This window comes from Streptomyces sp. NPDC088254 (assembly GCF_044740925.1).
In the GTDB taxonomy this organism is placed as follows: Bacteria; Actinomycetota; Actinomycetes; order Streptomycetales; family Streptomycetaceae; genus Streptomyces.
In genome coordinates this window covers 388,464-445,698 of record NZ_JBIURQ010000007.1, presented here as the reverse complement: position 1 = coordinate 445,698, position 57,235 = coordinate 388,464, and the positions used below count along the sequence as shown (strand labels likewise).

Here is a 57,235-nt window from a genome sequence, read left to right as displayed (position 1 = left end):
CCTGGTGCAGGCCGGCGTGGCCGCGCTGGCGGCGGGCACGGCAGAACTGGGCGACGTCCCGGAGGACCTGGTGGTGGCCTGCGCCCGCCACCGCCTGCCGCTGTTCGCGGTGCACGAGTCGGTGGCGTTCGCGACGATCACCGAGCATGTGGTGCGGCAGGTGTCCGGGGAGCGGGCCGGGGACCTCGCGGCCGTCGTCGACCGGCACCGCCGGATGATGACCTCCGGTCCGGCGGGCGGCGGACCGGACGTGGTCCTGGACCTGCTCGGCACCGACCTGGACCTGCGCGCCTGGGTGCTCTCACCGACGGGACGGCTGATCGCGGGGGCGAAGGGCGGCGGTGCGACGGTTCGGAGCGGCGGCCCGGCGGGCGAGGCCGGCGGTGGTTCGGGGGCCGGGTCGGGCAGGGGGGCCGTGAGCGGGTCCGGGGTCGTGGCCGGTTCCGGGGCCGTGAGCGGGGGTTCCGCTGTCGTGGCCGGCTCCGGGGCATCGCCCGCCTCGGCGGCCGCGTCCGCCTCTGCGGCCGTGAGTGGTTCCGCGGCGGGTGACCGGGGGGCGTCGTCGGGGTCCGGGACGGGGGCCGTGCCGTCGGCCGAGGTGTGCGCGCGGCTCGCCGGCGAGCATCTGGCGGCCGTCCGCACGGGCCGTCGCGGCCCGCACCGGGTCATCGTCGGCCAGACGACGTACTCGCTCTTCCCGATCCGCAGCGCCGGCCGCCCGCCGCAGTCCGGGCACAGCGCGCAGGCGCAGGGCGACGTGCGCGAGACCGTGCTGTCGGACTGGCTGCTGGCCGTCGAGGCGGACGCCGGGGACTGGGCGGAGGAGCGCCTCGACCTGCTCCAGGGCGTGACCCAGCTGATCGCGGTCGAGCGCGACCGCCGGGACGCGGCGCGCACGGTGCGCCGCCGGCTGGCGCAGGAGGTGCTGGAGCTGGTGCAGACGGGCGCCGCGCCCGCCGAGATCGCGGCCCGGCTGCGGGTGGCGGCCCCGGTGCTGCTCCCGGGGCTGGGCGCGGCCCCGCACTGGCAGGTGGTGGTGGCCCAGGTCGAGTGGAGCGGCGCGGGTGCTCCTGCCGGCGGCGCCGGCGGGACGTACTCGGGCGGTGTGGCGGCGGCCGGCGCGGGTGGGTCTGGCCGGGGCGCGGCTTCGGCGGCCGCTCCCGCCGGCGGCCGTCGCCCGGGCGGCACGAGCGCCTCGCAGACGTCGGGCGCAACCGTCGCCGGGGGCTCCGCCCCGGGTGGGGACGTCGCGGGCGGTCCGGTGGCGCAGGCGCTGCTGGAGGAGATCCTCGTCGACCCGCACGCCACCGGCCCCGAGCCGTCGGACCGCATCGCCGTCGCGCACACCGGCGGCGAGGCCGTCGCCCTCGTCCCGCTCCCGGCGGTCGCCGCGGAGCACGACGGCACGGAGACCGGCGTCATCGCCGAGGCGCTCCTCGCCGCCGTGCGGGAGCCGCTGTCGGCGGGGCTGGGCGACGACGGCCGGATCACGCTGGGCGTCAGCGCGGCGGTGCACTCGGCGGAGGGGCTGCGGGGCGCGCTGGAGGAGGCGCGGCACGCACGCCGGGTGGCGGCGGCCCGCCCCGGCCGGGTGTGCGCGGCGGGACACCAGGAACTGGCCTCGCACGTGCTGCTGCTGCCGTTCGTCCCGGACGACGTACGCCGCGCGTTCACCGCCCGCCTGCTGGACCCCTTGCGCGACTACGACCGCCGGCACCGCGCCGAGCTGATCCCGACGCTGGAGGCGTTCCTGGACTGCGACGGCTCGTGGACCCGGTGCGCGTCCCGACTGCACCTGCACGTCAACACGCTGCGCTACCGCGTCGGCCGGATCGAGCAGTTGACGGGTCGTGACCTGTCGCGCCTGGAGGACAAGCTGGACTTCTTCCTGGCGCTGCGGATGAGCTGACGAATCGGCGTGCGCCGGCCGAAACCCCGACGGCCCGGGGATCCCACGACTTTGTGAAATCCTTCACCCGCCCCCTTGGCCCGGCCCCGCGATCCGTGCTGAGATGCCGCCACCACTCATAGCTCGATGGCGTGCTCGGGGAGGGCAACGTGGCGCACTCCGCCATGTCTGGCAACGGAACGACCGCCGGCGACGATCCGCTCCAGACCGCGGTATGGCGGCTGCGCTCACGCGCCTGCTGGGCCGACGCCGCGGCCCTCCTCCCGGCCGGGACCGCGGCGGGGTCGCTGCAGCGGGCCGCGCTGCTGGTCGAACGGTGTCTCTACACCGAGCAGGGCTGGCAGGAGGCGGAGGACGCGCTGCGTACGGCGGAGGCGCTCGCCCACAGCGACGAGGAGCGGGGGGCGGCGGCTTGTGAACGGGGGCACTTGGCGTACGCGGCGACGGTGCACCGGGTGCGCGACCGGGTCGACGAGGCGCGCGCCGCGCTCGGCCGGGCCGCCGCGCTGATCCCGCCGGGGGCGCCGGGCCGGGCACTGCTGGACTTCCGGCGGGGGCTGCTCGCGGAGAACCTGACCCGTGCACCGCAGGCCGCGCGGGCCGCGTACCGGCGGGCCCACACGGCCGCGGCGGAGCACTCGGACACGCTGCTGCTGTCGTTCACCTGGCGGCACCTCGCGGGTCTGGCCCTGCGGGACGGGGAACTGGCGGAGGCGCGGCGGGGGTTCGCCGAATCGCTGCGGATCAGGGAGGAGCTGGGCTACCTCGTGGGCACGGCGCCGGCACTGGCGTCCCTGGCGGACGCGGAGACGGAACCCGAGGCGTCCCGCCTCCGAGAGGAGGCCCGCCGCCTGCACCGCCTCCTCGGAGGAGTCCCCACCTGGCTGACCCGCCACCTGACCCCACCGGCGGCAACGGCGTGACCGTCCCGCACTCCAAGAGGGCTCACGGCTGAGTTCTCAGCCCGTCCGGCGCTTGAGGACGAGGCCGTTCAGGCCGATCGGGGGTCGGGGGCAGAGCCCCCGAGGCCGGACACCGACGGCCCCGCACCCGGGTGAACGACTCAGGCCGCCCCCGGCACCCCCAGCCCGTCCGGCGCTTGAGGACGAGGCCGTTCAGGCCGAAAGGGGGCTCGGGGGCAGAGCCCCCGAGGTTGTACCCGGCGCCACCCCCGGAGGGACCCTCAGGCCGCGCCACCGAAGTGCTCGCGCACCAGCACCTGCACCACGTCCAACTTCCCCGCCCCCAACGCCTCCAGCAGAGCCACGTGCTCCGCCGCGTCCGCGACGAGGTCCGCCCGTCCCCGCGCCGCGGGCCCGCCGCCGCCCACCAGCGGCCACTGCGACCGCCGATGCAGTTCCTCCGCGACGCCGACCAACTGCTCGTTGCCGCACAGTCCCAGCACCGCCCGGTGGAACGCGCGGTCGGACTCCGCGTACGTCGCACGGCAGCCGGAACCGGCCGCGCGGACGGTCGCCTCGGCGAGAGGGCGCAGTTGGGCCCAGCGTTCGGCGGGGACCGTACGGGCGAGCCGCAGCATGACCGGGATCTCGATCAACGCGCGCACCTCGGCCAGCTCGGCCAGCTCCCGCGCGCCCCGGACGACGACCCGGAACCCCCGGTTCGGCACGACCTCCACCGCGCCTTCCAGCGCGAGCTGCTGCATGGCCTCGCGGACCGGGGTCGCGGAGACCCCGAAGCGCTCGCCGAGGACGGGCGCCGAGTACACCTCGCCCGGCGTGAGCTCCCCGCCGACGAGCGCGGCACGCAGGGCGTCGAGGATCTGCCCGCGCACGGAGGCCCGCTGCACGGCCGGCCTGGGCCGGGGCGGCGCCGCCTCACCATGGGTGTGCTCGCCGCGCACGACGCCGGCACCGGCGTCCCCGCCGTTCCCGGGCCCGAGGCCCGCCGCACCCCTGACCGGCCCGCCGGAGGTCCGCCCCCCGCCACCGCCGACGCTCCCGCCGGGCACCCGCTCGGCCCGCGCCTGCGCCGGCACCCGCGCACCGCCGTCGAGCCCCCGGGGAACCCCCGACCCGGCAAAGCCCTGGGTGCTCCGCTCCACGGGGTCCTCCTGACGGACGTGTCGGTACTTGGGGTCATTACGGCGGCTTGTTACTCGTCCGTCAAGAACCATAGGCGTACCGACCGCCAGTTCAAATCTCCACCCGATTGGGTAAGGTAAGGCTTACCTCTTGACCCCTCGCGATTCGGTGGTTCCGGAATGCCCGTGCCCCCGTCGGCCATGTCCGCCGTGACGGCCGCGTACGCCCGCCTCACCGAAGTCTTCCCCGGCCTCACCGTCACCGAGGTCCCGCAGGGCGATCCGGCCCCGAGCGGCGGCGGCTGGGTCGCCGCGGCCGAGCTCGCGCAGGGCGGGACGGCCCTGGACGCGTTCCTGGCCTGGGACGACGAGCAGGTCACGCGTGACTACGGCCACAGCGCCCGCCCGGACGTCGTCGCGAGCTTCGGACTGCACCGCTACTCCTGGCCCGTCTGCCTGCTGATCACCGTCCCGTGGTTCCTGCACCGCCGCGTGCCCCGCTTCCCCGTGACGCACGTCTCCTACGACCGCACCGGCGCCGGCATGCGGATGGCGGTCCGCGCCCCCGCCTCGTTCGCCTGTCTGCCCGGCGATCCGGCGGCCGCGCTGCCCGGCGCCCGGGTGGTCGCGGACGAGGAGGCGCTGCGCGCGGAGGTCCGGGCGGCGGTGGCCGAGCACCACGAACCGGTCCTCGCCGCGTTCGGACCGCGGGCGCGCCGCCGCGGGCGGGCCCTGTGGGGGATGGTGACGGACGAGATCGTCGAGGGTTTGTGGTGGGTCGCCGAACTGCTCGGCGAGGGCGAGAAGGAGCGGGCGCGGCACGAGCTGGGACTGCTGCTGCCGGGCACGACCCGGCCGTACGTCGGATCGGCGGCGTTCCGTGAACTGGCCGGCCCCGACGGGCGGTCGCTGCCCACCCGGGACCGGGCGAGCTGCTGCATGTTCTACACGGTGCGCCCCGAGGACACCTGCGCGACCTGCCCGCGCACCTGCGACGCGGACCGGATCACCAAACTCACGGCGGCGGGCGTGAGTTGACGCCCGCTCCGCGGCATGATGCCCGACTTCCCCACCCGGCTCGGGAACTATCCGTGGAACCACGCGTACGGGTAGTCTTATTCGAACTCAACTCCTGTCCGCCACGCGGCAGTTCGAGCGGATCGTCGCCCTGGGCATCCCCTTGCACCTCCTTGGCGGCCTCTTGCCCCGAAATCCCCTGAGCGCGGACGGGAGTGGGCCACTATGGCGGGCGTCACGCCCTATCCCAATGCAAGGGACCCCAGATGAGACTGACCGACATATCGCTGAACTGGCTGCTTCCGGGCGCCGTACTGCTCCTGGGCATGCTGGCGGCGGTGGCGGTGCTCGCGCGCGGAAAGCGCTCCTCGGGGGAGAACGCGAGCGCGGACGATTCGTGGGAACGCAGTGAGGAGCGCCGCAGGCGCAAGGAGGCCCTGTACGGGACCGCTTCCTATGTACTGCTGTTCTGCTGCGCGGCGGTGGCCGCCGCGCTCTCCTTCCACGGACTGGTCGGCTTCGGCCGGCAGAATCTCAACCTGTCCGGCGGCTGGGAGTACCTGGTGCCCTTCGGCCTGGACGGGGCGGCGATGTTCTGCTCCGTGCTCGCCGTGCGCGAGGCCAGCCACGGCGACGCGGCCCTCGGCTCCCGGATACTCGTGTGGACGTTCGCCGGCGCCGCCGCCTGGTTCAACTGGGTGCACGCGCCGAGGGGTCTGGGACACGACGGCGCACCGCACTTCTTCGCGGGCATGTCGCTGTCGGCGGCGGTCCTCTTCGACCGGGCGCTGAAGCAGACCCGCCGGGCCGCGCTGCGCGAGCAGGGTCTGGTGCCGCGCCCGCTGCCGCAGATCCGCGTCGTGCGCTGGATGCGGGCCCCGCGCGAGACCTACAGGGCCTGGTCGCTGATGCTGCTGGAGGGCGTGCGCACTCTGGACGAGGCGGTCGACGAGGTGCGTGAGGACAAGCGCCAGAAGGACCAGACCCGCCTGCGCCGCCGCGAGCAACAGCGCGTGGAGCGAGCACAGTTGAAGGCGATCAGCCGGGGGCACCGAGGCTTCCCGGGCCGTGGCGGACGTCAGGGGGAGACACAGGCGACCCTGGAGCGGGCCACCGCCGAGCGCGTCTCCGCGGAGCCTGCCATAGCGAACGCGCCGGAGCAGCTGCCCGTGCGTACGCGGCCCTCCCTGCAGCCCGTCCGCCAGAGTTCTGATCCGATCACCGTCGACCTCACCGCCGAGGACGACACCATGGCGCTGCCGCGTCTGGACTCCCTGGAGCGCAAGCTCAAGGACCTGGAGCAGCAGTTCGGCTGACGCCACGCGGTACCGGGAAGGGGGCGCGACCACAGCGGTCGCGCCCCCTTCCGGTCGTCCGCCGGTCGCCTTCTCACGGCCGTGACGTCGCCGGTCGCGGTCAGGCCGCTCCCGCCGCCAGTTCGAACCAGACCGCCTTGCCGACGCCGTGCGCGCGCACTCCCCACGCGTCCGCGAGGGACTGTACGAGGAGCAGGCCACGCCCGTGCGTGCCGTCGCCGGACGCGGCCGACGGCGGGCGCGGTTGCGGGCGGCGGGCCACGAAGTCCCGTACCTCGACCCGCAGTCCGTCGGGTCCGACGGTGGCCGTCAGGACCGCGTCGTGATCGGTGTGGACGAGCGCGTTGGTCACGAGCTCGCTGGTGAGCAGTTCCGCTATGTCGGAGCGTCCGGGCTTGCCCCAGTGCCGCAGCAGCTCGCGCAGCGCCCGGCGGGTCTCGGGCACGGCCCGTAAGTCGGCCCGCCGGAGTCTGCGCCGCAACTGGGGCGCCCGCGTTCCCCCGTCGCCGCCGTCCGCCTCGTCCTCCCCCGTCCGTGTCGCCGTCGAGGATCCCGCGATCGTCGAACCGCTGCCTCGTGCCTGCCTCTTCATGACCCCCGCCCGCGTGCCGATGTCGGTTTCCCTCCTGCTCGAACACGTTCACGGGGATGCTTGCCCCGCCGACACGGCGGCAGTCATGTCCACGCGTCAACGACCATGTGTTCGGCCAGAGTTGAGCGGGCAACCGGATCAGTTGCCGCCGGGAGCGCCGGGACGTGCCGGCGGACGCCCGACGTCGCGGCGTCACCGTCAGGCCCCCGGAGGGACATCCGGCGAACCGCCGGGCGCTCCGAGGGGGCCGAGACGGCGGCGCGAACACGGCGCGGGGCGGGACGGGCCGTGCGCCCGGCGCGTCACAGGGCGCGGGCGCATCCGGTCCCGCCCGGGGAAAGCGCTGTAGTGCGCGCGGTGAAGTTGGCCTGAATCAGGCGGTCGTCCGGGGGCGCGCCCAGGACCGGGGTCCTGAGCGCGGCCCGTCACGGCCGGGGCACGTTGCGCAGGTTGGACCGTGCCATCTGGAGCATGCGGCCGACGCCGCCGTCCAGGACCATCTTCGACGCGGACAGCGCGAAGCCGGTCACCATCTCGGCGCTGATCTTCGGCGGGATGGACAGCGCGTTGGGGTCGGTGACGATGTCGACGAGGGCCGGCCCCTTGTGCTTGAAGGCCGACTTCAGGGCCCCGGCGAGATCCTTGGGCTTCTCCACGCGCACCCCGTAGGCGCCGCAGGCGCGGGCGACGGCGGCGAAGTCGGGGTTGCGGTTGGCGGTGCCGTACGAGGGCAGACCGGCGACCAGCATCTCCAACTCCACCATGCTCAGCGAGGAGTTGTTGAAGAGGACGACCTTCACGGGCAGGTCGTGCTGGACGAGGGTGAGGAAGTCGCCCATCAGCATGGAGAACCCGCCGTCGCCGGACATCGACACCACCTGCCGCGACCGGTCGGTGAGTTGGGCGCCGATCGCCATGGGCAGCGCGTTCGCCATGGAGCCGTGGGAGAAGGAACCGATGATCCGGCGGCGGCCGTTGGGCGAGATGTAGCGGGCGGCCCAGACGTTGCACATCCCGGTGTCGACGGTGAAGACGGCGTCGTCGTCGGCCATGTCGTCGAGCACGGAGGCCACGTACTCCGGGTGGATCGGGACGTGCTTGTCCACTTTCCTGGTGTACGCCTTGACGACTCCTTCGAGGGCGTCGGCGTGCTTCTTCAGCATCTTGTCGAGGAAGCGCCGGTTGGTCTTCTCCCGCACCCTCGGGATGAGACAGCGCAGCGTCTCCCGTACGTCGCCCCACACGGCGAGATCCAGCTTCGAGCGCCGGCCCAGGTGCTCGGGGCGCACGTCGACCTGCGCGATCTGCACGTCGTCGGGGAGGAAGGCGTTGTACGGGAAGTCCGTGCCGAGGAGGATCAGCAGGTCGCACTCGTGGGTGGCCTCGTAGGCGGCGCCGTAACCGAGGAGCCCGCTCATCCCGACGTCGTAGGGGTTGTCGTACTGGATCCACTCCTTGCCGCGCAGGGCGTGTCCCACCGGGGACTTGACCTTCTCGGCGAACTCCATGACCTCGGCGTGCGCGCCGGCGGTGCCGCTGCCGCAGAACAGGGTGACCTTGTCGGCCGCGTCGATCATGCGGACCAGCCGGTCGATCTCGTCGTCGCCGGGACGGACGGTGGGCCGGCTGGTGACGAGGGCGGTCTCGGCGGCCTTCTCCGGGGCGGGCTCGGAGGCGATGTCGCCGGGCAGCGAGACGACGCTGACGCCGCTGCGCCCGACGGCGTTCTGGATGGCCGTCTGCAGCAGTCTGGGCATCTGCTTCGGGCTGGAGATCAGCTCGCTGTAGTGGCTGCACTCCTGGAAGAGACGGTCGGGGTGGGTCTCCTGGAAGAAGCTCAGGCCGATCTCGCTGGAGGGGATGTGGGAGGCAAGGGCGAGCACGGGCGCCATGGAACGGTGGGCGTCGTAGAGGCCGTTGATGAGATGCAGGTTTCCGGGACCGCAGGAGCCGGCGCACGCCGCGAGCTTCCCGGTGATCTGGGCTTCGGCGCCGGCGGCGAAGGCGGCGGTCTCCTCGTGCCGGACGTGCACCCAGTCGATGGCGGCGTTGCGGCGGACCGCGTCCACCACCGGGTTCAGGCTGTCGCCGACGACGCCGTACAGGCGTTTGACTCCGGCGCGAACGAGGATGTCGACGAACTGCTCGGCAACGTTCTGTTTGGCCATGACGCTCTCATGCCCCTTCGGTCCCCGTACATCGGTTTCGGACCCCCGCGGCTTCCATCAATTCACAGCGGACGACGTCATGCCTCCCAAACGGCGGCGGCCGTACGGTCGTCCGCATAACCCTTGACCCGGATTTGGGTGTCGGCGAGGAACGCGGCGAGGCCGGGCGGGGCGGGCTCGGACCAGCGTTCGACCAGGTGTGCGGGGAGAGCGGGCTCGTCGCGGAGCGGTTCCGCCAGGCCGGCGGTGCACATGAGCAGCGTGTCACCCGGGCGGGCTACGGAGGCCCGGAAGCGGAAGGGCTCGTACGGGGGCGGCGGGCTCTCGGCGGTCTCGGGGGCTGTCGGGACTCCGGGTACGCCGGTAGCTCCGGGGGTTCCTGGGGCCGGCGGCGTCGCGGCCGGCGGGGAGCCGAAGCCGGCCACCGCTTCGCCGGCGACCTCGCCGACCGCCGGTTCGATGTCCTGCCACCGGCCGTCCCGCAGCCGGAACAGCCCGCCGGGCCCGACACCGAAGAAGATGCGGGTACGGCACTCCGGGTCGGCCGGCAGCAGGAGGCAGCGCAGCCCGGCCGCGTACTCCTCCGCGCGCAGCCCCCGTTCGGCGGCGGCGGCGCGGAGCCGGCCGAGGCTGCGGTCGGTGAGGCGGTGCAGTCCCGACTTCAGGTCGCCGCGGCGGGCCGCCCTGATGTCCTGCGCGAGCCGGACGTGACTGCGGCCGACCGCCTGCCCTATCCACCGGCACGCCTCGGCGGCCGCCCGGTGCGCCCCCGGCGTGGTCCGCGCCCCGGTCGCCATGGCGACCAGGACCAGGGCCTGGTCGCCGGCGCCGAAGCGGGCGGTGAGCATCGCGTCGCGGCGCGGCTCGCCCCGGTACCGCGCGGAGTCCCCCCGCACGGACGCCGCCCGCAGCGTGCACGTCCCGTACCGGGCCCCGTCCAGAACGGTGTCCGCGACCAGGTCGTCCAGCCCGTCGGGATCGGCGGCGGGCAGCGCGGTGGGCTCTGCGTCGTAGGTGGGCGGCCCGGAGCCGACGCGGGGCGGGGGCGCGGGCCGGGGCACCACCGCCGGTTCCGCCGCGGGCGGTGGATCCGCGGACGGCGGGGGCTCCTGCGGCCCCGTCGCCCACCACTCCTGCGGCCGCGGGCCCGGCGACGGAAGTTCGCCCTCCCCCGGGCCCGCGGAGTTCACCGTCTCCGCCGCCGAGACGAAGCGGTCCTCCAGCGAGTCGGCGGTGGGCGCGGGGCCGGCGTCGCCGGTGGAGTCGTCGTACAACTGCCCCCACCAGTCGTCGTCGTGACCGGTGGGCCTTCCCCCCTGCTGGCTCATGCCTCTGATTGTCACCGCAGGGGCCGCACGGAAACGGAGTATCGGGAAAACGCGCCCCGGACGGGACTCGCCCCGTCCGTGCCGGCCTGCGTGTCCGGTGGGCGTCCGGCACTCTGGCCAGATGGAGGCGTGGGAACTCCTGCTGGTCGGGCTGGTCATCCTGTTCGGGCTGTGCGGGGTGCTGCTGCCGGGCGTGCCGGGCTCGTGGCTGGTGTGGGCCGGGGTCCTGTGGTGGGCGCTGAAGGACCCCGAGCCGGTCGCCTGGGCGGTGCTGGTGGGTTCGACCGCCGTGCTCTTCCTGTCGCAGGTGGTGCGGTGGGCGCTGCCGCCCCGCCGGCTGCGGGTCAGCGACGCCACCCGTCACATGGCGCTGTACGCGGGCACGGGCGCTTTCCTCGGCTTCTTCCTCGTCCCCGTGGTCGGTGCGATCGGGGGCTTCGTCGGCGGCGTCTACCTCGCCGAACGCCTGCGCCTCGGCAGCCCCGACGCGGCCCGGGCGTCGCTGCGGACGGTGATGCGCGCGGGCGGCACCAGCGTCCTCACCGAGCTGTTCACCTGCCTGCTGATCATGGGTGCGTGGATGGGCGCGGTGGTGTGGGGATGACGCCGGGCGCGGGAAGCGACCGCTCGGGGGCGGGAAGCGACCGCTCGGGCGCGGGAAGCGACCGCCCGGGGGCCACCGACGCCCCCTGCACCATTGGCAGCGCCCCCTCCAGCGTCAGCAACCGCACCTTGCGGTCCAGGCCGCCCGCGTAGCCGGTCAGCGCGCCGTTCGCGCCGATGACACGGTGGCAGGGGCGGACGATGAGCAGGGGGTTGGCCCCGATGGCCCCGCCGACGGCGCGGACGGCGGCCCGGGGCGCTCCGACGCGGGCCGCGATCTCGCCGTACGTCGTCGTGGAGCCGTAGGGCACGGAGTCGAGCGCGGCCCACACCCGCGTCCGGAACGCGGTGCCCTCGGCCCGGACCGTCAGCCGGAACTCCTTCAGGTCGGCGGCGAAGTAGGCGTCCAGCTGCTCCACGGCCGCACGGAACGGTCCCCGATCGCGCCGCCACCCCTCCTGGACGCTCCGCCCGCCCTTCTGGCCGGGCACGGACACCGAGGTCAGCACGCCGTCGGGGTCGGCGGTGAGCAGCAGCGGCCCGAGCGGGCTGTCGACGTCAGTCCAGAACACGGTGTTCCTCCGTTTTTCCCGCGATGCGCAGGTGGTGCAGGGCGTACGTCCGCCAGGGGCGCCAGCTGTCGGGGACGCCGGCACCGGGCGGCGCGACGTCGGGGTCGCCGAGGGCGCGGGCCCGGATCCACGCCACGACAGCGGCGTCCAGGCCGGGCAGGGCGAGCAGCGCCGCCTGCGCGTCGTCGCGGTCGGCGCCCGCATCCAGGCGCACGGCGCCGTCGGCGAGCGCGGTGGCGAGGGTTCCGAGCGGGCCGGGGTGCTCCGCCAGTGCCGCCGGTTCGGGGAAGAGGTGGGTGAGCGCGCCACTGGGCGCGTCCAGGGCCTTGCCGTGCGCGCGGACCAGGCGTTCCGTCTCCGCGCGGCCCGTCAGCGCCCGCAGCGCGTACTCCTCCGGGTCGGCCGCGCCCGGCGCGCGCAGCCCGGGGCGGGCGGCGACGAGCGGGGCGAGCCGGTGGTCCGCGCCGAGCCGCTCGTCGACGGCGTACGGGTCGGCGTCGAGGTCGAACAGCCGGCGCAGCCGCTGCACGGCGGTGGTCAGGTCGCGCGGGTCGGTCAGCCGCAGCCGCGCGTCGAGCCAGCCGCCGGGGCGGACGGCCCCGCCGGGCGCGGAGCCGGTGCGCTCCTCGACGGCTGCGATCCCGGTGCCGTACGGCAGGCGCAGCGTCCGGCGGTACGTGCGACCGCCCGCCGGGCCGCTCACCTCCTCGACACCGGCGACGGCCTCCCGGGCCAGCAGGTCGAAAACGGCACGCGCGTGATAGGGGCCCCGGTGGGCGAGCCGCAGCTCGATCCCGGCACCCGGTGCGGCCGTACGGCCCGTGCGGGGCGCGGCGGCCCGCAGCTCGGTGGGGTTCGCCGCGTACACGGCGCGGACGGTGTCGTTGAACTGGCGCACGCTCGCGAAGCCGGACGCGAAGGCGATCTCGGTGATCGGCATCGCGGTCGTCTGGAGCAGCACGCGCGCGGTGTGCGCGCGCTGCGCCCGGGCGAGCGCGACGGGGCCGACCCCGAGTTCGGCGGTGAGCTGCCGCTGCACCTGCCGGGCGCTGTAGCCGAGGCGGGCGGCGAGCCCGGCGACGCCCTCGCGGTCGACGACCCCGTCGCCGATCAGCCGCATGGCGCGGCCCACGACGTCGGCGCGCACGTTCCAGTCGGGCGAGCCGGGGCCGGCGTCGGGCCGGCACCGCCGGCAGGCCCGGAAGCCCGAGCCCTGCGCGGCGGCGGCCGTCGCGAAGAAGCGCACGTTGCGCCGCTTCGGCGTCACGGCGGGACAGCTGGGCCGGCAGTAGACCCCGGTCGTCGCGACGGCGAAGAAGAAGGCGCCGTCGAAACGGGCGTCCCGGCTGCGGACGGCCTCGTACCGGGTGTCCTGGTCGGGGGTGTCCTCATGCGTCACGGGTCCCAGTCTTGGCCCGTGACGCACGTTCCCGCCAGCGGGAATCGGACATGGCGTTCAGTGAGCTGCCCGCTCACCACTCCCCGCGCTTGGCACGCGCCGCCGCGCGCCCCGTCGCCTGCCTGCGCTTCCACTCCTTGCGCCGGCCGGCCCGGGAGCGGGCGTCGGACTTGGCGACGATCCACTGGTTCTCCCGGACCAGCTTGCGGTAGCTGTCCAGCCGTCGGACGGACAGTTCGCCGCTGTCGACGGCGGCGAGCACCGCGCACCCGGGCTCGGCCTGGTGGGCGCAGTCCTGGAACCGGCAGCGCGGGGCGAGCTCCTCGATCTCGGAGAAGACCTGCCCGACCCCGTGCCCGGCGTCCCACAGCCCGACGCCGCGCAGCCCCGGCGTGTCGATCAGCACCCCGCCGCCGGGCAGGGGCAGCAGGTTGCGGGTCGTGGTGGTGTGCCGGCCCTTGCCGTCCATGTCGCGTGTGGCCTGCACGTCCATGACGTCCTCGCCGGTGAGCGCGTTGGCGAGCGTCGACTTGCCCGCGCCGGAGGCGCCGAGCAGCACGGAGGTGCCCCGGCCGAGGAGCGCGGCGAGCGCGTCGACGCCCTCCCCCTCGTGCGCGCTGACGGTGAGCACGGGCACCCCGGGGGCGCTGTGGACGACGTCCTCGACGAGGTGCGTGAGGACGTCGGCGTCCGGCACGAGGTCGGCCTTGGTGAGCACGACGACGGGCTGTGCGCCGGACTCCCAGGCCAGCGCCAGGAACCGTTCGACCCGGCCGAGGTCCAGTTCGACCGCCAGCGACAGGGCGACGACGGCGTGGTCGACGTTGGCGGCGAGGATCTGCCCCTCGGACCGCTTGGAGGAGGTGGACCGCACGAAGGCGGTGCGGCGCGGCAGGTACACGCGCGCGTAGCGGGGGTTGCCGCCGGGGTCGACGGCGACCCAGTCGCCGGTGCAGACGACCCGCAGGGGGTCGTGCGGGGTGACGAACGCGGTGTCCGCGCGGACGACGCCGTCGCCGGTGACGACGTCGCACTGCCCGCGGTCGACCCGTACGACCCGGCCGGGCACGAGGCCCTGCTCGGCGTACGGGACGAACTGCGACTGCCAGTCCTCGTCCCAGCCGTACGGCAGGAGAGGGTGCGACGAAGCGGAAGAAGCCGAAGAAGAAGAAGAGGAACTCAAGGGGAACCCTTCACAGGGCGGCCCCGGCACCGCGCACGTGCGCCGTGAGAAAGGTCAGCCGGAGGCCACGGAGGTGGAGTGAACGGACTTCTGATCGCGGGCAACGCCCGTCGTGAAGACAGTCATCGGTCAACACCTCCCGTTTCTCACCTGTCGAACGACGGCGGCAGACGGCCACCGCCTGAAGCGGAACTGACGTTAGAGGCAACGGCATTCGGACGCCACCGGTTTTCTGGCGGTGCCACAGACCGCGCCATCAGCCCCTGACCGCCGAACGCAGCAGGACGCGTCAGGCGCCGAGCGCGTCGTCAGCGGCGCTGGAGGCCCGCCGCACCGAGTCGTACAACGGGTACCGGGCCATGGTCCGCCTCGTCGGAACAGGCCCGGGATCCGCCTGACCGCGGCTCGTCGGTCACCGGTCCAGCAGGTGGAGAATCGGCGTCCCGGCTGAACCGCTCCACCAGCTCGGCGGTCGACTCAGGGGCGAGGAGAGCGAGCTTGTGCGTACGGGGGTCGGGGTCGTCCGCGTGGCGCAGGGCTCCCTGCCGGGGGAAGTCGGGGTGCTCGATCATCCGTGCGGCCGAGAAGCCGTTCCGGCTCCGCACGTCTCCAGCAGTAGGTCCGGGCGGACGGAGACCGAACAGCGGACGTAGGGCTCCGGGTCGCGGCCCTGGTCGGTGACGCTGATCAGGAACTCCCCGTCCGGGTTGATCACGTCGTGCTCGACGGCGAGTCGGTGCCATTGCCGGTTCACCTCGGCGACCGGATCGGCACGGTCGGCCGGCACCGCGAGCGTGGGGTCGGTGTACCCCGCGATCACGGGGCGCCAGGCGGCCGCTGCGGGCCGCGCCCTTGAAGCCCTGCCCTCGCCGACCACCTCGAGGCCGGCGCGTCGGAGCAGTTCACGGAGTTCACCCGCTTCACACATCCCGCCCTCACGACGGCCACCTTCCTCCGCCTCCTCCACGGCGGACGAGGTGGATACGGAGATCATGAGTCGTCGGCTGTGACGACGGCAGGGCCCCTCGCGGGCGGACGGTTTGATCGTCCGGGGTGGCGAGGGGCCCTGCTGTCGTGCGTGTGCGTCGGCCGCGACGGGTCAGAAGGTGTCGGCCGTCTTCGGGTCGGGGCCGTACTCGTTGGGGCCGCGCTTGCCCTCGCTGGCGAGGAACACGATCAGGACGATCGCGCCGATCAGCGGGACGAGGGCGATGAGCAGCCACCAGCCGGACCTGCCGGTGTCGTGCAGCCGGCGGACCGCGACGCCCAGCGAGGGCAGCAGGACGGCGAGGGAGTAGATGATGCCGAGGATGCTCGACCCGATCGCCGCGTCGATGATCGCCAGCACGATGCTGACGATCACGCTGAACAGGGTGAACATCCAGTATTCCTGCCGACGGGCGCGTCCGCCGAACACCGCGTACTTCTTCAGTACGTCCACGTACCAATGCATTGCTCGTCCCCCCAGGAGATGTCTGTGTGATCTCCAGCAGATCAGGCCAGTTGGCCGGAATCCAGAGTTTTTGGCGTGTGCTGGTCAACCTGTTATACGGCCGCAGCGCTACGGTTACCAGGCGTGAGGACGTGATCGACTGCTCGACGACCCCCACGGCGCCGTTCCCGCCGTAAGATCTCTCGGCAGCACACCCGTGGGCCGTGGGCGGCCCGATCGAGAGGCCTTGGGGGTACGCGTGGCAGACACCCATGGAGCGGACGTTCCGCAGAGGCTGTCCGTGTCCCGCAGCACCGTGGACGGCGTCGACGTCGTCAGCCCGCGTGGCGAGATCGACCATGACACCGGCGGGCCTTTCCGCGCGGCCCTGGAGGCCACCGATTGCCGGGGCGGCGGCCGGACGGTCATCGATCTGAGCGAGGTGACCTTCATGGACTCCACCGGGGTGAACGTCCTGGTCACCGCCCATCACGCGGCCCTGGCGGGCGGCGGCCGGCTGCGGCTCGCCGCGCCCCGGGGGCCGGTGCTGCGGGTGCTGGAGCTCGTCGGCCTGGACGGCGTCATCGCCATCTTCCCGACGGTGGAACAGGCGCTGGCCGACTGAGCCGGAGCGGACGGCGGGCGGGCGCGGGCCAGGGGCGGGCCCCGGGCGGGGAAGCTCCCGAACGGGCGACCGGGCGCGGTAGGCTGCCTGGCCGGAAAGGCCATCACTCGTCCGAGCCGCCTTCGACCGGGCCGGGCGGTCGCGGCGTGAAGCCGAGGGAGCCTGAGGGGAACGAGTGTGGATGCGGCACACGAGATGGGGGAACCCGCACTGGTGCAAGGCGGGACCGTGCTGGAGGTGAGTCCGTTGTCCGGTCGTCCCGGGATATGTGTCAGTGGCGAGATCAGTGTCGCGACCCGTCCCTCCTGGGAAGGCGCCCTGGCCGAGCTGGCCCGGCGCCACACGGACGTGTCCTACGTGGAGCTGTCGGGTGTGGGTTTCGTCGACGTCGCCGGGGTCTCCGCGCTCGCCCGAACGGCCATGAACCTGCCGGCCGGCCGGGTCGTGGTCGAGAGCCCGCCGCCGCAGGTGCCGCGGGTGCTGAACCTGTTCTGGCCGAGTCTGTGCGGGATCGAGGTGACGCCGCGATGAGCTCTGTGGCCGTGGAGGAGGTGTTCGCGCACCCCGCGCTGTTCTACAACAGCGAGCACGAGTACGTGCGGGAGACGGTGTCCTTCGTGCGGGAGGGCCTGACCGCCGGCGAGCCCGTCGCCGTGGCGGTGCCCGGACCCAACCTGGAGCTGATCCGGGCCGGACTGGGCACGGACGCCGGGGACGTGCGGTTCATGGACATGACGGAGGCCGGCCGCAATCCCGGACGGATCATCCCGCGCGTCCTCAGGGGCTTCACCGACGCCCACCCCGAGCGGCGGGTACGCATCATCGGGGAGCCCATCTGGGCCGGGCGCAGCGCGGTGGAGTACCCGGCGTGCGCGCAGCACGAGGCGTTGATCAACGCGGCCTTCACCGGGCGCGCGGTGACGATCCTCTGCCCGTACGACGAAGCCGGGCTGGACGCGGACGTGCTGGCCGACGCTCGTGTCACCCACCCCACGGTCATAGCCGGGGGCCGCGAGGGTGTCAGCGAGTCCTATGACTGGCGGTCCGTCGTGGAACGCTACAACGAGGCGCTGGTCCCGGCGCCGCACGCCGCGACCTTCGCCTACGGCGCTCAGGAGCTGCCGGACGTGCGCCACTTCGCCGCCGGTGAGGCGGCGCGGCTGGGTCTCGCCGGGCAACGGCTGCAGGACGCGGAGCTGGCGGTCGCGGAGCTGACCACCAACAGCGTCGTCCACGGCGGCGGGGCGGGGACGCTGCGGATCTGGGCCGAGGCGGGGCAGGTGGTGTGCGAGGTCCGCGACGGGGGCCGGCTGATCGACCCGCTGGCGGGCCGCAGGCCCCCGGAGCGCGGGCAGATCGGCGGCCGTGGCCTGATGCTGGTGCACTACGTCGCGGATCTGGTCCGCGTCCACACCTCCGACGAGGGCATGACGATCCGCTTCTACCTCGCCATGTGAGACGACGAGCCGCGCGTCCCGGCGGTGGGTCCGGACGCCGGCCCCGGCAGCGAGGACGCGGCCGCGAGGGGAGCGGCGCGTCCCCGGCCCCGAGACCGGGGCGCCGCATCCCCGACTGCGCGACGGTCGCGCCGGGTCCGCGGCCGGGCATCCGCCGCGCCACGCCCCGGCCGCTGCCGACCTCAGGTGCGCGAATCCGCGGTGAGCACACCCCAAGCAGCGCGCCCCCGGCGGCGGCCGCAACCCACGCAGCCAGCCTCCGGCGGCGACCGCAGCCTCACGTCCCCGGGCGGCAAGGACGTCACTGCGACCAGGGCGGCGCGTCCCCGGCCCCGAGACCGGGGCGGCGCATCCCCGACTGCGCGACGGTCGCACCGGACCCGCGGCCGGGCGCCCGCAGCGGCACGCCCGGCCGCGAGGCCCCCGCGGCTGCCGGCCTCAGGCGCGCGAACCCGCAGTAAGGACACCCGAAGCAGCCAGCCTCCGGCGGCGGCCGCAGCCTCACGTCCCCGGGCGGCAAGGACGCGGCTGCGCGTCGAGCCGGTGGCACGCCCGCGCCGGGGCGCCCCCCGCGGCATGCCGCCGCCCTCAACCTCCCAACCGGCGCGTCCCCGCCAGTGCGCCCTCTCGTGCGCCGTGCGCGGCGTGTGGTGTAAGCGGACTGCTGTGGCGCGCAACTGACGGCCAGTCACGCCTGCCCGGTATACGCGCTTCGTGCGCTTAGCATCGTCACGCCTGCCGTCCCGCAGGCTCCGGCCCGCGGTGGCCGCAGACGTCCCTGAACACACCGGGAGCCGAGCCCCCATGCGTCCGACAGGCCGTCACCGACCCCTGCCCGAGCGCCGCTTCCCCGACCACGACCCGGAACTCCGCGCGGCCGCACGGCACTTCGCCGGACGTCGTCGCTTCCTCACCCTCGGCGCGGCCGCTGCGGCGCTGGCGTTCGCCGTCCCCGCGCCGGCCGCGGGCGCGGCCACGGCACGGGCGCTCGACGCGGCGCGGATCGCCGAGAACCCCTTCACCCTCGGCGTCGCCTCAGGGGACCCGCTCCCCGACTCCGTCGTCCTGTGGACGCGCCTGGCCCCCGACCCGTACGAGCCCGGCGGAGGGCTGGCCGGGCAGTCGGTGACCGTCGACTGGGAGGTGGCCCAGGACGAGCGGTTCGCCGCAGTGGTGCGCGGCGGTACCGCGACGGCGGCGCCCGAGTACAACCACACCCTGCATCTCGACGTCGACGGCCTCCAGCCGGGCCGGGTGTACTACTACCGGTTCAAGGCGGGCCCCTGGATCAGCGAGACGGGCCGCACCAGGACCGCGCCCGCCCCCGGCGCCGCCGTCAACGGGCTGTCCCTGGCCGCGGTGTCCTGCCAGGCGTACCACGACGGGTACTACACGGCGTACCGCCATCTCGCCGGGGAGGACGTCGACGTCGTCTTCCACCTCGGCGACTACCTGTACGAGTACGCCGTGGACGCGGCCGGCGGGGCCCGCAAGTACACCGACCGGGTGCTGCCCGAGGCGTTCAACCGGGAGACCGTGACCCTGGAGGAGTACCGGCTGCGGTACGCCCTCTACAAGAGCGACCCCGACCTCAGGGCCGCCCACGCCGCACACCCCTTCGTCGTCGCGTGGGACGACCACGAGACCGAGAACGACTACGCCGGCGGGATCGACGAGAACGGCGACCCGCCGGAGGAGTTCCTGCTGCGCCGCGCCGCCGCCTACCGCGCGTACTGGGAGCACCAGCCGCTGCGCGCAGCCCAGTTGCCCGCCGGGCCGGACATGCGGATGTACCGGCGGCTGCACTGGGGCGACCTCGCGCAGTTCGACGTGCTCGACACCCGGCAGTACCGCTCGGACCAGGTCCACGGCGACGGCAGGCAGGTGCCGGGACCCGAGTCGGACGATCCGGCGCGCACCCTGACCGGCGCGGCCCAGGAGCGGTGGCTGCTGGACGGCTGGCAGGCCTCGCGGGCGCTGTGGAACGTGATGCCGCAGCAGGTGTGCTTCTCCCAGCGCAAGCTGGACCTGAACGAGCAGGCGCTGATGTCGATGGACGCCTGGGACGGCTACCGCGCCTCCCGGCGGCGCGTCCTGGACGGTGCGAAGGCCGCCGGTGTGGACAACCTCGTCGTCCTCACGGGTGACGTCCATGTCGGCCACGCCTTCGACATCAAGGACGACTTCGACGATCCGGGGTCGCGGAACCTGGGCGCCGAGTTCGTCGCCACGTCGATCGCGAGCGGCCGGGACGGCGCCGAGCGCCCTTCGACCTGGCAGATGTACGTCACGGCCAACCCGCACATGAGGCTGTACGACGGTCGGCGCGGTTATGTGCGGGTGGGGCTGGACCGGGAGGCGGCGCGCGCCGACTTCAGGACCGTCTCGGCGGTCACCACGCCCGGCGCGCCGCTCTCCACGGCGGCGTCGTTCGTGACCGAGGCGGGCAATCCGGGGCTCGTGCCCGTGTGACGGGCAGGAGCCCCGCGAGAGCGTGCTGCGCCGAGCGCCGGCGTCACGCGCCGGTGCAGGGCGCGCCGTTGAGGGTGAAGTCGTACGGGGCCGAGTTCCCGCCCTGCCAGGAGGCGAGGAAGCCGAAGGAGAGGCTGCCGCCGGCCGGGACCTTCTTGTTGTAGTCGGCGGACGTGGCGATGACGCGCGAGCCGTCCTGGGAGAAGCCCGCGTCCCACATCTGGTCGACCCGCTGCCCGTTGCGGAAGGCCCAGGCGACGCTCCAGGAGTCGACGGGGGCGGTGCTGGTGATGGTGACGGTGGCCTGGAAGCCGGCGGGCCACTGGTTGACGAGTTCGTAGCGGACCTCGCACGCCGACGTGTCAGGGCTCTCGTCGGCGCCGGGGCCCGTGGTGGCGGAGGAGGTGCCCTGGGGTTCGGGGTCGGGCTTCTCCTTCGCCGTGGGCGTCGCGCTGCCGGAGGGCTTCGCCGAGCCGGAGCCGGACGCGGAGGCGGGGGCGGGGCCCCGGGAGGTGGCCGAGGTGGTGGGCAGGGTGGAGGGGAGGGCGGGGACGCCGGGGCCGGCCACCGGGGTGCTGTCGGCCGGCGAGCCGCTGAGCGCGCTGTCGTCGGCCTTGCCGCCGAACGGCGTCAGCGATGCCGCGAGGGCCAGCCCGGAGACGAGGACGGCGGCCACGAGGAGGCTGCCCCGCACCGCGCGTGCCCTGCGCGCCGCGGCGTCGACGGGCGCGCCGTCGGCATCGGGCGCGATGGGGCGGCCGGCGCCCATCCGCACCTCGGCGGCGCGCCGGCGGCGCTCCAGGTAGGCGAGGCCGCCCCAGCCGATGACCCCGCCGGCGAGGGCGGCGGGCAGTCCGCCGCCGTGCAGGCGCAGACAGGCCGCGGCCTCCGCGCACTCCACGCAGGTCGCGAGGTGGCGGGAGAGGTCGTCGGGCGTGTCGGCGACGGGTGAGCGGGTGACGGCGTCCAGGAGGCGGACGTAGCCGCGGCACTCCGAGTTGATCGGCGTGTCGAGGTGGTTGCGGTGGCAGCGGTCCCGGAACAGGCCGCGGACCTGGTTGAGTTCCTCCATCGCGGCCATCGGGTCAAGGCCCTGACGGCGGGCCACCGCGTGCAGCGGCAGCGCCTCGACCTCCGCCAGCCACAGCAGGGCCGCGTCCGCCTCCTGCATGTCGCGCAGCCCGCGCAGAGCGAGGGGACGCTGCAGGGGCGGCCCGGTGTAGCGTGCGGCCCTCTCCGAGTTCAGCCACAGCCGCAGGTCAGGGTCGAGCTTGTGGCCCTGTCCCTCGGCCTCCCAGGCGGCCGCCGTGGTGCGTACGGCGGTCAGCAGCAGCGGGATCCGGGGCAGGCGGGACGAGCGCCGGCCGGCGGAGTGCCGGGGGTCGTCGTCGGCGGCGCGTGCCTCGCGGATGCCGAGCGCGAACGCCTCGCGGGCCAGTTGGTTGGCCGCGGCCGATCCTGACGTGCACAGGTCGGCGTAGGACAGGACGGCGTCCCAGCACTCCGAGAAGAGCGCGGCCTCGGCGGCGTCCTTCGGGGTCGGCAGGTCGGGCATGAGTCTCCTGCATTGAAAAGCGAGGTCAACTCAGCATGACGGCAATGGAGTTGGGGGGAACCTCGCGGCAGGGGCGAAGTTTTTCACGCCGCCTGCACAAATGACAAGCGCCCTGTTCAGATGTCAGCACAGGGCGGCCTCGCCGCGGTTCCGGTTTCCCGTGCCCCTTCTTACGGACGGAGGCCGCCCTGTGCTCAACGTCGCGGCGACTTCATCCGCCGACGTGTCCGGGCTCCTCGGCGACCGGGGCGCCCTGCTCCGGCAGGCTGTCCATGAAGGAGCTGACGGAGAATACCGCGCGTCCGGGGCCGGGCGGGCCGTAACCGGGGGGCGAGGAGAGCCCGAACTCGTCCATGGTGGCCCGGTAGGCCTCCAGCAGCCGGATGTGGTACTCCAGCGGCGCACCCTGCGGGTTGGCCTTGCCGAGCGGGGTCGTCGGCTCCGGGCACCAGGTGGTGAACCGGGGCGTGATCCCGTTCGACATGAAGAAGCGCAGGCCCTCGGTGGTCGAGGCGATCGCCTCGTCGACGGTGGTGAAGCCGAACGGCTCGGCCATCTCCACGCCCGCCACGAAGTTGGGGATGACGTTGCGCGCGCCGAAGACCTCGGCCGAGTCGAGGATCCGCTTGTGCCACTCGTCGCGGCCGACGTACCGCTCCTTGCCGGGGCAGTACATCTTGAACAGGTACTCGTCCCACACCTCGTAGTTGGGGTGGTAGATCTGCACGCCGTAGTCCTTGAAGCGCTGCACGTCGTCGCGGGGCAGCGCCTGGGCGACGACCTTGCCGATCCAACGGCCGGGGAAGCGCTCCTCGATGGCCTTGGCGTAGTGGCCGTAGAAGTCGGCCTCGTCGCGGCCGGAGACCGTCTTGGTGATGGCGCCGCCGGTGAGGGTGTAGGCGGTGGAGGCCTTGGCGGTGTCGTAGCGGTCGATGATCTCCAGCGCTTCCAGGACCTCCTCCACGTCCTTGACGCCGGTGTACGGCCGGCCGGCCGCCTTGTGCTGGCGCCAGTTGTGGTTGATGTCGCAGTACTGGCACTCCTCCTTGGCGCCGAAGTACTGGCAGACCCGGAAGACGGTCAGGTAGATCAGATAGCCCCACTGGATGGTGGGGGCGACCTCCATGACGGACTTCCCGTTGGAGAGGGTGTGCCGGTAGTACTCCGGCATGGGCGGCACTCCGACGTCGGCGATGCGCCGGCCGTCGAGGTAGAGCCCGAGCAGCCCCTGGTCGTCCGCCGCCACCCGGTACGGCGAGGAGGGGTTCACGCGCACGGACACCACAGTGCGGCGCAGGTCGTAGGGGCCGCCGGTGAGGATGATCTCCTCCGGCGGGCGCCTGAGCGCCGCCTCGCCCAGCTCGGGCAGGGTGCCGTGGTCGAAGGAGAAGATGAAGTACGACTTCGGCTTCACCTCGCCCGACTCGTTGTCGCTGAGGGCGGAGGGGTCGAAGGCCACTCCCCCGCGCAGCAGGTCCTCCTTGAAGACGGCCTCCCGCGGAACATGCGGAAACCGCTCCATCAGATCCTCGACCAGCGCGGTACGGCTGCCCATCCGTCTCTCCTCCCGGCTCAGGCGTACGACTCCTCACGGTATGCCCCGGCGCGGACGAGGGTGGGGGCGGGGGGCCCGGTGTCGCCGGCGAGGTAGGTTTCGCCTGGGAACTCGGGGTTCTCACCGGCTCGGGAGGGGCGACCGCATGACGGAGAGCGTGAGGAACTGGGCGGGCAACATCACCTTCGCGGCGAGCGGCACGCACCGTCCGCGCACCCTCGACGCGCTGCGCTCGCTCGTCGCCTCCGCCGCCCGGGTGCGGGTGCTGGGCAGCGGGCACTCCTTCAACCGGATCGCCGACCCGGGTGCGGACGGGGTGCTGCTGTCGCTGGACGCACTGCCCGCCGAGACCGACGTGGACACGGCCGCCCGCACGGTGCGGGTGGGCGGCGGCGTGCGGTACGCGGAGCTGGCGCGCCGGGTGCACGCGCGGGGGCTCGCGCTGCCCAACATGGCCTCGCTGCCGCACATCTCCGTGGCCGGTTCGGTGGCGACCGGGACGCACGGCTCGGGCGTGCGCAACGGCCCGCTCGCCGCCGCCGTGCGGGAGGTGGAGATCGTCACCGCGGACGGCTCGTTCCTCACCGTCGGGCGCGGCGACGAGCGGTTCGGCGGGGCCGTCACCTCGCTGGGCGCGCTCGGGGCCGTCACCGCGCTCACCCTCGACCTGGAGCCGGCCTTCGAGGTCGAGCAGCACGTGTACACCGAACTTCCCCTGGAGGGGCTGGACTTCGAGGCGGTGGCGGGGGCCGCCTACAGCGTGAGCCTGTTCACCGACTGGCGGGCGCCGGGCTTCGGGCAGGTGTGGCTGAAGCGGCGCACGGACCAGCAGGCGGCGGTGTTCCCGTGGGCCGCGCCGGCGACGCGGGCGCTGCACCCGGTGCCGGGAATGCCGGCGGTCAACTGCACCGAGCAGTTCGGGGTGGCCGGGCCCTGGCACGAGCGACTGCCGCACTTCCGGGCGGAGTTCACCCCGAGCAGCGGCGACGAACTGCAGAGCGAGTACCTGCTGCCGCGTGCGGACGCGCTGCGCGCGCTGCGCGCGATCGACGGCGTCCGGGAGCAGGTCGCTCCCGTGCTCCAGGTCTGCGAGGTGCGCACCGTCGCCGCCGACGAGCAGTGGCTGAGCCCCGCGTACGGCCGTGACTGCGTCGCCGTCCACTTCACCTGGGTCGCCGACGCCGAGGCGGTGCTGCCCGCGGTCCGCGCGGTGGAGACGGCGCTGACGCCGTTCTCACCGCGGCCGCACTGGGGGAAGGTCTTCGCGATGCCGGCCGCCGAGGTGCGCGGCCGCTTCCCGCGGCTGGGCGACTTCGCGAAGCTGGTGCGGGAGACGGACCCGGCCGGGAAGTTCACCAACGCGTTCGTCCGGGACGTCCTTTCCGGCTGACGCCGCCACGCCCGCCCGCGACTTTGTACACCCCCTTTCCTAACCCCTTGTAGAACATCGTGCCGCGTCATAGCCTGGCGCGGCGCCGGTGCCGTCGCGACGCCGGTCCGGCAACGGAAGGGATGGAGGGCCCAAGCCGGTGAAGCGCACGTCACGTGACATCCGGACCGCGAACCGCTACGAGGTGCTGCGCCAGATCATCGCCAGTTCGCCCACCTCCCGGCAGGAGCTGGCCGCCGCCACCGGTCTGAGCCTCGCCACCGTCGCCACCCTCGTCGGCGAACTGCTCGACCTCCGCATGATCACCGAGGTCGGGTTCGAGGACTCCGCGGGCGGCCGCCCCCGGGGCCTCGTCGCCGTCAACGCGTCGGGGGGCGCGTTGGTCGGTGTGGACATCGCCGAGACGTACGTCCACGTCGAGCTGTTCGACCTGGCGCTGAACGTGCTGGCCCGGGCCGAGGAGGACATGCGTCCCGGCGAGAGCAGGCCCGAGCAGGTGGTCGGCCACGTCGCCGCCGCGGCCGGTTCCGTCGTCGCCCAGGCCGGGGTGGAGGCGGCGCGCGTCCTCGGTGTCGGGGTGAGCGTGCCGGGACAGGTCGACCGGGACACCGGCATCTGCGAGTACGCCCCCAACTGGGACTGGCACGACGTGCCCTTGCTCGACCTGCTCTCCGAGCACATCGCCTACCCGCTCCACCTGGACAATCCGCTGCGCGCCTGCGCGGTGGCGGAGCTGTGGTTCGGGGCGGCCCGCGGACACGGGGACGCCGTCGTCGTCAACCTCGGCACGGGGGTGGGCGCCGGGCTCGTCCTCGGCGGAGGGCTGCACCGCGGGGTCAGCAACAGCGCCGGGGAGTGGGGGCACACCACGCTCGTGCTCGACGGCCGGCTGTGCCACTGCGGCGACCACGGCTGCGTGGAGACCTACGTCGGCGCACCCGGCATCATGCAGAACCTTCGGGAACTCAGTCCCGACAGCGCCCTGCTGCACCCCGAGGACCAGACGGCGACCATCGACGCCCTGGCCCGCGGGGTCGCCGCCCACGACCCGGTGGCCGTCAAGGTGGTGCGCGACACCGCCCGCTACCTGGCGGCGGGCATCGCCGACCTGGTCAACCTGCTCAACCCCGAGGTCGTCGTCCTGAGCAGCTGGGTCGCCGTACGGCTCGGGGAGCCGCTGCTGCGCGAGGTCCGCGAGGCCGTGTCCCGGCACGCGCTGCGCCGGCCGCTGGACTCGACCGAGATCGTCCTGTCCCCGATCCCCACCGACCCCGTCTGCCTGGGCGCGGCAACCTTCGCGCTCGAGGGGGCGCTGCAGGCCGTCGGGCAGCGCAGACGGCACCCCTCCAGATCCGACCCCGCCGTCGGTTAGCACCCTCTCGTCCGGTATCCCGAACCCCGCACAACGCTTCGCACAGACTTCGTCCAACCCCTTGCCGAAGCCTTAGCCGAAGGTTAACGTCCCGCACCGCAACGCCATTCAAGCCATCTGGCGCTGAAGCCGTGTGAGCCGCAGCCGTACTCGAGACAAGGACGTCAGCATGTCGGCAATGAGCAACAGCAACTTCTCCCGCCGTTCACTCTTCAGGGCCGCCGCGGGCATGGCCGCCGCCGGCTCCCTGGCCGCCTGCGGCGGGAACAACGGGCGGGGCGGCGGGGCAGGTTCGGGCGTCAACCTGACGCAGTTCTTCCACGCCTACGGCGAGGCGGGCACCGAGCAGGCCATCAGGAAGTACGCGAAGGCCTACGACAAGGCCCGTGTGACCACGCAGTGGATCACCAGCGCCGACTTCGAAAGCAAGCTGTTCGCGACGCTGCTCACCAAGAACGCGCCCGACATGTTCGAGTTCCACCCGCAGATCCAGATGGTCAAGAGCGGCCAGGTGGCGGACCTGACCGACATCATCGCCCCGGTCAAGGACGACTTCAACCCGGCCGACATCAAGTCGCACACGGTCGACGGCAAGATATACGGCGTCCGGATGATCGACGACCCGCAGTTCTTCTTCTACCGCAAGTCGATGCTGGAGAAGGCGAAGGTCGGCGTCCCGACCACGTTCGACGAGCTGATCGAGGCCGCCGCCAAGCTCACCACCGGCAAGGTCAAGGGCCTGTACATGGGCAACGACCTGCACAGCGTCAACGACACGTTGATCTGGTCGGCCGGCGCCCAGCACCTCGACGAGAAGAACGAGATCGCCTACCACACGGACGGCGTCATCGAGGGCCTGAAGAAGATGCGCAAGCTGTTCACCAGCGGCGACCTTCTCCTCGGCGCACCGACCGAGTCCTGGGACCCCTCCTCGTTCAACCAGGGCCTGTGCGCCATCCAGTTCTGCGGCATGTGGGCGATGCCGGCGATCCAGGACGCGCTCGGCGACGACTGGGGGGTCTTCCCCTTCCCGAAGATCACGGACTCCGGCAAGCAGTCCGTCTACAACGGCGGCTGGTCGATGTTCGTCAACGCCAAGGGCAAGAACGTCGAGGCCGCCAAGGAGTACGTCAAGTGGCTGTGGATCGACCAGAAGCAGTACCAGGAGGACTGGGCCACGTCGTACGGCTTCCACATTCCGCCGCGTAGCTCGATCGCGGAGTCCGCCGACAAGCTCAAGTCGGGCAACGCCGCCGAGGGCGTCAAGCTCTTCAACGAGTTCGGGCACTTCGACAACATCGGCTGGACCCAGGCCATGCGCACCTCCTTCGAGGACGTCTTCGCCAACTGCGTCCGTAAGAACATGGACCCGGAGGCCGCCCTCGACAAGTGCGACGCGGCCGTCAACCGCGAGCTCAAGAAGCTGTTCGGATAAACCGCGGGACGGACCACGACATGTCGACGACCAAGACGCGCGACCTCGCGCGCCCCGCCGCGGCCCAGGCCGCACCGGCCAAGCCGCGTCGGGGTCTGCGGGGCAGCCCCACCTTCAACTTCTGGCTCTTCTGCGGGCCGTTCCTCATAGGCCTGGCGATCTTCGTCTACGCGCCGATCCTCTGGAGCCTCTATCTCAGCTTCTTCGAGGCCCGCTTCACCGTCACACCCGACAAGTTCGTCGGCTTCGACAACTACGTCTACATGCTGACGAACGACGACTTCGTCGGCTCGCTCGGCACCTTCACCGCCTTCGCCGCCTTCATCGTGCCCACCACCTGGGCCCTCTCGCTGGGCCTGGCCCTGCTGGTGAACCGGCTGCGCTTCATGCGGGCGTTCTTCCGGTCGGTCTTCTTCCTGCCGACCGCCTGCAGCTATGTGGCCGCCTCGCTGATCTGGAAGATGTCCATCTTCAGCGGGGTCCGCTTCGGCCTGATGAACACGGTTCTGAGCTGGTTCGGGATCGAGAACATCGCCTGGCTCTCCGACCCCAACCCGCCCTGGTACTGGCTGGTCATCGTCACCGCACGGCTGTGGCTGCAGTCCGGCTTCTACATGATCCTCTTCATCGCGGCGCTGCAGAACATCCCGGACGAGCTGTACGAGGCCGCCGCCATCGACGGCGCCAAGCCGGGCTGGCAGACCTTCCGGCACATCACGCTGCCCCAGTTGCGCGCCACGTCCACGGCGGTGGTCCTGCTGCTGCTCATCGCCGCCTACCAGGCCTTCGACGAGTTCTACAACCTCCTGTCGAAGACCACATGGGGTCGTCCGCCCCTCGTCGAGCTGTACTACAAGGCCCTGGGCGAGAGCCAGGACTACGGTTCCGGCAGCGCGGGTGCGGTCATCCTGACCGTGCTGATCTGTGCCGTGACCCTGCTCCAGGGCAAGTTCATGGGCTTCGGAAGGGGGGAGGAGTCCAAGTGACCACCACGATGCCCGAGGTGCGGGAATCCGAATCCGCTCCGTCGTCAGGCAAGCCCCGCCGCGACAAGCGCGGTGGCGGCGTGATGAGCTCCACCGGCCTCTACATCGCCACCGGGATCGCCGGCTTCCTCTTCCTGATCCCGTTCTACCTGATCATCCGCAACGCCCTCTCCACCGACGCCGAGATCACCGGAGAGAACTGGAAGTTCTTCCCCACCGACATCCAGTGGGGCAACATCAGCGAGCTGTTCACCGACGAGACGGTCCCGTTCGCCCAGTCCCTGTGGAACTCGGCGGTCGTCGCCACCCTGCACACCGTCGGCGTCCTGCTGGTGTGCTCCCTCGCGGGGTACGCCCTCGCCCGCATCCCGTACAAGCACGCCAACAAGGTCTTCTACGCCGTGCTGGGGACCCTCATGGTCCCGACCGCCGTCACCTTCGTCCCCAGCTTCGTGCTGGTCTCGTCACTGGGCTGGGTGGACACCTACCGGGGCCTCATCATCCCGGGCCTGTTCAGCGGCTTCACCTGCTTCCTGTTCCGGCAGTACTTCCTGGGCTTCCCCAAGGAGCTGGAGGAGGCGGCGCGCGTGGACGGACTCGGCTACTGGGGTGCGTACTGGCGCATAGTGGTACCCAACTCCCTGAACTTCTTCGCCGCGATGGCGACGATCACCTTCATCGCGGGATGGAACGCCTTCCTGTGGCCCCTGGTCATCGGCCAGGACCCCGGATCGTGGACCGTCCAGGTCGCGCTCTCCAACTACATGACCAACCAGACCGTCGTCTTCCACATGATCTTCATGGCCACCGCCTTTTCCATCCTGCCCCTGATCTTCGTGTTCCTCTTCCTCCAGCGCTGGCTGGTGCAGGGGATCGCGCAGACCGGCATCAAGGGTTGATGCCGGCCACCCCGACCGTCAACGACCGAGCACCTGGAGACCGATGTCCTTCCCCACCACCACGGCCGTCGACTACGTCGAGGACGTCTCACCCGGCAGCGGCGCCCTCGCGCCCCGCGCCTGGTACGCGTCCTCCGACGCCGACTCCCTCTCACTGAACGGCAGCTGGCGCTTCCGGCTGTCGCCGACCGCCGACGCCCAGGACGACTCGTTCGCCGCCGAGGGGTACGACGCCGGGGACTGGGCCGAGGTCACGGTCCCCGGGCACTGGGTCCTCCAGGGCCACGGCTCCCCCATCTACACCAACCACCTCTACCCGTTCCCGGTCGACCCGCCGCGCGTCCCGACCGAGAACCCCACCGGTGACCACCTGCGCGTCTTCGACCTGCCCGAGGACTGGCCCGCCCTCTCCGAGGGCGGCGCCGTGCTGCGCTTCGACGGCGTGGAGTCCTGCGCCCGGGTCTGGCTGAACGGCACAGAGATCGGCGAGTTCAAGGGCTCACGGCTGCCGCACGAGTTCGCCGTCGGCCCGCTGCTGAAGACCTCCGGCAACGTGCTGGCGGTCCGCGTCCACCAGTGGTCGGCGGGCTCCTACCTGGAGGACCAGGACCAGTGGTGGCTGCCCGGCATCTTCCGTGACGTGACGCTGCTGCACCGCCCGGCGGGCAGCGCGGGCGACTTCTTCGTGCATGCCTCCTACGACCACCGCACGGGCGAGGGCACCCTGCGCGTCGACTCCGACGCCGAGGGACGGGTGATCGTCCCCGCGCTGGACATCGATGTCGCGACGGGCGAGCCGGCCACCGCGCGGGTGGAGCCGTGGACGGCCGAGACGCCCCGCCTCTACGACGGTGAGCTGGTCACCGCCGGCGAGCGCGTCCCCCTGCGCATCGGATTCCGCACGGTCGTCCTGGAGGACGGCCTGATCAAGGTCAACGGCCGGCCCGTGCTGTTCAAGGGCGTCAACCGGCACGAGTGGCACCCGGAGAAGGGCCGCTCGCTGGACCTGGAGACGATGCGCGAGGACGTGCTGCTGATGAAGCGGCACAACATCAACGCCGTCCGCACCTCGCACTACCCGCCGCATCCGGCCTTCCTCGACCTGTGCGACGAGTACGGCCTGTGGGTGATCGACGAGTGCGACCTGGAGACCCACGGCTTCGTCGAGCAGGACTGGCGGGACAACCCCGTCGACGACGACCGCTGGACCCCGGCCCTGCTGGACCGCGCCGCCCGCATGGTCGAACGGGACAAGAACCACCCGTCGGTGGTGATCTGGTCCCTGGGCAACGAGGCCGGCACCGGGCGCGGGCTGACGGCGATGGCCGAGTGGATCCACGGCCGCGACGCCTCCCGCCTCGTGCACTACGAGGGCGACATCAACTGCCGTGACACGGACGTCTACTCGCGTATGTACGCCTCCCACGAGGAGGTCGAGCGCATCGGCCGCGACCTCGACGGCGGCACCCACAGGCGACGTGAACTCCCCTTCATTCTCTGCGAGTACGGCCACGCCATGGGCAACGGACCCGGCGGCATCGCCGACTACCAGCGGCTGTTCGAGGCGCACGAGCGGCTCCAGGGCGGCTTCATATGGGAGTGGATCGACCACGGCGTCAAGGACGACCGCTACGGGTACGCCTACGGCGGCGACTTCGGCGAGGAGCTGCACGACGGCAACTTCGTCTGCGACGGACTGCTCTTCCCGGACCGCGAACCCTCCCCGGGACTCGTGGAGTTCGCGAAGGTCGTCGAGCCCGTCGCGATCACCGGCGACGGCGCGGACGGCACCGTGCGCGTCACCAACAAGCAGGACTTCGCCGACCTGTCGGCGCTCGCCTTCGAGTGGGCCTTCCAGGCCGACGGCGAGACGGTCGAGTCGGGCAGCCTGCCGGTGCCCGCGCTGGCGGCCGGCGAGTCGGCCGAGGTGAAGCTGCCTCACCCGGCGCACGGCGTCCCCGGCGGCGCGGAGACGCGGTGGACGGTACGGGCCGTATTGGCCGAGGACACCGTCTGGGCGCCCCGGGGCCATGTCGTGGCCTGGGGTCAAGTGGTCCTCGCCGAAAGGTCGTTGCCGTCGGTCCCGGCGACGCGTGGCCCGGAGGCCGGCGACGGCGTGATCACGCTCGGGCCCGGCGTCTTCGACGCCCGCACCGGTGCGCTGAAGACGATCGGCGGGGTCTGCGTCGAGGGACTGCGCCTGGACGTGTGGCGGGCGACCACCGACAACGACGACGGCGCCTCCTGGCAGACCGACGTCCGCCACGCCGAGGTGTGGCGCAAGCTGGGCCTGCACCGCATGCGGCACCGCCTGGACGCGGTGGAGACCGCCGAGAACGCGCTGACGGTCCGCACCCGGGTGGCGCCGGCCGCCTGGGAGGTGGGCCTGGCGACGGAGTACCGGTGGACGTCCGACGGCGACCGGCTGCGGCTGACCGTCTCGGTGACCCCCGAGGGCGACTGGACGGTGCCGCTGCCCCGCCTCGGCGTCCGCTTCGGACTCGCCGAAGCCGACCGGGTGACCTGGTTCGGCGGCGGACCCGGCGAGGCCTACCCCGACACCAGGGCGGCGTCGATGGTCGGCCGCTGGGAGTCGACCGTGGACGCGCTGCAGACGCCGTACGTCCGGCCCCAGGAGAACGGCGCCCGCGCCGACGTCCGCTGGGCGCGGCTCGGCGGTCTGCGCATCGAGGGCGACCCGGAGTTCTTCCTCACCGCACGGCGCTGGACCACCGAGCAGCTCGACGCCGCGCGGCACCGCACGGACCTGACGCCGGGCGACACGGTGTGGGTCAACCTCGACCACGGCCAGCACGGCATCGGCTCGCAGTCCTGCGGACCGGGCCCGCTGCCGCAGTACTTCCTGAACGCCGCTCCCGCCGAGTTCTCCTTCGTGTTCTCGGCGGCAGACTGAACCCGCCACGACACATCACCCGGCGTCGACACATCGATTGACCGACTGGCCGACAGTCATGTCGTGGCACCGTGCTGACGACTCCCGCGGCCGGCCGGCTCCCCAGCCGGCCGGCCGCGCCACTTCGGAGGCCGAACGAGTGAGCGGCACCACCGAGGTGCGCGGCCTGTCCCGCACCTTCGACACCACCGTCCGTCGTCCCGGCTTCACCGGCGCGCTGCGCTCCCTGGTCGATCCGCAGCAGGTCGCCGAGCACGCCGTCACCGACCCGCTGCTGGTCAAGGACCAGGTCCTGACCTACCCTCGCGTTCGTCGCCTGCTTCACGCCGCCGTGCTCACCGGCCACACCACCGGCGGCCCCCACTGGCTGGCAGCGGCCTCACCCTTGCTGGGCGCACTGTCCTACCTGGCCTCCCGCCTGCTGTGGCGCAGGAGCCTGCGGCACTGCACCGGGGTGAACGGGTGAGGCCGCCCGACACCGGCGACCGTTGCCGGCTGCGGCCCTAGCAGTAACCGTCCAGCCTCGGGCCGGCAGGAGTGACGGTGGGCCAGGGGTGGCCTGCTGTGGTTGCGGCGGCTGATCTCAGGAGGCGAGGAGCGTGCTTCCCGGGTAGCCGTGGAACGTCGCGTAGGCGAGGCAGCTGCAGCTGGTATGAGGGCCAGAACCGCCTCGGCGTCGTCGGCGAGTTCGGCCGGGAACGCCGAGAGCAACGGGTCACCGGTTCGGGAAGGCGGCCGCACGGCGCCGGGAGCTTTACACTCCTCGGTGTCGATCCCGACTTCCCCGCCACCGGCCCGAGTGACGAGCGAGGCCCCATGCCCCGAGCCGGCCTCACCGCGGACCGCCTGGTCGCGGCCGCCGCCGACCTCGCCGACGAGGTGGGCTTCGACGGCGTCACCGTCTCCGCGCTGGCCCGCCGCTTCGGCGTGAAGGACGCGAGCCTGTACTCGCACGTCCGCGGCCTGAAGGACCTGCGGACCCGCGTCGCGCTCCTCGCCGGCGGCGAGATGATCGACCGGATCGCCGCGGCCGTCGCCGGGCGGGCCGGCAAGGACGCGCTCGCCGCGTTCGCAGACGCCTACCGGGAGTACGCGCTGACCCATCCGGGCCGGTACGCGGCCACTCAGAGCCCCGTCGACCAGGACCTCGTCGCCGACGCTCCCGCCCTCCGCCGCACCGCCGAGATCACCTACGGCATGCTCCGCGCCTACGGCCTGGAGGAACCCGACCTCACCGACGCCGTCCGCCTGCTGCGCAGCACCTTCCACGGGTACTGCGCCCTGGAGGCCGGCGGCGGCTTCGGCGCGCCTAGGGACGTACGGCACTCCTGGGACAAGGCGATCGACGCGCTGCACATCGCCCTCACCCACTGGCCCCGTGAGACCTGAGTGAGCGCGCATCAGCCGCCGGTCGCCCGCTCCGCCGCGCTGCGCTCCACGCAGAACTCGTTGTCCTCCGGGTCGGCGAGCAGCACCCAGCCGGTGCCGTCGGGCCTGCGGTGGTCGGCGACGAGGGTGGCGCCGAGGGCGATGAGCCGCTCGACCTCCTCGTCGCGGGTGCGGTCCTGCGGCTGGAGGTCGAGGTGGACGCGGTTCTTGACCGTCTTCTTCTCCGGGACCGTGACGAACAGCAGCCCCGCGCCCTCGATCAACGCCTCCGGGTCGCCCGGGTTGTCGTCGTCGTGCAGCGGCTCGCCGAGGGCTTCGGCCCAGAAGCTGCCGAGGGCGTAGGCGTCGGAGCAGTCGATCGTCACGTGCCGGATTCTCGATGTCATGCCGAGGATTGTTGTGCACACGGCGACATGCGGGCAACGGGGATTCGGCAGGTCAGCAGGGCTCGACCGACCACGACCGGCATGCCGGGCCCGCGTCCGGCGAGCCGGGCGGGCCCGCGTCCGTGGACGCTTCCGGAGCGGCGAACCGGAACCGGGCCGACTTGCCCGAGGCCCAGCGGACGGTCAGCTCCCGGGCGTCTCGCCCCTCCCCGGACACCCCGACCGACACCAGGTCCGTCAGCGGCGCCGGGTCGGGGTCGGCGGTGAGGCGGGCCAGCGCGACGAAGAGGGTCGCGGGAGCCTCGTCCGTCGTCCCGGTCAGTGCGGACGCGCCCGACAGGGCGTGCACGGGCAGCAGTTCGGCCCGCTGCCCTTCCTCCGCCGCCCAGCCCGTGACCCGCACCTCGGTGCCGGGGTCCGCGCCCGCCACCAGATGGGCGCGGACCTCCGCCGCGCCGTCGGCCACCACCAGGCTGGTGATCTCGGCCCCGGAGCCGACCGCGTGCCGGGACGCCGCCCACCCGTCCCCCACGCCCAGCGGGACGATGCCCTCGCGGTGCGGATCGCCACCGACGAGAACGGAGTTGTCCGGCGGCGTGCCGCCCGAGGGGCGGGTCGCCGTCGAGTAGGCGAACCGCGTGTAGTGCGGGTCGTAGCGCACGTCCTCGCTCCCGTGGTTGTGCAGCCGCACCAGGCCGTCCGAACTTGTGCTCTGCAGCAGCCAGTTGGGAGGGACCAGGGAGGTGACGGCGTCACCGCGTTCCGCCGGTCCCGGCTCCTCCACCGCCGTCCACACCTCGTGCTCCGCGGGCAGGAGGAGGCCGATGAACCCCTTGCTCGCCCAGTACGGGGACGCCGGTCCCGAATAGCCTTGCAGCACAGTGGAGTCGGGGCCGTGCCAGCCGAGGGTGAGCAGCCCTCGGGAGTCGACCGCGCCGCGTTCCAGGAAGTACTTCAGCGCGCCCGACGCCAGCCGGCGGGTCTCGCCGGGCGCCAGCGGCGTGTGGCCGGTCAGCGCGCCCAGCCAGAGAGGGGCGGTCGTCGCGAAGCGGTAGGTGAGGGAGCGACCCTGGTGCAGGGGCGCGCCGTCGCCGCCGAACAGGCGGGCGTAGTCGGCGAGATGGCGTGACAGACGGCCGCCGTACAGGTCGAGGAGCCGGGTGTCGTCGGCGAGCCACGCGTGCAGCACCGTATAGAGGTGCATGGCCCAGCCGTTGTAGTAGTCGAAGGCGCGGATCGGGCCGTCGGTGTACCAGCCGTCGCCGACGTACCACTGCTCGATCCGTTCCAGGCCTCGGTCGACGGCCTTGCGGGAGGCGTCCGCCTCAAAGCCGACGGACTGGAGGAAGCCGCCCACCGTGACGGGGAACAACTCCCAGTTGCAGGGCCACGGTTCAGCGGTCAGCGCCTCGCTCAGCCATGCGGCGGCCCGCTGTCGCACACCGTCGTCGAGGCGGTCCCAGAGCTCCTGCCGGGTGAGCCGCAGCGCGAGGGCGATGGACGCCGCCTCGACGAGCGGCTGGGTCCGGTCCTCGATCCGGGGCCAGACGCCGGACACGCCGGCCGCGAGTCCGTCGGCGTAGCGTTCGAGGGCCGTCTCGTCGCGGCGGAAGGCGGCGAGGAGGAGGGTGCGGGCGTAGCCTTCCAGGCCGTCGGAGAGGCGGCCCGTCCAGCTCTGCCGGTCGCCGGGGAGGTGATAGAGCGCGCGGTCGTCGGTCGCGTACGGCTCCACGGCGGCTAGCAGACTGTCGGCGGCCGCCTCCCAGTGGGCGCGGGTGTAGCCGGTACGGGGACTGAGGGCCTGGTCGGGCGGGGGGAGGTGCATCGGCGGTCGCTTCCGGTAGGACAAGCGGCGGGACAAGGGAGAAGGGGCGGGAAGAGGCGGGAGAGGCGGGCGCGGGAAACCGGGTCGGAGCGGAGGGCCGGGCTGGGACCTGGGGGCGCCCCGGTTCCGGTCGGGGCGCCCCCAGGAGCTCATCCCACCCGCACCATGCCCTTCGGCACCAGATGCCGGGCGAGGAGTTCGTCGCGGACCAGACCCGCGTAGACCGTGGCGCCGTGCACGGACGTGTGCGTGTTGTCCCGCTTCTCGTCGTAGAGGTACAGCGCCTTGGATCCCTCCACACCCAGCGACTCCACCAGCGCCTTGGTCTTCGCCGTGAGGTCGACGACCGGGACGCCCCGCGCGGCGGCGACCGCGCGGACGACGGCCGGGTGGTCGACGCCGAGGCCGTTGACGAGCAGGGCGGTGCCGTTGTTCAGGGTGCCGTCGGCGTTGAACCAGCGGCGCACGATCGGTGTGACGAGGACCGGCTTGCCGCCCTTGTCCCGGACGCCCGCCACCAGCGTCTCCAGGTTCGCCCGGTACGTCGCCTCGTCGGTGGTCTTGTCGTTGTGGGCGAGCTGGATCAGCACCAGGTCACCGTGGCTGATCTGCGGCTGGACGGTGGCCCACAGCTGCGGGTTCCCCAGATAGGTGACCGTACTCTCTCCGGAATCGGCGTAGTTGGCGACGGAGACGCCCTTGTGGAAGTACTGCGGGAGCCGCTGGCCCCAGCCGGCGTAGGGGTCGCCGGGCTGGTCGCAGACCGTGGAGTCGCCGACCAGGAAGATCTGCCGGGTGTGCCGGGCGGGCGTGACCCTGATCCGGTCGAGGGCGGGGGCGGCGCCGCCGAGGGCGAGGTCCAGGCCGTCGGTTCCGGCGGCGCCGGTCGGCTCGCCCTCGGGGGTGCGGACGTTCACCGTGAAGCTGAGGGCGAGGCGCTCACCGGCGGGGACGGCGGTCTCAGGGAGCAGGGCGCGCCGGGTCTCGCCGCTGATCGCGGTGCTGGACGCCGTGTCGCCGCCGAGGACGACTCTCACGTCGTAGGTGCCCGGCGGGACGTCGAAGTGGCACGCGGTGGGAGTGCAGCCCTCGGTGCGGGAGCCCGGCGGCTGTGCGGCCTCGGCGGCCGGTACGGCCGTCAGCGCGGCGGTCACGGTCAGCGCGGCCAGCAGGGCTGGGGTGAAACGTCTCACTGCGGTTCCTCCGTCAGGGCTACCGGTCCCGGCGGCTGGACCGTACCGCCTCCCGCAAGCGCTTTCTAGACCTCGGGCTCAATTCTCGGCATTGTCAACTTCCTCTCGGTGAAAGGCCTTTCGGAAAATCGATTCAACTGCGACGCTGCCCAGCACGCCCGCTCCCCCACACCTCCCGAAGGAGGCACCCCCATGTCCGGATCCACGCCACGACGGCCGGTCCGACGCCGCACCTTCGTGCTCGGCACCGTCGGCGCCGCCGCGGCCGGCTCGGCCGCCCTCGCCGGCCCGCTCGCCGCCTCCGCGGCCGCCGCGGGTTTCGGCTGGAGGGACGACGGTTCGCACTACGTCGTCGACACCGGCGCTCAACTGGTGTTCAAGGTCAGCAAGTCCAACGGCGACCTGACCTCCCTGGTCTACCGGGGCGTCGAGTACCAGGGCTACGGCGGCATGAACTCGCACGTCGAGTCCGGCCTCGGCGCCTCCACGGTCACGATCAGGCAGTCCGGCACGACGATCCTGATCTCCGTCGCGTACGGCACGCTGAGGCACCACTACGCGGCCCGCAGCGGCGAGAACAACGTCTATCTGTGGACCGACAAGGCCGACGCCTCCGTCTCCGCGACCCGGTACATCGTCCGGGTACGGAAGGGCCTGTTCCTCAACGACGAACCGGACTCCTACACCTACACGACCAGGACCGTCGAGGCGTCGGACGTCTTCGCGAAGTCCGACGGCCAGACCCGCAGCAAGCACTACTCGAAGCTCCGCGTCATCGACTACACCCACGTCGGCTGGTCGACGGGCTCCGTCGGCCTGTGGGTGGTGCGCAGCAACCACGAGAAGGCCTCCGGCGGCCCCTTCTACCGCTCGCTGTTGCGCCATCAGAGCGCCGACGGCGGCGGCCTGTACGAGATCCTGTACTACGGCCAGAACCAGACCGAGGCCCAGCGCTTCGGGCTCCAGGGGCCCTACGTCATCGCCTTCACCGACGGCGGCGCCCCCTCCTCGTCCCTGTTCCCCGGCACCCTGACCACCCCGTGGGCCGACTCGCTCGGCATCCCCGGGTACGTCGGCGCCGGCGGCAGGGGCCGGGTGGCCGGCGTCGGCATCACCGGGCGGAACACGGCGTACCCGTACACCGTCGGCCTCGCGAACGCGGCCGCGCAGTACTGGGGCCCGGCGCGGGCGTCGGACGGCTACTTCTCGATCGGCGGGGTGCTGCCGGGGACGTACACCCTCACCGTCCACAAGGGCGAACTGGCCGTCCACAGCACGCAGGTGACCGTGTCCGCGGGAGCGACGACCACGCTCAACACCCTCGCGATCCCGTCCTCGAACGACCCGTCCAACGCGAGCGCGATCTGGCGGATCAACGACTGGACGGGAACGCCGAGCGGTTTCAAGAACGCCGACCTGATGACGTACGCGCACCCCTCGGACGTGCGGGCCGCCGCCTGGACCGGCAACGTCGTGATCGGCGGCGGCGGCGAGGCGGCCGCGTTCCCCTGCTACCTCTGGAAGGACGTCAACAGCGGCCTGCTCGTGTACTTCAAGCTCACCGCGGCCCAGGCCGCCGCCGCGCACACGCTGCGCATCGGCGTGACGACGGCCTACGCCAACGGGCGCCCGCAGGTCGTCGTCAACGACGCCTGGGCATCGGCGATCCCCTCCCCGCCCACCCAGCCGACCACGCGGTCGCTGACCAACGGGTCCTACCGGGGCAACAACCACACGTTCACGTACAGCGTCCCGGCGAGCGCCTGGCTCACGGACACCGGCCGGTACAACGTGCTGAGGATCGACGTGGTGAGCGGGTCGGGGACGACGGGCTTCCTCAGCGCGGGGACCTCGATCGACGCGATCGACCTCCTGGCCTGACCGACTGAGCGACCATCACGTGCTCCGCTTCCACTGCTGGTTGGTGCCTCCGTTGCACGTGTACGTGATGACGGCGGCGGAGTCGGCGGTGGACGCGCCGTTCACGTCGAGGCAGTTGCCCGTCGCGCGGGACTTGACGGTGACGTAGCCGCCGGCCTCGGTGAGGGACCACTGCTGGCCGGCGGCCGTGGCGTCGCAGTTCTCCTGGGTCACCGTGCTCGCGTTCTCCCGCACGCACAACGAACTGTTCCGCACCACGAGTTGGTGGTAGCCGCCGCCGACCGGTTTCGACCAGTACCTCTGGTTGGCGCCGCCGTTGCAGGTCCACTGCTTGATCTGCGCGCCGGGCCAGAGGGACTGGCTCGTGACGTCGGCGCACTTGCCGCTGTGCCGGGCGGTCAGCGTGCCGTACGCGGCGCTCGTGCCGGTGACGGTGCCGGCGGCCGTGTCGACGGTGACCTCCGGCGACCACGACATGGACAGCGTGGTCGACGTCGGGAAGGCCAACGGCAGCCAGACGTAACGGGAGTCGTTGACGGTCCCGCCGAAGGCGTTGCCCCAGCGGTCCCCCAGGTACAGGTAGGAGGCGCCCGAGGAGCCCTGCACCGGCAGCACGTAGGCGGTCTGCGACCCGTAGGCCGTCGAGTCACCGACGTTCGCCATGGCGGTCCACGGCCCGGCGATGCTGGTGGCGGTGGCGTACTGCTGCTGGTTGGGGTTCCAGCCGGTCGCGCCTGAGGTCAGCATGAAGTAGACGCCGCCCCGTTTGAACAGCGCCGGCGCCTCGCGGTGCCCGCCGTGCCAGGGGTCGGCCACCAGGCTCGCGACGCCGGTGTAGTCGGCGGTGAGCCGGTAGATCTGCAGGTCGTAGTTCTCACGGGCGGCGGAGATCATGTATCCGGCCCCGTCGGTGTCGACGAAGACCGTGAGGTCGCGGGACATGTGCCGGCCGAGCGGGCGGAAGCTGCCCCGCCAGGCGTAGTTCCCGTCGACGGTGTCGGACACGGCGACGGCCGCGCGGGCCTCGCTGTAGTCGACGCCGTTCTCTTTATGCATCCAGAGTACGAACTTGCCCGTGGCCGCGTTGTACATGACCTTGGGCCGCTCGATGTTGGCGGTGGCCAGCTCGGGGGCGCTCGCCTGGGTCAGGACGTGGTTGCGGAACTCCCAGGTCTTCAGGTCGGTGGAACGGTAGGCGTCCACGTACCGGAAGGTGTTGTCGGCGTTGCGGTTCTCGCCGAACCAGTAGTAGTAGCCGCCGACTTTGAGGACCCCGCCGCCGTGGGCGTGCACGGGGCGGCCCGAAGTGTCCGTGAACTGCGTGCCGTTGTCGATCGCACGGGGGGCGGCCCGGGCCGGTCCGGCAGTGGCGAGGGCGCCGGTGAGCGCCAGGCAGAGGGCGAGCAGGACCGCGTGGACGCGTCTCATCTCACGAGGCTCCCTTCGCGGAGTCGGCGACGGGGACGCCGAAGTCGGGGGTGCCGTCCGGCTTCCAGCCCAGGCGCTGGACGCGGGTGTGCCGGTTGGGGTCGTTCAGCGGGTCGCCGACGATCTCCTTGTACTGGCGGGCGTGGTAGACGAGGACGTCGGTGCGGCCGTCCTCGGCGACCGTGAAGCTGTTGTGCCCGGGCCCGTACTGCCGGGTGGTGTCGTTGCTGGTGAAGACCGGCGTCGGGGACTTCGACCAGTTCGCGGGGTCCATGAGGTCGGCGTCCGCGTCGACGGTGAGCAGACCCATGCAGTAGTTGAAGTCGGTCGCGCTCGCCGAATAGGACATGAACAGCCGGCCGTTGCGCTTGATCACCGACGGCCCTTCGTTGACCTTGTAGCCGATGCACTCCCAGTCGAACTCCGGCGTGCTGAGGCGCACCTGAGGTCCCGTCAAGGTCACCGGACCGGCCATCTCCGACAGCCAGATCGCGGTGTTGTTGCCCATGTCCGGCTCGTGCTGCGCCCAGGCGAGGTAGCGGGTGCCGCGGTGGGTGAAGGTGGTGGCGTCGAGCGAGAACGTCTCCCAGGCGGTCTTCAGCTGTCCGCGCTCCACCCAGACGCCCTTGAAGGGGTCGCGGTGGCTGTTCTCCAGCACCCAGATGCGGATCGCCCAGATGTCCTCGGCGGGCGCGGAGGCGAAGTAGATGTACCACTTGCCGTCGATGTGGTGGATCTCCGGCGCCCAGATGTGGGCGCCCATGGCGCCGCTCGCGTGCTTGCGCCAGACGACGGCTTCGGCGGCCGAGCCGAGGCCCCGCAGGGTGCGGGATCTGCGCAGGATGATGCGGTCGTACTCGGGCGCGGTGGCGGTGAAGTAGTAGGAGCCGTCGGTGTGCCGGTGGATGTGCGGGTCGGCGCGGTTGCGGACGAGCGGGTTGTCGTAGGGGACGGTCGCGCCCGGGCAGGCCGGCGAACCGGCCGCGCGGGCGGCGGTGGCGGACAGGCCCGTGAGGGCGCCCGCGGCCAGGGCGCCCTTCAACAGCAGCCGTCGGCTGGGGGGTTCGGCCGGGGAGGGATGCCGGGGCGCGGGGCCGGGCAGGGCGGGGTCGGGCAGGGCGTCTTCGCGGCTCATGCGGACTGCCTTTCTGCGGGTTCTGCCGGTGGGGGGAACAAAAAGACACAGAATCGTTCGGCATTTCGCACAAGATCTGCCATCCCGAACGCCGAAAAGGTAAGGGCGGGCCACGGCGCGGTCAACGGGTCGTGCGTGACGGACCTCCGCCGGGCGTGGCCCCAGGGGCCGTCCCGGGGCCGGGGCTTTCGCATGCCGGACCGCGCGTTCACGGAGTGGACGATTCCGGCCCTCTCCGGTGGCGTCGACTAGCGTCGGGGCATGACCAGCGACACCTCCTCCCCGTCCGCCCCGCCGCTCGCCGGGGCGCTCGCCGCCGGCGCCGTCGTCCTCGACGGAGGCATGTCCAACCAGCTGGAGTCCGCCGGGCACGATCTGAGCGACGAGCTGTGGTCGGCTCGGCTGCTCGCCGAGCGGCCGGAGGCGATCGCCGACGCACACCTCGCCTACTTCGAGGCGGGCGCGAACGTGGCGATCACCTCCAGCTACCAGGCCACCTTCGAGGGCTTCGCGAAGCGCGGCATCGACCGCGCGCAAGGAGCCCGGCTGCTCGCGCTGAGCGTGGAACTGGCCCGGGACGCGGCCCTGCGGGCCCGGGACAAGGGGGTCACGCATCCGCTGTGGGTGGCGGCGTCGGTCGGCCCCTACGGGGCGATGCTCGCGGACGGCTCCGAGTACCGCGGCCGCTACGGGCTCACGGTAGAGGAACTGGAACGCTTCCACCGGCCCCGCGTCGAGGTGCTGGCGGCTGCCGCGCCCGACGTGCTGGCGCTGGAGACGGTGCCCGACGCCGAGGAGGCGGAGGCGCTGCTGCGGGCGGTGCGCGGACTCGGGGTGCCGGCCTGGCTGTCGTACAGCGTCGCCGGCGACCGCACGCGGGCCGGTCAGCCGCTGGAGGAGGCGTTCGCCCTGGCCGCCGACGCCGACGAGGTGATCGCGGTCGGCGTGAACTGCTGCGCCCCCGAGGACGTCGAGTCCGCCGTGGCGACCGCGGCGCGGGTCACGGGGAAGCCGGTCGTCGTCTACCCCAACAGCGGCGAGGCCTGGGACGCCGACGCCCGCGCCTGGAACGGCAGCTCCACCTTCGCCCCCGAACAGGTGCGGAACTGGCGGGAGTCGGGCGCCCGCCTGATCGGCGGCTGCTGCCGCGTCGGCCCGGAAGCGATCACGTCGATCGCCGGGGCCCTGCGGGAGGGCGCACGCTGACGGTGACCCCGGCCGGGCGGCGGAGGCCTGAAGGTGCACTCGCGGGACGGTGAGCGCGCCGCCCCCGGAGGCGCGGTGGGTGGGGTCGCTCCTGCGGGCGCGGGTGCCTGCGGCTGAAAGCGGAGTGTGCGCTCGCGGGGCGGTAAGGCGCCGCTCCCGGACGTGGGTGGGTAGACCCGCTCCTGCGGGCGAGGGCTCGTGCCGGTGAAGGCGGAGGGTCCCTTCCGATAGCGGCGGATGCGTGCCCGTGACAGCGGGGTGCGCGCCCGCGACGGTGGAAGGGGGCCCGCCCGACGACAGCGGAACGCGCACCCTCGACAGCGGAGTGCGCCCGCCTACGACACCGGAGTGCGCGCCCGCGACAAGGCAGCTGCCGACGACAGGGGGAACGCGCGCCCGCCACGGCAGAGGGCGCTCCCGCGACCGGAAGGCGCCTGCGCACGACAGCGGAACGCGCGCCCTCCGACGACCGGGGGAACGCGCGCCCGCGGCGGCGACGTGCGCCCGCCGGCGACGGCGGTCTCAGCGACGGCGTGAGCCTCCGGTGCGGCGCAGTCGGCGGACTGCCGAGCGGAGTTCGGCCGTCCGCGGGGGGCGGGCGGTCTTCGTGTCCGGCGAGGCGTCAGGTCGGGGTGCTTCGGGGGCCGTGGCCTCGTCGAAGACCGGGATGCCGTCGGCACCGCCGAGCAGTCCCGCCTCTCCGGGCGCGGTGATGTCGCCGGGAAGGAATCCCTCGGTGGGGGTTCCAGTGCCCCTCCCCCACAGTGCGAGGTCGCGGTCGCGCGGCCCGTGCGCGGTGTGCGCGCCCGCCCCGCCACCGTCACCGAACACGCGCACCGGGTGCGTGGGCCCCCATGCCTCCCAGCCGGGGTCGCCGGTCGTCACGAACCGCACCCACGCCCCGTGCATGGCCTCGGCCAGCTCACGCGGCGCGCCCTCGCCGGCCAGCTTGACGGCCTCGGGCATGTCCCCGGTGTCGAAGACGAAGCCCAGCTCCAGGGCGTGGCAGGCGCCGAGCCGCGGTTGCCCCGACGGCCAGGCGAACTCGTACACGTACGCGGAGCCGGGCCGGGTGTCGGCCAGGCGCTGCAGCGGCCGGCGCAGCAGGTGGTCGGTGATCATCTGGCCGACGATCTCAGCGGTGCCGGCCTCCGGATGCAGCGCCCGGTAGCCGCGCGGAACCTCGGGACCGCAGTGGCAGCGGGCCATGGCGCCGGCCAGCCCGACGGCGCCCAGCCGGTCGATGCGGTCCAGCAGGCCGCCGGGGACCAGCCAGAGCCGGTACTCGTCGCTCGTCCAGCCCATGAGCAGGTCGGCGTCGCGGGCGGCGTCGCCGTCGACGAGGGCCTGGAGGGGATCGCGCGGGACGAGGTCGCCGTCGACGACGATGCCGAAGGCGGGTCCGCCGAGGACGGGGCTGCTCAGCCTGCCGGTCTCGGCCTGGGCGCGCAGCAGCACCTCGCGGTCGACGGCGGCGAACGCCTCGGCCGTGGCGGGGACGCGCAGCCGGTTCGCCATCCGGCGGACCATGCGCCGCACCTTGTCCCGCGGGAGGGCTTCCGGCGGCCCGCTCTGCAGGACGGCGCGCCGGAACAGCCCCTGGGCCTGCGGGGCGGCGATCAGGGCGCCGACGCTGATCGCCCCGGCCGACTGCCCGGCCAGGGTGACCCGCGCCGGGTCGCCGCCGAAGGACCCGATCGACTCATGGACCCAGCGCAGGGCGGCGAGCTGGTCGCGCAGGCCCGGGTTGGCCGGCGCGTCGGGGAACAGGCCGTAACCCTCCACGCCCAGCCGGTAGTTGACCGAGACGAAGACGATTCCGTCTCGGGCGAAATGACGTCCGTCGTAGACCGGCGCGGCCGAGGTCCCTCTGGTCAGCCCGCCGCCGTGCAGCCACACGAGCACCGGCAGCCGCGCGGCCGCGCCCGGCGCGGGGGTCCAGACGTTGAGGTTGAGGCATCCGTCGCCGGGCACGACCGGGTCGGACAGGTACCGGGCGAACGCCTCGGAGTACGGCGGTTTGGGCGCCGTCGGCCCGAAGTCGCCCGCGTCCCGCACGCCGTCCCAGGGCTCGGGCGGCACGGGCGGCCGGAACCGGCGGGGCCCGACGGGGGGCGCGGCGTAGGGGATGCCCTTGAACACGCAGACCCCTGACTCGTGGCGTCCGCGGACAGCCCCGTAGGGGGTGCGGACCACGGGACCGGGCCGGTCCTCGGCCACGGGGTTCTTCCTGCCTGCCGTCATCTGCCCACCAGCCCTCCAGGCCCCCGCGGCCCTGCGCCGCGCTCGTGCACCGGCGGGCGGCGGCCGGGTGACCGACGCGCGGCGGCCGGTGACCGCAGCGCGATGCCGGGTGACCGACGCCGCCGGTACCACCAGAGCACCACAGCCGCGCCCGGTGTTCCGGTGCACGGGCCTTCCACAGGGCTGTTCGGCGTACGCGGGGGCGCTGAAACCCTGCGACCCGCCGTCGCGCACGCCCGCTCGGGCCGATTGACCTCACTCCGGGCCGCACCTACCGTGGATCACGCTGTCAGAAAGCGCTTCCCAGGCACCTCAGGAGAGTCATGCCCAGCGCCCAGCTGCCCAGGGCCGTGTTCGCCATGGATCCGGTGCACCTCCCCCTGCTGTTCCCCGCACAGCTCCTCGCCCGGCTGCGGCGGACCGCCGACATCGACCCGGGGTTCGTGGTGCGGGACATGCGGGACCTCACCGACCCCGCCGCGGCCGCGGCACTGGCGGACGCCGAGGTCCTCATCACCGGCTGGGGCTGCCCCCGCCTCGACGCGGAGGCGCTCACGGCGGCGCCCGGCCTGCGTACCGTGCTGCACGCCGCCGGCTCCGTGCGGCCCCTGGTCGGGGACGCGCTGTGGAGTCAGGGCGTGACCGTCTCCAGCGCGGTCACCGCCAACGCCGTGCCCGTGGCCGAGTACACGCTGGCGATGATCCTGCTGGCCGGGAAGGACGCCTTCGCGCACCGGGAGCGTTTCCGGATCACCCGGACCCACCCCAGGCCCGCCGAGACGGCCGCGACCGGCAACCTGGGCCGGCGCGTCGGCCTGATCGGGGCGTCCCGCGTGGGCCGCCGTCTGCTCGAACTCCTGCGGCCGTACGACTTCGAGATCCTGCTGTACGACCCCTACGTCGACGCCGCCGAGGCCGCCGCACTGGGCGCGCGGCCGCTCCCGCTGGAGGACCTGCTGCGGGACAGCGACATCGTCAGCCTGCACGCGCCCGACATCCCCGAGACCCGTCACATGCTCGACCGGGAGCGGCTCGCCCTCATCCGTGACGGCGGCATGCTGATCAACACCTCACGCGGGGGCCTGATCGACCACACGGCGCTCACCGAGGAGCTGGTCTCCGGCCGGCTGCACGCGATCCTCGACGTCACCGAACCCGAGCCGCCGCCCGCCGACTCCCCCCTCTACCGGCTGCCCAACGTCTTCCTCACCCCGCACATCGCGGGCTCCCTCGGCAACGAGCTGGAGCGGCTCGGCCTCGTCGTCGTCGAGGAGATGGAGCGGGTCGCGGCGGGCCGGCCCCTGGCCCACCAGGTCCGGCACACCGACCTGGCCCGCGTGGCGTGAACCGGTCACGACGCCGGTACGGTCCCTGAGACACGGCTGCCCGAGCGGCGGAGGGCGGCCGGAGCCGGGGCCGGAACACCTCCGCCGGAGCCGCATCCGGAACACCCCCCGCCGGAGCCGAGGCCGGATCACCCCGGCCCGCGGCTCTCGGCGCCCGCCTCCCGGGGCCTGCCTCAGCACCAACCGGCGCAGCCGCCGGCGAACTGCTTGAACGCGGCCTGGGTTCCCGATCCGGCGATCCCGTCGATCGCGCCGGTGTAACCCCAGTTCCGCAGCAGACGCTGGAGCGCGCTCACCGTGCCGCCGCCGACTTCGCCGTCGATGGCGCCGGTGTAGCCCCAGTGGGTCCTGAGGTTGCGCTGGAACGCCTTCCAGCTGTTGGTGCCCAACTCGCCGTCTATACGCCCGGTGTAGCCCCAGTTCGCCTTGAGCCAGCACTGGACGTAGCCCGCCTGGGTGGCGTTCAGTCCCAGGTTGACCGTCGCGAGCGGAACCGCGGTCCGGGAGGTCGCCGCGGGGTGCGCGGCCGGCGCGGTGGCCGCGAACCCGGCGCTCGCCCCGGTGAGACTCCCGGCCGCGAGACCCGCGGCGGCGGTGAGAGTGACGATGGTCCTGGTCAGAAGTCGCATGCGTTTCCCTCTTCGATTCGTAGGGTGGCGCTTGACGTTGGCTGACGCGCTCGTCGTGACCGGTGTCGTGGTGGGCTCCCGCGGTCGCCGTCGCCCTGCGGAACGCTTCGAGAAGTGCGCCTGGAAGGACGGCACTTCGTGAGCGGCGCGCGATGCTCGACGCACAACGCCCCGTGCATGACGGGCAGTCGCCTGCGTGCGACTCCGCGACCGTGGTGGCGCCGTGCCCGCGGGCGGAACTGCCCGCGCCGGACCGGCACGCGGCAGAAGCTACCGGCTCCCCCGTGCCGGGCGCGTCATCAGAATCGGCCATTGGCCAGTGGGCCGTCGGCCGTGGTGCGCGAGGAGAGGACCGGCGTCTTCCCGCCGCGCTGAGGCACACCTAGGATAGCAAGCGCTTTCTGCGAGCCGTGGGGGTCGGCTCCGAAAGGACGGTGGTCGAACTTTCGCTGGCCCTCGGGCGGGGCCGGAGAGGTGGTTCCCGATGGTCCGCACGGGCAGTGCGAGCGTGACGGCCGGGCCGACCCTGGCGGTCGTGGCCCGCGAGGCGGGGGTGTCCGTGCCGACGGCCTCCAAGGTGGTCAACGGCCGCGAGGACGTGGCCCCCGAGACCCGCCGCCGGGTCACGGAGGCGCTGGACCGGCTGGGCTACGTACGCAGACCGCGTTTCGACGCGGCGAAACCGCCCCGGCTGGTCGACCTCGTCGTGCACTCGCTGGACAGCTCCTCCTCGGGCGCGGTGCTGCACGGGGTGGAGGAGGCGGCCCATGACGCGGGCCTGGACGTGGTCGTCTCGGCGGCGCTGTCCCGCACGAGGGCGGGCCGCCCGCAGCGCGGCTGGCTGGACAAGCTCACCGCCCGGGGGTCGGCCGGAGTCCTGTTCAACCTGGCCGAGTTGACGCAGGCGCAGTACGCCTGGCTGGAGCAGCACCGCATCCCGTTCGTGATGATCGACCCGGTGGTGGAGCCACCGTCGGACGTGGTGTCGGTGGGCGCGGCCAACTGGCAGGGCGGTGTGACGGCGACCGAACACCTGCTGGCCCTCGGGCACGAGCGGATCGCGGTGATCGCCGGGCCGCGCCGCAGGATGAGCAGCAGCGCCCGGATCGCCGGTTACCGCTCCGCGCTGGCGTCGGCGGGGGTCGGCCACCGTCCCGAGTACGTTCGTCACGGCGGCTTCGAGGAGACGGTCGCCCGCCGCCACATGCGCGACCTCCTCGACCTGCCCGCGCCGCCGACGGCCGTCTTCACCTGTTCCGACCGGCAGGCCCTCGGCGTCTACGAGGTGCTGTCCGAACGGCGGTTGAAAGTCCCGGACGACATCAGCGTGGTCGGTTTCGACGACCTGCCCGAGTCCCGCTGGACCACCCCGGCGCTGACCACCGTCCGCCAGCCCCTCGCGGAGATGGCCGCGACGGCGTTACGGCTCCTGGTGCGGATGATGGACGGAGACCGCCCGGAGGGAACGCGGACGGAGCTGTCGACACGGCTGGTGGAACGGTCGAGCACGGCCGCGCCACGCGTGCGGACGGGGTGAGACCGCTCTCCGGGCGCATCCCCTGCGACTCGCCGGGGTGCATCCCCTGCGCCCGGATTCCCGCCGTCCCGCCCCTCCCCGCCGATGTCCGTTTCCTTCAAGACCGGGCCGCGCTCGGCCGCCTACGGTGGGCGCATGACTCCACGATTCGATGCCGTCGGCCTGGTCGTCTCCGACATGGCCGCCTCTCTCGCCTTCTACCGCAGGCTCGGGTTCGCCTTCCCGGAGGGGGCCGAGCAGGAGCCGCACGTCGAGGCCCGACTGCCGGGCGGGCTGCGGCTGATGCTCGACACCGAGGCCGTCGTCCGGTCCTTCCGACCGGACTGGCGGCCCCCCGTCGGCGAGGGCCGGCACTCGCTGGCGCTACGGTGCGACGGACCGGCCGAGGTGGACTCCGTGTACGAGGAGCTGGTCGGCGCGGGGTACACGGGCGGGGTCAAGCCGTGGGACGCGGTGTGGGGGCAGCGGTACGCCATCGTGCACGACCCCGACGGAAACGGTGTCGACCTGTTCGCCCCGCTGGCGCAGGAGTAGGTCGGTCAGCGTCATACCGCTCAACTCCCGGACGTCACGCGCGAGATGGGCCTGGTCGGCGTACCCGGCGCGGGACGCCGTGTCCGCGTACGGCACTCCCCGTCGGGCCAGGGCGAGAGCGCGCTGCAGGCGCAGGATCCGGGCCAGGGTCTTCGGGCCGTACCCGAAGGCGGTCAGCGAGCGACGGTGCAACTGCCGTGCGCTCCAGCCGAGTTCACCGGCGGTGGCGGCGACCGGACGGCCTTCGGCAAGGGCGGTCACGAGGCGGCGCAGCTCCCGGTCGGGCGGGGCGGCCCGGTGCAGCGCGAGTTCCTCCAGAGCCGTCGCCGGATGCGGCGCGGCCTCGACCCGGGCGCACAGGCGTCGCACCTCGCCCGCCGGCCACAGCTCGGCCAAGTCCACACGCCGGTCGCGCAGTTCGTGCGCAGGCACGCCCAGCAGGGCGGGCGCGGCACCCGGGAAGAAGCGCAGGCCGGACCAGGAGGCGGGCGGTCCGTCGGGGAGGTGAGCCCGCGTGTCGGGGCCGGCCACCAGCAACCGCCCCTCGTTCCACAGCAAATCCATGCAGCCGTCGGGCAGCACCGGGTGAGCCCCGGCGCCCGCCGGACTGTTGGTCCACACCACCGCGCCGGCCAGCCGGGAGGGCCGTTCCTGGTACACAGGCCCAGGCTACGCGCGGGGCGGATGGGACGCGTGGCGGGCCGCCACTCACACCCACTTCTCGGAGTTCGCCGGAGAGTCGGCCCGGGCCGGGGGAGCGTGCGGGCTCCCTGCCCCGCTGTCAGTTCGGGGGCGTCTGGAGGATGCCGTTGATCAGGACGTCGAGGGCCCAGGTGTCGCGGTCGCCCGGGGAGAAGAGCGCCTGCCTCATGGAGGTGAGCATCGGGTAGCGGTCGGCGGGCAGGGCGGCGTAGCGGCGGTCCGCCGCGCTGACGGTGGTCTCTTCGTCGGACCCCTTGGTGTCGTGGTTGTTCTGCTCGACGGCGGCCGCGGCGATGTGGAGCCACAGGAGGTCGACGGCCCAGGCGGCGGCGGTGTCGTCGAGGCCGCCCTGCTTGAGCAGGGCGAGCATGCGGTCCAGGACGAGCAGGGAGTTCGGTCCGGTGGGGATGGCTCCGAGGGCGACGCCGGCCAGGCCCTCGTGCCGGCTCATCGCCGCGATGGCGGCGGTGGCCAGGGCGCGCAGCCGTTCACGCCAGGTGCCCTCCTCGGCCGCCGCGACGGATGCGAGGGCTTCGTCGAGCATGGCGGCCATGAGGTCGTCGCGGTTGGCGACGTAGACGTACAGCGAGGCCGGGCCGGTGTCGAGCGCCTTGGCGACGCTGCGCATGGTCAGGGCGTCCAGGCCGTCGCGGTCGAGGATCTCCAGGCCGGTGCGCACGACGGCGTCGCGGCTGAGGGGGGCCTTGGTGGGCCGCGCGCGGCGGCTGATCGGCTGCGTCCTCATGGGGCAAGCCTAGCCGGGCGACGAACACCGTTTGACACGAACACCGTTCGTTCCCTAGGGTCCGACGAACAATGTTCGTGACGAACAACGTTCGCACCACTCTCGGAAAGCACCCCATGACCAGCACCCTCGCCCCGCCCAGCCAGGCCGGGGCCCTCTCCCCCGCGCGGCGCTGGGCCGTCCTCGCCGTGATCCTGGCAGCCGAGGTCCTGGACCTGATCGACGCCACGATCACCAACCTCGCCGCGCCGAGCATCACCGCCTCACTGAAGGGCGGACCGTCCCTCGTCCAGTGGCTGGGCGCCTCCTACGCACTCGCCCTCGGCGTCCTTCTGGTCGTCGGCGGCCGGCTCGGCGACAAGTACGGAAGGCGTCGCGTCTTCCTGACGGGTCTTGCCGGGTTCACCGCGGCCTCGGTGGCCTGCGGACTGGCCGTCGGTCCCCAGACGCTGATCGCCGCCCGCCTCGTCCAGGGAGCCTTCGGCGCCCTGCTGATCCCGCAGGGCTTCGGCATCCTCGGCGCCGTCTTCCCCCGCGACCAGATAGGCAAGGCGTTCAGCGCCTTCGGTCCCGTCCTCGGACTGTCGGCGGTGGGCGGCCCGATCCTGGCCGCCACCCTCATCGACACCGACCCCTTGGGGCTCGGCTGGCGCTCCATGTTCCTGATCAACATCGTGCTCGGCGGCGCCGCCCTGCTGGCCGCCCACCGCCTGCTGCCCCGGGACACCGGCGAACGCGGCACGGTGATCGACGCCCCGGGCGCCTTGCTGCTGGCCGGAGCGATGGCCACCCTGCTCTACGGGCTGATCGACGGCCCCGCCCACGACTGGCGCGCCGTGTCGTGGGCCGCACTCGGCGCCGCGGCGGTCTTCTTCGCCCTCCTGACCCGCCGCCAGGCCACCGCCCCCCATCCGTTGATCCAGCCCTCGCTCTTCCGCAACCGGGGCTTCGTCTGCGGCCTCGTCCTGGGCGTCGCCTTCTTCGCGGCCGTCGCCGGGCTGCTCTACGTCGTCTCCCTGTTCCTCCAGGGGGGCCTGGGCTACTCGCCCCTGCGGACCGCCCTCACGGGCAGCACTCCCATGGCCGCCGGAATCGTCATCGCCTCGATCGCCTGCTACCGGCTCATCGGCCGCCTCGGCCGCACCCTCGTCCTGATCGGCCTGCTCACGACGCTGGCCGGCACCGCGGGACTGTGGGCCGCCGTCCACACATCCGGCACCGCGACCGGCCCGGCCTCGATCATCGCCGCCACCCTGGTGACCGGGCTCGGCATGGGCACCTGCTTCGGCACCGTCTACGACATCACCCTCGGGGACGTCACCCCGGCCGAAGCGGGATCCGGCGCGGGGTCCCTGACCGCGGTGCAGCAGCTCGCCAACGCTCTCGGCGCCGCCGCCGTCACCACCGTCTACCTCCACACCCCCGGCCCCGCCCACGCGATGACCCGCAGCCTCCTGGTCGTGGCCGGCATCACCCTCGGCTGCTGCTGCCTGGTCCGCCTGCTCCCCCGCACCGCGCAGCCCCAGCACCACTGACCCGCACCACACCCGGAACACACTCGGAAAGAGCCCACTCATGATTCTCGTCACCGGAGGCCGCGGCGCGGTCGCCACCCATCTGACCTCCCTGCTCCACCGCGACGGCCTGGCCGTCCGGGTCGGCTCCGCCGCCCCCGAGACGCTTTCCCCACCCGACGGTGTGGAGGCGGTCCGTCTCGACCTCACCGCCCCGGACACCTTCGCCGCCGCCCTGGCGGGCGTCACCACCGTGTTCCTCTACGCCAGCCCCGAGCGCGTCAGCGACTTCATCGACCACGCTCGAGGAGCCGGAGTCACCCACATAGTGCTGCTGTCCTCCTCGGCTGTGCTCAGCCCCGACCCCGAGAGGGATCCGCTCGCCAAGTCACACCTCGACGTGGAGCGCGCGCTGCTCGCCTCGCCGATCACCACCACGATCCTGCGGCCGGGTTCCTTCGCCTCCAACGCCGGCGGCTGGGCCTGGGCCGTCAAGGCCGGACGGCCCCTCAGCCTGCCCTTCCCCGACGCCCACACCGACCCCATCCACGAGAAGGACGTCGCCGAAGCCGCCCACGCCGTCATCACCGACCCCCGCCACCACGGCGGCCGGTTCACCCTCACCGGTCCCGAATCGCTGAGCTTCGCCCAGCAGGTCGAACAGCTCGCCGCCGTAACCGGCCGCCCCGTCCCGATCGACCACGTCACCCCCGAGGCGTGGAAGCGGGAGTCGGCCGAGTACATCCCCGCCGCCTTCGCCGACGCCCTGCTGAAGTGGTGGGAATCCAACGACAAGCCCCTCCCCCTCACCCGCACGGTCGAAGAACTCACCGGCCACCCGCCCCGCACCTTCACCACCTGGGCCGAGGACCACGCCGGCGACTTCACCGACCACTGACACGTCACCCGGTCCGGCGGATGCGGGAGCCGGACCGCCGCCCACCGCGCCCAGGAGGCCGACCAGTGCGCGAGGGTGCCGAGGGCGACCATCAGGTCGTGCAGCCGCCAGCCGCAGGACGAGGTCAGCAGCAGGCCCGCGGTGACCGCCTGGAATCACTTCTCGGGGGGCGGGGGCTCCTCGTCGCCCGGGGCGGTGTTCTTGTGGGAGGTCTTCGCATGCGCTCGCAGGCGGCCCGTGACGTCCTCCGGGGGGAGGAAGCGGGACCAGCGTTCGGGGAACTCGGAGGGCATGTCGGGGTCGTCGGGGTCGTCGTACTGGCGGGCCGCGGTCAGGCGGGCGACGTACTCGGCGGCCTCCTCCTCGCGCTGCCGCTCGGCGGCGGCCCGCGCGGCGGCGGTCGCGGCGGCGGGCCAGACGCGGTCGATCGCGGCGTTCACGGCCGCCCCGACGAGGACGGCGAAGGCGGACACGCCGATCCACAGCAGGACGGCGACGGCGGCCGCGAGGGAGCCGTAGATGGTGGCGCCCTCGATGGTGCTCTGCAGATAGATGCGGAGCAGGAAACTGCCGAGCACCCACATCGCCAGGGCGACCAGCGCGCCGGGGACGTCCTCGATCCACGGGGAGCGCACCGGCACGGAGACGTGGTAGAGCGTGGTGAGGAAGGCGATCGACAGGACGATAACGACGGGCCAGTACAGCACCTGGACGACCGTCGTCGACCAGGGCACGATCCGTACGACGGCGTCGGGACCGGCCACCATCAGCGGCAGCGCGACGGAGCCGATCAGCAGGGCGGCGATGAACAGCAGGAACGCCACCAGCCGGGTCTTGACGATGCCGCGCACCCCGTCGAGGCCGTACATGACGGTGATGGTGTCGATGAAGACGTTCACCGCGCGCGACCCTGACCACAGGGCGAACAGGAACCCTATCGAGATGACGTCGGGCCGGCCCCCCTTCATCACGTCGTCGAGGATGGGCTGCGCGATCTCGGCGACGCCCTTGTCGGACAGGACGGTGCGGGAGGCGTCGAGGAGGTTGGCCTCCAGGCTGCTGATGGTGTCCGTGCCGGTCCAGTCGTCCACGTAGCCGAGGAGGCCGATGAGGCTGAGCAGCAGCGGCGGCACGGACAGCAGGGTGAAGAAGGCGGCCTCGGCGGCCAGGCCGAGAATGCGGTACTCGATGCAGGAGTTGACGGTGTCCTTCAGAAGCAGCCAGGCGGTCCTGCGCTTGGAGACGTTCCGGTAGAGGGCGCGGGCTCGGTGGAGACGCCCGGCGAGGGCCGCGTGGTCGTCGGGGCGCTCGGGGTGCTCGGGGGGCTGACTGGCTGGCTGCACGCCCTAAAGGTATCCGCCGTACGAGGCTCCACTCATCTCCGGTGGGCCCGCTCACGCCGTGCGTGTTGGGCGGTCATGACCTGCGGGGCGGTGGGTACGTTTCGCGGTATGGCAGGCAGCACGCACACCGTGACCAACCAGCCCCCGCCCCTGCTGGGCCACGACGTCTACGCCACCGATCAGGCCCTGGTCGCGGCCGTGGAACGCCATCTCCACCCGGGGCTGCTCGACGAGGCCCGCGGCGAGCTGTCCTCGCTGGGCCGCGCGGCCGGGTCGGCGCAGCTGCACGAGTGGGCGGCCCAGGCCGACGGCAACCCTCCGGTGCTGCGCACCCACGACCGCTACGGCCGCCGGATCGACGAGGTCGACTTCCATCCGGCCTGGCACCGGCTGCTCGGCAAGGGCGTCGGCGCGCATCTGACGTCGGCGTGGGCGCGGCCGGGCGGGCATGTGCGGCGGGCCGCCGCCTTCGTGGTGTGGACGCAGGTGGAGGCGGGCAACTGCTGCCCGCTGTCGATGACCCATGCGGCCGTGCCCGCCCTGCGCGCCGATCCCGGCCTGGCCGCCGAGTGGGAGCCCCTGCTGACGTCGACGATCTACGAGCGTGAGCTGCGGCCGGCGCGTTCGAAGGCGGGCGCGCTGGTCGGGATGGCAATGACGGAGAAGCAGGGCGGCAGCGACGTCCGGGCGAACACGACGTCCGCACGGCCGCTCGCCGAGGACGGGGCGTACGAGCTGACGGGGCACAAGTGGTTCTGCTCGGCCCCGATGTCGGACGGTTTCCTGGTGCTGGCGCGGGCGTCCGGTGCGCCGGAGGCCGGGGAGGGGGGGCTGACCTGCTTCCTCGTGCCGAGGGTGCTGGAGGACGGCAGCCGTAACGTCTTCCGCATCCAGCGTCTGAAGGACAAGCTCGGCAACCGGTCGAACGCCTCCGCCGAGGTCGAGTTCGACGGGACGTGGGCGCGCCGGGTGGGCGAGGAGGGCCGGGGTGTGCGGACCATCATCGGGATGGTGGCCGCGACCCGGCTGGACTGCGTGCTGGCCTCGGCGGGGCTGATGCGGGCGGCCGTGGCGCAGGCGACGCACCACTGCGCCCACCGGGAGGCGTTCGGCGGCGCGTTGCTCGACAAACCGCTGATGCGCAACGTCCTGGCCGATCTGGCGCTGGAGTCGGAGGCGGCGACGACGCTCGGGCTGCGGCTCGCGGCGGCGTACGACGACGGCGGCGAGCAGGAGCGGGCGCTGCTGCGGATCGCGGTTCCGGCGGCGAAGTACTGGGTGGCCAAGCGGTGTGCGCCGGTGGTGGTGGAGGCCGCGGAGTGCCTGGGCGGCAACGGGTACGTGGAGGAGTCGGGGATGCCGCGGCTGGTGCGGGAGTCGCCGCTGAACTCGATCTGGGAAGGCGCGGGCAATGTGCAGGCGCTGGACGTGCTGCGGGCGCTCAGGCGGGAGCCGGAGGCGCTGAACGCGTATCTGCGGGAGGTGGGGCTGGCCCGGGGCGCCGACCACCGGCTGGACGCGGCGATCAAGGCCCTGTTGACGGACCTGGCCGATCTGGACGGCGCCGAGGCGCGGGCGCGACGGCTGACCGAGCGGTTCGCGCTGGTGCTGCAGGGGTCACTGCTGGTGCGGTTCGCGCCGCCCGAGGTGGCGGACGCGTTCTGCGCCTCGCGGCTGGGCGGCGACGCGGGCGGGGCCTTCGGGACGCTGCCGCACACGCTGGATCTGGGGGCGATCGTGGAGCGGGCCCGGCCTGTGGCCTGAGCCGGCGCCCCGTCCGGGGAGGCCGGGCGTGGCGTCCGCCGCGGGCGGGGGTGGTGCCGCGCCGACACGGCACCACCCCCGCGGCGATGGCCCTGCGAGGCCAGGAGCGCCGCTCGGGACGGCGTGCCACAAGTCTCGGGGCACCCGATGGCGGTCGGCCAGGGTTGCAGGGGGTTGCAACGCATTCGTCCCAGTGGACGGAGTGTGCCCCTCCGTCCCCGGCGGAGGGGCAGTATGGGAGGTCCGGCAGGACGGACGGGGAAGACGTTCGGCGCCCGTGTGCTCTCGGGGAGGCCCAGTGGCGATGTCGCCGATGAACGTGCCGCGGCTCGCGGCGGTCGACGCCGCGCGGGCGGCGCGGGTGCTCAGCGAGGTGCGCGACGCCCGGCTCGCCGGCCGGCGGTCGCCGGTGGCGCCCCGGCCCGTGATCGAGCAGTCCTGGCAGCGGGTGCTGCGCAGTGGGGTCGATCCGGAAGCCGGTTCGGGAGCAGGGCTGTTGAGCGCGGAGGAGGTGCGCCGACGGCGTGAGGCGTCGCCGTTGCGGGAGGTGCTGCCGGTGCTGCGCGAGGGCTTGCTGTCGGCGGCGGACGTGGCCCGGCACATCATGGTCGTGTCGGACGGCGAGGGCCGGGTGCTGTGGCGGGAGGGCTGCTCCCCGGTGCTGCGCAAGGCCGACCGCGTGGGTCTGGAAGTGGGCGCGGACTGGCGGGAGGACGTCGTCGGCACCAACGGCGTGGGCACGCCGGCGGTGGTCCGGCGGCCCGTGCAGGTGTTCGCGGGCGAGCACTTCGTGCGGTCGCACACGGCGTGGACGTGCGCGGGCGCCCCGATCACCGATCCGCGGGACGGCCGGCTGCTCGGAGTGGTCGACGTCAGCGGGCCGTTGGAGACGATGCATCCGGCGACGCTCGCCTGGGTGGGCGCGGTGGCGAAGCTGGCGGAGGCCTCGCTGCGGGAGTCCCATCTGCGGTCGCTGGAGCGGCTGCGCGCGACGGCTGCGCCGGTGCTGGCCCGGTCGGGCGGGCGGGCTGCGGTGGTCGACGGGGACGGCTGGACGGCGGCCGTGACGGGGATGCCGTACGTGAGCCGGATCGTGTTGCCCAAGTCGCCCTCGCCGGGGCGGCGATGGCTGCCGGTGCTCGGGTGGTGCTCGGTGGAGCCGCTGGCGGGGGGCTGGTTGGTGCGGTCGGCGGACGGGGCGGCCGAACCGCCGGCGCGGGCCGCCACCCGGATCGTGCTGGACGTGTCGCGGGCGGGCCGCTGGTCGGTGACGGTGAGCGGCCCGGAGGGCGTCTGGTCCCGGGAACTGACGC

Annotated in this window: 44 protein-coding genes and 4 pseudogenes (2 of these 48 only partly in view); 27 read left to right on the top strand and 21 right to left on the bottom strand. The window is 73.0% G+C overall.

Features of this window, described 5'->3' with window-relative positions:
* Together ACIOC0_RS22625 and ACIOC0_RS22620 are read left to right on the top strand one after the other, a co-directional pair.
* Positions 1–1,909: the 3' portion of a PucR family transcriptional regulator gene (locus ACIOC0_RS22625; RefSeq protein ID WP_402157051.1), read on the top strand. The gene continues 200 nt to the left of window position 1, outside the view; the window shows 1,909 of its 2,109 coding nt (coding positions 201–2,109); its start codon lies off the left edge, out of view; the stop codon is at positions 1,907–1,909.
* A gap of 164 nt (positions 1,910–2,073) precedes the next feature.
* Entirely contained in the window at positions 2,074–2,832 is a 759-nt protein-coding gene (locus ACIOC0_RS22620; RefSeq protein ID WP_352247222.1) for a hypothetical protein, read from the top strand.
* A gap of 260 nt (positions 2,833–3,092) precedes the next feature.
* Here the strand turns inward: ACIOC0_RS22620 and ACIOC0_RS22615 are convergent, their stop codons facing one another.
* Positions 3,093–3,974, bottom strand: a complete 882-nt coding sequence (locus ACIOC0_RS22615) for a GntR family transcriptional regulator (protein ID WP_402157050.1) — start codon at positions 3,972–3,974, stop codon at positions 3,093–3,095.
* A gap of 159 nt (positions 3,975–4,133) precedes the next feature.
* Here ACIOC0_RS22615 and ACIOC0_RS22610 point away from each other — a divergent pair, with 159 nt between their 5' ends.
* Entirely contained in the window at positions 4,134–4,991 is an 858-nt protein-coding gene (locus tag ACIOC0_RS22610) for a (2Fe-2S)-binding protein (RefSeq protein WP_402157049.1), read from the top strand.
* A gap of 245 nt (positions 4,992–5,236) precedes the next feature.
* Positions 5,237–6,286 (top strand): DUF2637 domain-containing protein, encoded by a 1,050-nt coding sequence (locus ACIOC0_RS22605; RefSeq protein WP_352247225.1) that lies wholly within the window; start codon positions 5,237–5,239, stop codon positions 6,284–6,286.
* A gap of 100 nt (positions 6,287–6,386) precedes the next feature.
* Here ACIOC0_RS22605 and ACIOC0_RS22600 read toward each other — a convergent pair whose 3' ends face one another.
* The 3 genes from ACIOC0_RS22600 to ACIOC0_RS22590 form a co-directional block, all read right to left on the bottom strand.
* Positions 6,387–6,878, bottom strand: a complete 492-nt coding sequence (locus ACIOC0_RS22600; protein WP_402157048.1) for an ATP-binding protein — start codon at positions 6,876–6,878, stop codon at positions 6,387–6,389.
* A gap of 425 nt (positions 6,879–7,303) precedes the next feature.
* Entirely contained in the window at positions 7,304–9,046 is a 1,743-nt protein-coding gene (locus ACIOC0_RS22595; protein WP_402157046.1) for a pyruvate dehydrogenase, read from the bottom strand.
* Positions 9,047–9,123: 77 nt separating this feature from the next.
* Entirely contained in the window at positions 9,124–10,374 is a 1,251-nt protein-coding gene (locus ACIOC0_RS22590) for a protein phosphatase 2C domain-containing protein (RefSeq protein ID WP_402157044.1), read from the bottom strand.
* Between the two features lie 121 nt (positions 10,375–10,495).
* Here ACIOC0_RS22590 and ACIOC0_RS22585 point away from each other — a divergent pair, with 121 nt between their 5' ends.
* Entirely contained in the window at positions 10,496–10,978 is a 483-nt protein-coding gene (locus ACIOC0_RS22585) for a DUF456 domain-containing protein (protein ID WP_356679177.1), read from the top strand.
* A gap of 97 nt (positions 10,979–11,075) precedes the next feature.
* On the opposite strand, the pseudogene ACIOC0_RS22580 reads toward ACIOC0_RS22585, so the two are convergent.
* From ACIOC0_RS22580 to ACIOC0_RS22560, 5 genes and pseudogenes are all read right to left on the bottom strand, one after another.
* Positions 11,076–11,549, bottom strand: a pseudogene (locus tag ACIOC0_RS22580) (methylated-DNA--[protein]-cysteine S-methyltransferase); the annotation flags it as partial.
* Entirely contained in the window at positions 11,536–12,948 is a 1,413-nt protein-coding gene (locus ACIOC0_RS22575) for a bifunctional transcriptional activator/DNA repair enzyme AdaA (protein WP_402157042.1), read from the bottom strand. The pseudogene ACIOC0_RS22580 and the gene ACIOC0_RS22575, both read right to left, overlap by 14 nt.
* A gap of 73 nt (positions 12,949–13,021) precedes the next feature.
* Entirely contained in the window at positions 13,022–14,131 is a 1,110-nt protein-coding gene (rsgA, locus tag ACIOC0_RS22570) for a ribosome small subunit-dependent GTPase A (protein ID WP_402157040.1), read from the bottom strand.
* Positions 14,132–14,699: 568 nt separating this feature from the next.
* The gene (locus ACIOC0_RS22565; protein WP_402157039.1) at positions 14,700–15,125 is read right to left on the bottom strand and encodes a hypothetical protein; all 426 of its coding nucleotides are present in this window, start codon (positions 15,123–15,125) and stop codon (positions 14,700–14,702) included.
* A gap of 105 nt (positions 15,126–15,230) precedes the next feature.
* Positions 15,231–15,584 (bottom strand): DUF805 domain-containing protein, encoded by a 354-nt coding sequence (locus ACIOC0_RS22560; protein WP_402157037.1) that lies wholly within the window; start codon positions 15,582–15,584, stop codon positions 15,231–15,233.
* 280 nt (positions 15,585–15,864) lie between these two features.
* On the opposite strand from ACIOC0_RS22560, the gene ACIOC0_RS22555 reads away from it, so the two are divergent.
* The 4 genes from ACIOC0_RS22555 (at position 15,865) to ACIOC0_RS22540 (ending at position 20,117) form a co-directional block, all read left to right on the top strand.
* Complete coding sequence (locus tag ACIOC0_RS22555) at positions 15,865–16,188, top strand: STAS domain-containing protein (protein ID WP_402157035.1); 324 nt, start codon at positions 15,865–15,867, stop codon at positions 16,186–16,188.
* Between the two features lie 195 nt (positions 16,189–16,383).
* Entirely contained in the window at positions 16,384–16,719 is a 336-nt protein-coding gene (locus ACIOC0_RS22550) for an STAS domain-containing protein (RefSeq protein WP_402157033.1), read from the top strand.
* Positions 16,716–17,645 (top strand): anti-sigma factor RsbA family regulatory protein, encoded by a 930-nt coding sequence (locus ACIOC0_RS22545; protein WP_402157031.1) that lies wholly within the window; start codon positions 16,716–16,718, stop codon positions 17,643–17,645. The genes ACIOC0_RS22550 and ACIOC0_RS22545 overlap by 4 nt, the downstream gene beginning before the upstream one ends.
* 804 nt (positions 17,646–18,449) lie before the next feature.
* The gene (locus ACIOC0_RS22540; RefSeq protein ID WP_402157029.1) at positions 18,450–20,117 is read left to right on the top strand and encodes an alkaline phosphatase D family protein; all 1,668 of its coding nucleotides are present in this window, start codon (positions 18,450–18,452) and stop codon (positions 20,115–20,117) included.
* Between the two features lie 43 nt (positions 20,118–20,160).
* Here the strand turns inward: ACIOC0_RS22540 and ACIOC0_RS22535 are convergent, their stop codons facing one another.
* The gene (locus ACIOC0_RS22535; RefSeq protein WP_402157028.1) at positions 20,161–21,672 is read right to left on the bottom strand and encodes a cellulose binding domain-containing protein; all 1,512 of its coding nucleotides are present in this window, start codon (positions 21,670–21,672) and stop codon (positions 20,161–20,163) included.
* 211 nt (positions 21,673–21,883) lie between these two features.
* A complete protein-coding gene (locus ACIOC0_RS22530; protein ID WP_402157027.1) occupies positions 21,884–23,227 on the bottom strand; it encodes a radical SAM protein in 1,344 nt (447 codons plus the stop codon).
* 145 nt (positions 23,228–23,372) lie between these two features.
* Here ACIOC0_RS22530 and ACIOC0_RS22525 point away from each other — a divergent pair, with 145 nt between their 5' ends.
* The 9 genes and pseudogenes from ACIOC0_RS22525 (at position 23,373) to ACIOC0_RS22485 (ending at position 33,612) form a co-directional block, all read left to right on the top strand.
* Complete coding sequence (locus ACIOC0_RS22525; RefSeq protein WP_402157025.1) at positions 23,373–24,617, top strand: FAD-binding protein; 1,245 nt, start codon at positions 23,373–23,375, stop codon at positions 24,615–24,617.
* A gap of 139 nt (positions 24,618–24,756) precedes the next feature.
* On the top strand, positions 24,757–25,989 hold the full coding sequence (locus ACIOC0_RS22520) for an ROK family protein (RefSeq protein WP_402157024.1): 1,233 nt from the start codon (positions 24,757–24,759) through the stop codon (positions 25,987–25,989).
* Positions 25,990–26,158: 169 nt separating this feature from the next.
* The gene (locus ACIOC0_RS22515; RefSeq protein ID WP_402157023.1) at positions 26,159–27,424 is read left to right on the top strand and encodes an ABC transporter substrate-binding protein; all 1,266 of its coding nucleotides are present in this window, start codon (positions 26,159–26,161) and stop codon (positions 27,422–27,424) included.
* A gap of 20 nt (positions 27,425–27,444) precedes the next feature.
* Positions 27,445–28,410: a carbohydrate ABC transporter permease gene (locus tag ACIOC0_RS22510; RefSeq protein ID WP_402157022.1), complete on the top strand. Its 966-nt coding sequence runs from the start codon at positions 27,445–27,447 to the stop codon at positions 28,408–28,410.
* Positions 28,407–29,309, top strand: coding sequence for a carbohydrate ABC transporter permease (locus ACIOC0_RS22505; protein ID WP_402157021.1), 903 nt, complete (start codon positions 28,407–28,409; stop codon positions 29,307–29,309). The genes ACIOC0_RS22510 and ACIOC0_RS22505 overlap by 4 nt, the downstream gene beginning before the upstream one ends.
* A 43-nt stretch (positions 29,310–29,352) precedes the next feature.
* On the top strand, positions 29,353–32,223 hold the full coding sequence (locus ACIOC0_RS22500; protein WP_402157020.1) for a glycoside hydrolase family 2 TIM barrel-domain containing protein: 2,871 nt from the start codon (positions 29,353–29,355) through the stop codon (positions 32,221–32,223).
* Between the two features lie 139 nt (positions 32,224–32,362).
* Positions 32,363–32,491 (top strand): annotated as a pseudogene (locus ACIOC0_RS22495) (ABC transporter ATP-binding protein); the annotation flags it as partial.
* A 34-nt stretch (positions 32,492–32,525) separates the two neighbouring features.
* Positions 32,526–32,689 (top strand): annotated as a pseudogene (locus tag ACIOC0_RS22490) (ABC transporter); the annotation flags it as partial.
* Between the two features lie 350 nt (positions 32,690–33,039).
* Positions 33,040–33,612 (top strand): TetR-like C-terminal domain-containing protein, encoded by a 573-nt coding sequence (locus ACIOC0_RS22485; RefSeq protein WP_402157019.1) that lies wholly within the window; start codon positions 33,040–33,042, stop codon positions 33,610–33,612.
* Between the two features lie 11 nt (positions 33,613–33,623).
* Here ACIOC0_RS22485 and ACIOC0_RS22480 read toward each other — a convergent pair whose 3' ends face one another.
* The 3 genes from ACIOC0_RS22480 to ACIOC0_RS22470 form a co-directional block, all read right to left on the bottom strand.
* Entirely contained in the window at positions 33,624–33,998 is a 375-nt protein-coding gene (locus tag ACIOC0_RS22480; RefSeq protein ID WP_402157018.1) for a VOC family protein, read from the bottom strand.
* A gap of 52 nt (positions 33,999–34,050) precedes the next feature.
* Positions 34,051–35,823 carry a DUF2264 domain-containing protein gene (locus ACIOC0_RS22475; RefSeq protein ID WP_402157017.1) on the bottom strand — a complete coding sequence of 591 codons (1,773 nt, stop codon included), beginning with the start codon at positions 35,821–35,823 and terminating at the stop codon, positions 34,051–34,053.
* 149 nt (positions 35,824–35,972) lie between these two features.
* Positions 35,973–37,016, bottom strand: a complete 1,044-nt coding sequence (locus ACIOC0_RS22470; RefSeq protein WP_402157015.1) for a rhamnogalacturonan acetylesterase — start codon at positions 37,014–37,016, stop codon at positions 35,973–35,975.
* A gap of 192 nt (positions 37,017–37,208) precedes the next feature.
* Here ACIOC0_RS22470 and ACIOC0_RS22465 point away from each other — a divergent pair, with 192 nt between their 5' ends.
* Positions 37,209–38,897: a rhamnogalacturonan lyase B N-terminal domain-containing protein gene (locus ACIOC0_RS22465; RefSeq protein WP_402157013.1), complete on the top strand. Its 1,689-nt coding sequence runs from the start codon at positions 37,209–37,211 to the stop codon at positions 38,895–38,897.
* Positions 38,898–38,912: 15 nt separating this feature from the next.
* Here the strand turns inward: ACIOC0_RS22465 and ACIOC0_RS22460 are convergent, their stop codons facing one another.
* On the bottom strand, positions 38,913–40,325 hold the full coding sequence (locus ACIOC0_RS22460) for an RICIN domain-containing protein (RefSeq protein ID WP_402157011.1): 1,413 nt from the start codon (positions 40,323–40,325) through the stop codon (positions 38,913–38,915).
* A gap of 1 nt (position 40,326) precedes the next feature.
* Entirely contained in the window at positions 40,327–41,460 is a 1,134-nt protein-coding gene (locus ACIOC0_RS22455; protein WP_402157010.1) for a family 43 glycosylhydrolase, read from the bottom strand.
* Between the two features lie 261 nt (positions 41,461–41,721).
* Here ACIOC0_RS22455 and mmuM point away from each other — a divergent pair, with 261 nt between their 5' ends.
* Entirely contained in the window at positions 41,722–42,666 is a 945-nt protein-coding gene (gene mmuM, locus ACIOC0_RS22450) for a homocysteine S-methyltransferase (protein WP_402157008.1), read from the top strand.
* Positions 42,667–43,188: 522 nt separating this feature from the next.
* Here the strand turns inward: mmuM and ACIOC0_RS22445 are convergent.
* On the bottom strand, positions 43,189–44,910 hold the full coding sequence (locus tag ACIOC0_RS22445; RefSeq protein ID WP_402157007.1) for a carboxylesterase/lipase family protein: 1,722 nt from the start codon (positions 44,908–44,910) through the stop codon (positions 43,189–43,191).
* A gap of 323 nt (positions 44,911–45,233) precedes the next feature.
* Here ACIOC0_RS22445 and ACIOC0_RS22440 point away from each other — a divergent pair, with 323 nt between their 5' ends.
* Positions 45,234–46,256, top strand: coding sequence for a hydroxyacid dehydrogenase (locus tag ACIOC0_RS22440; RefSeq protein ID WP_402157005.1), 1,023 nt, complete (start codon positions 45,234–45,236; stop codon positions 46,254–46,256).
* A 173-nt stretch (positions 46,257–46,429) separates the two neighbouring features.
* Here ACIOC0_RS22440 and ACIOC0_RS22435 read toward each other — a convergent pair whose 3' ends face one another.
* Entirely contained in the window at positions 46,430–46,885 is a 456-nt protein-coding gene (locus ACIOC0_RS22435) for a peptidoglycan-binding protein (protein ID WP_130437973.1), read from the bottom strand.
* Positions 46,886–47,369: 484 nt separating this feature from the next.
* Between ACIOC0_RS22435 and ACIOC0_RS22430 the strand changes: the two genes are divergently transcribed.
* Both ACIOC0_RS22430 and ACIOC0_RS22425 read left to right on the top strand, forming a co-directional pair.
* A complete protein-coding gene (locus ACIOC0_RS22430) occupies positions 47,370–48,422 on the top strand; it encodes a LacI family DNA-binding transcriptional regulator (RefSeq protein ID WP_402157003.1) in 1,053 nt (350 codons plus the stop codon).
* Between the two features lie 84 nt (positions 48,423–48,506).
* Positions 48,507–48,956, top strand: a complete 450-nt coding sequence (locus tag ACIOC0_RS22425; protein ID WP_402157002.1) for a VOC family protein — start codon at positions 48,507–48,509, stop codon at positions 48,954–48,956.
* Here the strand turns inward: ACIOC0_RS22425 and ACIOC0_RS22420 are convergent.
* Together ACIOC0_RS22420 and ACIOC0_RS22415 are read right to left on the bottom strand one after the other, a co-directional pair.
* Positions 48,951–49,616, bottom strand: a pseudogene (locus ACIOC0_RS22420) (helix-turn-helix domain-containing protein); the annotation flags it as partial. The gene ACIOC0_RS22425 and the pseudogene ACIOC0_RS22420 sit on opposite strands and share 6 nt — an antisense overlap.
* Before the next feature lie 121 nt (positions 49,617–49,737).
* Positions 49,738–50,403, bottom strand: coding sequence for a TetR/AcrR family transcriptional regulator (locus tag ACIOC0_RS22415; protein ID WP_402157000.1), 666 nt, complete (start codon positions 50,401–50,403; stop codon positions 49,738–49,740).
* Between the two features lie 116 nt (positions 50,404–50,519).
* On the opposite strand from ACIOC0_RS22415, the gene ACIOC0_RS22410 reads away from it, so the two are divergent.
* Both ACIOC0_RS22410 and ACIOC0_RS22405 read left to right on the top strand, forming a co-directional pair.
* The gene (locus ACIOC0_RS22410; protein ID WP_402156999.1) at positions 50,520–51,938 is read left to right on the top strand and encodes an MFS transporter; all 1,419 of its coding nucleotides are present in this window, start codon (positions 50,520–50,522) and stop codon (positions 51,936–51,938) included.
* A gap of 40 nt (positions 51,939–51,978) precedes the next feature.
* A complete protein-coding gene (locus ACIOC0_RS22405) occupies positions 51,979–52,815 on the top strand; it encodes an SDR family oxidoreductase (protein WP_402156997.1) in 837 nt (278 codons plus the stop codon).
* A 155-nt stretch (positions 52,816–52,970) separates the two neighbouring features.
* Here ACIOC0_RS22405 and ACIOC0_RS22400 read toward each other — a convergent pair whose 3' ends face one another.
* A complete protein-coding gene (locus ACIOC0_RS22400; RefSeq protein ID WP_402156996.1) occupies positions 52,971–54,158 on the bottom strand; it encodes a YihY/virulence factor BrkB family protein in 1,188 nt (395 codons plus the stop codon).
* A gap of 108 nt (positions 54,159–54,266) precedes the next feature.
* On the opposite strand from ACIOC0_RS22400, the gene ACIOC0_RS22395 reads away from it, so the two are divergent.
* Entirely contained in the window at positions 54,267–55,922 is a 1,656-nt protein-coding gene (locus ACIOC0_RS22395) for an acyl-CoA dehydrogenase family protein (protein ID WP_402156994.1), read from the top strand.
* 313 nt (positions 55,923–56,235) lie between these two features.
* Positions 56,236–57,235 carry the 5' portion of a GAF domain-containing protein gene (locus tag ACIOC0_RS22390; protein WP_402156993.1) on the top strand. 281 nt of this gene lie beyond the right edge of the window, so 1,000 of the gene's 1,281 nt are visible here — the first part of the coding sequence; its start codon is at positions 56,236–56,238; its stop codon lies off the right edge, out of view.

Excerpts from the sequence above, each read along its gene's own strand:
- ACIOC0_RS22620 (WP_352247222.1), top strand. The coding sequence starts at position 2,074 with ATGTCTGGCAACGGAACGACCGCCGGCGACGATCCGCTCCAGACCGCG.
- ACIOC0_RS22610 (WP_402157049.1), top strand. The coding sequence starts at position 4,134 with ATGCCCGTGCCCCCGTCGGCCATGTCCGCCGTGACGGCCGCGTACGCC.
- ACIOC0_RS22605 (WP_352247225.1), top strand. The coding sequence starts at position 5,237 with ATGAGACTGACCGACATATCGCTGAACTGGCTGCTTCCGGGCGCCGTA.
- ACIOC0_RS22600 (WP_402157048.1), bottom strand. The coding sequence starts at position 6,878 with ATGAAGAGGCAGGCACGAGGCAGCGGTTCGACGATCGCGGGATCCTCG.
- ACIOC0_RS22595 (WP_402157046.1), bottom strand. The coding sequence starts at position 9,046 with ATGGCCAAACAGAACGTTGCCGAGCAGTTCGTCGACATCCTCGTTCGC.
- ACIOC0_RS22590 (WP_402157044.1), bottom strand. The coding sequence starts at position 10,374 with ATGAGCCAGCAGGGGGGAAGGCCCACCGGTCACGACGACGACTGGTGG.
- ACIOC0_RS22585 (WP_356679177.1), top strand. The coding sequence starts at position 10,496 with ATGGAGGCGTGGGAACTCCTGCTGGTCGGGCTGGTCATCCTGTTCGGG.
- ACIOC0_RS22565 (WP_402157039.1), bottom strand. The coding sequence starts at position 15,125 with ATGATCTCCGTATCCACCTCGTCCGCCGTGGAGGAGGCGGAGGAAGGT.
- ACIOC0_RS22560 (WP_402157037.1), bottom strand. The coding sequence starts at position 15,584 with ATGCATTGGTACGTGGACGTACTGAAGAAGTACGCGGTGTTCGGCGGA.
- ACIOC0_RS22550 (WP_402157033.1), top strand. The coding sequence starts at position 16,384 with ATGGGGGAACCCGCACTGGTGCAAGGCGGGACCGTGCTGGAGGTGAGT.
- ACIOC0_RS22545 (WP_402157031.1), top strand. The coding sequence starts at position 16,716 with ATGAGCTCTGTGGCCGTGGAGGAGGTGTTCGCGCACCCCGCGCTGTTC.
- ACIOC0_RS22540 (WP_402157029.1), top strand. The coding sequence starts at position 18,450 with ATGCGTCCGACAGGCCGTCACCGACCCCTGCCCGAGCGCCGCTTCCCC.
- ACIOC0_RS22535 (WP_402157028.1), bottom strand. The coding sequence starts at position 21,672 with ATGCCCGACCTGCCGACCCCGAAGGACGCCGCCGAGGCCGCGCTCTTC.
- ACIOC0_RS22530 (WP_402157027.1), bottom strand. The coding sequence starts at position 23,227 with ATGGGCAGCCGTACCGCGCTGGTCGAGGATCTGATGGAGCGGTTTCCG.
- ACIOC0_RS22525 (WP_402157025.1), top strand. The coding sequence starts at position 23,373 with ATGACGGAGAGCGTGAGGAACTGGGCGGGCAACATCACCTTCGCGGCG.
- ACIOC0_RS22515 (WP_402157023.1), top strand. The coding sequence starts at position 26,159 with ATGTCGGCAATGAGCAACAGCAACTTCTCCCGCCGTTCACTCTTCAGG.
- ACIOC0_RS22510 (WP_402157022.1), top strand. The coding sequence starts at position 27,445 with ATGTCGACGACCAAGACGCGCGACCTCGCGCGCCCCGCCGCGGCCCAG.
- ACIOC0_RS22500 (WP_402157020.1), top strand. The coding sequence starts at position 29,353 with ATGTCCTTCCCCACCACCACGGCCGTCGACTACGTCGAGGACGTCTCA.
- ACIOC0_RS22485 (WP_402157019.1), top strand. The coding sequence starts at position 33,040 with ATGCCCCGAGCCGGCCTCACCGCGGACCGCCTGGTCGCGGCCGCCGCC.
- ACIOC0_RS22480 (WP_402157018.1), bottom strand. The coding sequence starts at position 33,998 with ATGACATCGAGAATCCGGCACGTGACGATCGACTGCTCCGACGCCTAC.
- ACIOC0_RS22475 (WP_402157017.1), bottom strand. The coding sequence starts at position 35,823 with ATGCACCTCCCCCCGCCCGACCAGGCCCTCAGTCCCCGTACCGGCTAC.
- ACIOC0_RS22465 (WP_402157013.1), top strand. The coding sequence starts at position 37,209 with ATGTCCGGATCCACGCCACGACGGCCGGTCCGACGCCGCACCTTCGTG.
- ACIOC0_RS22460 (WP_402157011.1), bottom strand. The coding sequence starts at position 40,325 with ATGAGACGCGTCCACGCGGTCCTGCTCGCCCTCTGCCTGGCGCTCACC.
- ACIOC0_RS22455 (WP_402157010.1), bottom strand. The coding sequence starts at position 41,460 with ATGAGCCGCGAAGACGCCCTGCCCGACCCCGCCCTGCCCGGCCCCGCG.
- mmuM (WP_402157008.1), top strand. The coding sequence starts at position 41,722 with ATGACCAGCGACACCTCCTCCCCGTCCGCCCCGCCGCTCGCCGGGGCG.
- ACIOC0_RS22445 (WP_402157007.1), bottom strand. The coding sequence starts at position 44,910 with ATGACGGCAGGCAGGAAGAACCCCGTGGCCGAGGACCGGCCCGGTCCC.
- ACIOC0_RS22440 (WP_402157005.1), top strand. The coding sequence starts at position 45,234 with ATGCCCAGCGCCCAGCTGCCCAGGGCCGTGTTCGCCATGGATCCGGTG.
- ACIOC0_RS22435 (WP_130437973.1), bottom strand. The coding sequence starts at position 46,885 with ATGCGACTTCTGACCAGGACCATCGTCACTCTCACCGCCGCCGCGGGT.
- ACIOC0_RS22430 (WP_402157003.1), top strand. The coding sequence starts at position 47,370 with ATGGTCCGCACGGGCAGTGCGAGCGTGACGGCCGGGCCGACCCTGGCG.
- ACIOC0_RS22425 (WP_402157002.1), top strand. The coding sequence starts at position 48,507 with ATGTCCGTTTCCTTCAAGACCGGGCCGCGCTCGGCCGCCTACGGTGGG.
- ACIOC0_RS22415 (WP_402157000.1), bottom strand. The coding sequence starts at position 50,403 with ATGAGGACGCAGCCGATCAGCCGCCGCGCGCGGCCCACCAAGGCCCCC.
- ACIOC0_RS22410 (WP_402156999.1), top strand. The coding sequence starts at position 50,520 with ATGACCAGCACCCTCGCCCCGCCCAGCCAGGCCGGGGCCCTCTCCCCC.
- ACIOC0_RS22405 (WP_402156997.1), top strand. The coding sequence starts at position 51,979 with ATGATTCTCGTCACCGGAGGCCGCGGCGCGGTCGCCACCCATCTGACC.
- ACIOC0_RS22395 (WP_402156994.1), top strand. The coding sequence starts at position 54,267 with ATGGCAGGCAGCACGCACACCGTGACCAACCAGCCCCCGCCCCTGCTG.